We start from the raw sequence: 55756 nt of genomic DNA, 5'->3' as shown, positions 1-55756 counted from the left end.
ATTGACGCCGATTAGGAGGAGCGGATCCATCTCATCCACCTACGCGGCCAAGCGGCCTCGGCGCGCGGCTTTACGCGCGGTTAGTAGAAATCGCCGTAGCCGCTACGCGCGCGGCGCATCGCGTAGGCGATCCACAGCAGGATGAGCAGCTGGAGCGGCAGGCGTGCATAAAGCAGCCAGGGGGCGAAATCGCTGAACTGTTCCGGGTTCTGGGCCATGTAGACATTGGCCGGGAACACGGCCAGCGTGAGCAGCAGCAGGCCAAAACCGGCCAGCCGGCGCGTACGCCGCATGAGAATGCCGATCGCGCCCAGTAGTTCGCCCAGGCCGCTGATGGCCACCATGACTGCCGGCATGGGGATATAGTCCGGCACGATGGCGAGAAAGAAATCGGGAAAGAGGAAATGCCCGATCCCGCTAGCGAGAAAGAACGCGGCGATCCCCAGCAGCGCGAGCAGGTGGGTTCTGGAATGCGTCGACAGGGCGTGACTCATGAAGGCTCTCGTGGGATCGCGAAAAACTCGGTTTGCTGACTGCATAGCCTACGCGCTGTGGGGCGCTTTGCCATGCCGATATGTACGGTGACGGCCTCGCGCCGGGGCTAGCGCAGGGTGGTGTTGGTCACGCTGCCCGGCCGATAGCGCGATACGTCGTCGGGCGCGCCGGGTTCGTCGATGACCTTGCGATGTTTCCAGCTGCCACGCGCAAACCAGATCACCACGATCACGGCGGTAAGCACATTCTGAATGGGGTAGGCAATCCAGATGCCGGTCGCGCCCAGCCCGCTGCGCTCGGCCAGTAGCCAGGCCAGCGGGAACTGCAGCATCCATTGCGATACCAGCGCGATCGCCATGGCGATGAGGGTATTGCCCGAGCCGCGAAACGCACCGGTCAGCACGATCTGCGCGCCCACCACGCCATAGGCCAGCGCCGTGATCCGGACGAACAGGCTGCCGGTTTCGATCACCGCGGGCGATTCGGGCACGAACAACGTGACGATCGAACGCGCGAAAACGAAAACCACCACGCCCACCAGCGACAGCAGCACAAAGCCGATGCCCGCACTCAGCCACGCCGTGTGCTCGGCCCGGTCGATACGTCGGGCACCGATATTCTGGCCAATCAACGCCGAGCTGGCCTGCGACAGGCCCAGCGCGGGAATGATCACGAAACTGAGCATGCGCGTGCCAATGCCGTAGGCCGCCAATGTAACCGTGCCAAAACCGGCCACCAGCACGGTCATGAGCATCAGCCCGAGCGCGCGCGTGGATTGCTCCACGGCCGCGGGCAGTCCGAGCTTGAGCAAACGCCAGATCAGGGCAAAATCGGGCACCAGATGCGTGCGCACCAGGCGAATGCCGTACAGCCCGGAAAACAGCATGGCCAGGCCCACGACCGCGGCCAATCCCTGGGTGATGACGGTGGCCAGCGCCGCGCCGCTGACGCCCATGGCCGGCACCGGCCCCCAGCCCAGAATAAACAAGGGGTCGAGCACGAAGTTCAGCGCCACCGTGCCAGTCACGATGGCCAGCGGCGTGCGCGCATCGCCCACTCCGCGCATGAGCGATTGGAAGATGACATAGGCAAACAGAAACGGCAGGCCCACGAACGACACCCGCAGATAGCGGGTCGCCATGGGCAGCACATCGTCGGTGGCGCCGAGAAACGCCACCACCGCATGCGCGCCGAGCACACCGAGCACGGCTAACACCAGCGAGATGGCCCCGACGCCGATCAGCGCCTGCGCCGAGACGCGGTTGACCATCGCGGTATCGCCACGCCCTTGGTACTGGGCCACCAGAATGGTGCCGGCGACGGCCAGGCCCAGGCCGAGCGAGAGCAGAAAGAAAATTACCGGAAAACTCAGCGATACCGCGGCTACCGCACTCGCGCCGAGCCGGCCGACCCAGAAGGTATCGATAAGCTGATAGGCGGTCTGCAACAGGTTGGCGAACACGATCGGCACCGCCAGCGAAAACAGCGCACGGACGATCGAGCCCTCGGTGAGCGCCGGTGCTACGCGGGGCATGACAGCGGAACCGGTACCGGTTGGCGGGCCGGGCGGTTGCGAAACAACGCGCGCACTAGCTGCGAGTGGTCAGCGTCAGGCGTTCGTAGTCCTTGACCACGCGCTCGCCCGCGATCACGCGCCCGTGCATGACGGCATGCACACCGGGAGCGAGCAGCCGTGCCGCCATCAAGGCCTGGGCAACATTCTGGGCACCGTCGCTGTCGGCCACACGGTAGGGCCGCATGGCGCCGGTCAGCACCACCGGTAACGTAGGCGTTGCGAGTGCGGCGTGCAGGGCCGCGGCCGTTTCCGCGAGTGTGTCCGTGCCGTGGGTGATGACCAGCGCATCGGCCGTGCCGCGTTCGCTGATCGCCGTCACCGCCGCAACGATCGCCTCGCGGTCGGCATCGGTCATGTCCAGCGAATCCTTGGCCATCAGGCGTTCGACCACCACCGAGACATCCGGCATGTCCAGGCGTTCGAGCAGGCTTTCGATGACCGGCTGATCGAGCGACAGCTGCCCGGAGCGCGCATCGTAGGTTTTTTCAATGGTGCCGCCGGTTGCCAGCAAAACCACATTGAATGGCGAGCGGTCGGTTGATGACGTTGGGTTCATTCGGATGTGCTCGTTGGGCGACGGCTCAGATCGTAACGCCGATCTTGCCGAAATGCTGGCCGCTTTCCTGATAACGGAAGGCATCCGCGAGTTCGTCCAGTGCAAAGCAGCGGTCGATAACCGGCTCGATACCGCTTGCCTCGATCGCCCGCACCATATCCTGTTGCTGGGCACGGCTGCCGACCGTGATGCCGGTCATGTTGAGGTTGGAATAGAAAAACGCGGCCGTGGGCACTTCGCCGGCCAGCCCGGTGAGCACACCGATGAGGCTGATATGCCCGCCCATGCGACAGGCGGCGATCGACTGCGCGAGCGTGCCGGGGCCGCCGATTTCCACCACGGCATCGACGCCGCGGCCGTCGGTGAGACGTTTGACCGTCTTGCCCCAGTCCGCATCCTCGGTGTAGTTGATGGTGGCATCGGCGCCCAGCGCGCGCAGGCGCTCGAGCTTGGCATCAGCGCTGGACGTGGCAATCACGCGGGCACCGGCCGCGCGCGCGAATTGCAGCGCAAAGATCGACACCCCGCCCGTGCCGAGCGTGAGTACGGTATCGCCGGGCTTGATACGCGCTTCGACCATCAACGCACGCCAGGCGGTCAGCGCCGCACAGGGCAAGGTCGCCGCCTGCTGGGCGCTGTAGCCGGCCGGGGCACGGGTAAACGCGCTCGCCGGCGCGGTGACATATTCCGCAGCCACGCCTTCGCCGCGATCGCCCGGCGTGCCATCGCGTTTGGCCGGGGTGATCGGCCCATCTTCCCAGTTGGGGAAGAAAGTCGATACCACGTGATCGCCTGTAGCGAATTCATTCACACCGGCGCCGGTTTCGACCACCTCGCCCGCGCCGTCGGACATCAACACGCGCCCGTCGGGCACGGAAATACTGCCGTTGGCCACGGCATAGTCGTGAAAATTCAGCGAACTGGCCGTGATACGTACACATACTTCGCCCGTTTCGGGCGCGCGCGGCGCGCGCTCGGCGATTTCGATACGATCCAAGCCGCCGGGCGCACGTAATACGGCTGCTTTCATGCCGGGCCTCCTTGTTTGATCAGCGGGCGGCGACACACGAACGGCGCCGTATCGCCGCGCGTTGCGACCATAGCAGTTCACCGGCGTTGCCGGGGCAAACTCACGGTGTGGCCCGAGATGTCGGGTTGAGGCCTGGACATTACGTATATCTCGCAATAACGCACGACAGCGCCTATATTGGTGCAGCGATTCGATACGAGGGGCGGATCGACTGCCATGTTTTCGCGCACTGCGAAAGTCACGATTTCAGCGTATTGCTCGTTTCGAGGTTCGGAATGTCGCCGCCCATCCTGTCTGCGCCCAATGCCTATCACGCCACGCCGCTCGAACGCTGTGCGTGGTGGCTGGCCAGCCTGTTTCTCGCCCTGTTTCTAAGCTGTCTGCGCCTGACCACCACGCGCCCGTTCGAACTCGCGACCTTCGAAAAGCTGGTCCATTTCCAGGCGGTGGAACCGTTTCAGCACCGCCTCCTGCTCCCCGCGATCGCTGCAGGCATTCAGCAGATCGCACCGGTGGGCGAAACACTGCTGTTCGCACTCATGGAGGTCGCCGGCTGGATGCTGCTCATCGCCCTGGCCTATCGCGCGCTGGTGGTGTTCGAGGTAGGACGCAGCGAACCGGTACGCCGCCTGCTCGCCTTTACCGTGCTGGTGCCCATGCTGCTGCATCTGATCGCGCCCGATCTGCAGATGGCTGCAGCCCTGTCGCTCGATCGACCGCTGCTGGATATCGGCGGCTGGACACCACGCGCAATCTTTTACTACGTCTACGATCTGCCAGCGGCCATGTTCACACTGGCACTGGTGTTGCTGATGGTGCGCCTGACCCGGGAGCCCAGCATGCGCGGCTTTGCCTGGTATCTGCTCGTCTTCGCATTAGCGACGCTCAATCGCGAAACCACGGTCTTTCTGGTGCCCGCGTTCGCGCTCGTACTCTGGCCGGTCGCGGGCCTCAAGCGAACCGCATTGATGGTGGCCGCGCAAACGCTCGTCTTTGTGGCCATTCAGATACCGCTGTCTGCGCTATTTGCCGGCAATACCAATCCGAACGCGCACCTGGGTAATACCGCCTACGAGTTTCATCTGTTCTACAACCTTGAGGCGTTGTCGAACCCGCTCTATCTGGTCACCTATCTGGCCCGCTTCACCGCCGCGCTGTATCTGCCGGTGTTGTTATGGCATCGCTATCTCGACCGCCGGCTAGCCGTGCTGCTGATCTTTTTCGCCGTGCCACTGGCGCTGGTGGCCATCGTGGTCGGGCGCATGGTCGAACAACGCATCTTCATCGAGATCGTGCCGCTGGTGTGGCTCGCGGCATTGCAGGTGATCGCCCGGCGCAGCGCCGCGCTGGACGGTCCGCAGGGCAACGCCTTTGCAGCCCATACCAAGCCAGGCTAGCCGCCGGGCGCTTGCACTGCGTTGTGGCTGGCGCACAATACGCCAATGAGCATCGTTGCCGATCGTCCCCAGGGCTGTACCAATTTCAAGCTGCACCAGCTCGGGCGTGTCGTGGCCCGGCATTACGACGATTATCTCGGCGAGGCCGGTCTCAAGGGCACCCAGTATTCTCTGCTCTCCCATATCATCGCCTTCGGCCCGCTGCGGGCCGGTGAACTGGCTCGGCGCATGCGTCTGGACAATTCAACGCTGACACGCACGCTGGCCACGCTGGAACGCCAGGGCTGGATTCGTCGTCGTGCGGGTGAGGATGCCCGCAGCCGACTGATCGAGGCCACGCCGGCCGGGCGCGCGCGCCGCGAACAGGCAAAGCAGCATTGGAAACACGCTCAGCAGGCGCTCAACGAACGCCTCGGCACCGCCGAAATCAACCAACTGCACGCGCTGCTCGATACGCTGACCGCAGCTCTGGAAGACTCGAGCGACACCGAATCGGGCCGTACCGAGCCGACCGGTTAAGTACGCGCCGGCGTTCGACGCCGGCTCAGCCACAGCGCGGCGACGATCACCAGCGCGCCGATAATCAAACGCAGCACATCGGCGTCGTGATTCCAGAAGATCAGATTCACCGCCAGCCCGGCCGGGATCAACGCGTTGTTCATGACCGCCAGGGTGCCGGCATCGACCTGGGTCGCGCCCTGATTCCAGGCATAGAAACCCAGCCCCGAGGCCATCAGACCGAGCCACAGCAACACGCCCCATTGCACCGGCGTCGACGCCAGGCGATCGGTGTCGCCCAGGGCGAGAAACAGCAGGAAGGCCAACGGCCAGGCCCCGGCAAAAAACCAGCCAAACAACGCACGTCGTGGCATGTCCGTCGGCAGTACGCGCGCCAGACGGCGGTAGGCAACCTGGCCGGCCGCGAAACACAGGTTCGCCCCCTGCACGATGAGAAAGCCGCGCCAGTAATCGGCACTGATCGGCTGGTAGCGAATCACTGCAGCACCCGCGACCGCGCCGAGCGCTGCGAGCAGGCAGCGGGCATCGAAGCGCCGCTTGAGGGCGTCGTCGAGCAGCGTGACGTAGATCGGCGTGAGGATCGTGAACAGCAAGACCTCGGGCACCGACAGCCACAGAAACGACTGATAGAAAAACACATACATCAGCCCGAGCTCGACCGCGCCCACCGCCATCAAGGCCAGGGCCAGTCGCCAGCCCAGCCCGCGAAGGCGCATCATGGGCGCAAACACCAGCAGCGCCAGCGTAATGCGCGTGAGTACCGCAAAGGTGGCATCCACCTGGCCGGACAGATAGACGCCGATCAAGCTGAAAGAAAACGCCCATAGCAGCGTCACGCCTACCAGTATCGCCATGTCCCGACTCGCCTCATCCCGTACCAATCAGCCCGCGATTATAGAGCTGCGCGAATGCCTGGCCGCCATTCGCCGGTTGCGATTTACGGCGCGGCCCGGGCCACATTCACGCACCGGTTGGGCTGGCCAGGGCGAGGCCGAGGTCCGCATCGGCGACGACGAAGACGGCCTGCGCTTTCACGAAAGCGGCACGTTCACGCCCGAAGCGAGCGGCGCGCCGGTGGCGTTTCGCAATGTCTATCGATGGCAGTGCCATGACGACCGCATCGCCCTCTGGCACGAGCGCTTCGGCCGTGAGGCGGCCGTCTGGCTGTTCGATCTCGTTGCCATACGCGCCGATGTGTTTGTCGCGGCCGACAGCCATCTGTGCGGCGCCGACCGCTATGACGCGCGGCTAACGCTCGTGGATGCCGGTTCCGATCTGTGCTGGACGATCGCCGGGCCGCACAAGGACGAAACGCTGACTTACCGCTACCGCCGTCGACTCGATCGAAGCCGTTCGTCGCAGCCGCAGCGATGCAAGATTGACCGCACCGTTATCGCCTGATACTTGTATATACAAATATCAACTGGACGCATCATGCAAACCGACCGAATCGATGACTGGCTGGCTACGGAATCCCGTCTGGACCAGGCCGCACCCACCCAGGTCGCGCCGACCGACCCCACACGCTGCAGCGGCCTGGCGCTGTTGTCATCGGCACTCGAAGGCAGCGGCCTGAATGCGCCGATTGGCCATACGCTGGATTTCCGACTGGTCGAGGTGAGCTATGGCCGCGCGGTATTCCAGGGCAAGCCGTCGCGTGCCCACTACAACCCGCTGGGCACGGTGCACGGCGGCTGGTTCGCCGCTGTGCTCGACTCTGCCGTGGGCTGTGCGGTGCACAGCACGCTGGACGCCGGGCGCGCCTATACGACCCTCGAACTGAAAGTGAACTACGTACGCGCGCTCACCGACCAGGTTACGCGGGTACGGGCGATCGGCGAGATTGTCCATGTCGGGCGTCGTGTCGCCACCGCCGAGGCCCGGCTGGTCGGGCCCGACGACACCCTCTACGCCCACGCCACGACAACCTGTCTGGTATTCGATACACAGGCCGCAGCATGAGCACGCCTCGGCGAGCGATGCTGGTGGTGGGCGCGGGCGATGCGACCGGCGGCGCCATTGCTCGACGTTTCGCGGCCGAAGGCTATGTGGCCTGCGTGGCCCGGCGCAGCGCGGCCCGTCTCGAACCGCTGGTGGCCCAGATCGAGGCCGACGGCGGCCGGGCTCGTGCCTTCGGCTGCGACGCGCGCGAAGAAGACCAGGTCGTGGCGATGGTCGACACCATCGAAAACGAGGTCGGCCCGCTCGAAGTCGCAGTCTTCAATATCGGCGGCAACGTACATTTCGGCATTACCGAAACCACCGCACGGGTCTATCACAAGGTGTGGCTGATGTCGGCCTTTGCCGGATTTCTCACCGGCCGCGAGGCCGCACGCATGATGCGCGAGCGCGAACGCGGCACCATCATCTTCACCGGTGCCACCGCCTCGATTCGCGGCGGCGCGGGCTTTTCGGCGTTTTCGGGCGCGAAGTTCGCCCTGCGCTCGCTGGCCCAGAGCATGGCGCGTGAACTCGGCCCCCAGGGCATTCACGTGGCGCATACGATCATTGACGGCGCAATCGATACGGATTTCATTCGCGAGAATTTCCCGCAACGCTATGCGCTCAAGAACAAAGCCGGCATTCTGGATCCGCGTCACATCGCCGACGCCTACTGGCAGCTGCACTGCCAACCGCGCGATGCCTGGACCCACGAACTCGATTTGAGGCCGTGGATGGAAACCTTCTAGAGAGAGAGACCGACCATGGCCGATATCCGCAGTGACAAGACCCTCGAATTCTTTTTCGACTTCGGCAGCCCGAATGCCTACCTGGCCTACGCCCAGCTGCCCGGCCTGCTCAAACGCACCGGCGCGCGCCTGGTCTGGCGCCCGATCCTGCTGGGCGCGGTGTTCAAGGCGACCAACAATCAGTCGCCCGCGATGATCGACTGCGCCTCCAAACGCGACTATCTATGGCGCGACATGCACCGCGTCGCGGAACGCCACAACATCGATTTTCACGTAAACGACGCCTTCCCGCTCAACACGATCACGCTCATGCGCGGAGCCATCGCCTATCTGGGCACGCCCCACTTCGAGCCCTACGTGCGCGCCATCTTCCGGGCAATGTGGGTGGATAACCGCGACCTCGGCGATAGCCACCAACTCAAGGCCACACTCACCGAAGCAGGCCTGGATATCGCCAACTTCGAAACCCAGGTCGAGGCCGAGGCGACTAAGCAGGCGCTGCGCGATGCCACCGACGCCGCAGTCGGTATGGGGATCTTCGGTGCACCGAGCTTCCTCGTCGACGGCGAACTGTTCTTCGGCCAGGACCGGCTGGATTTTGTGGAACAGGCACTTACCGACGCTTGAGCCACAGCCACGTGCCGGTTGCAGCCAACGCGCGTACCGGCAATAGTGGCGTGATGGATCATAAGCCGGCCGTCGGGATGCCGAAATGACACAGCCGCACAGTGAAACCGTCCGCCGGGTCATCGACTCCGGCCAGGTCGCCGCCCGCGAAAACAGCGAGCGGCTCATCCGTGAATCGTGGCTGCGCTGTGCACGCGAGTACGGCCTTCAGCCCGAGCACAACCCCGGCATTCGGAACGTAAGCGCCGCCGATCTGCGCGAGCGCCGCCAGCGAGTCGGCGAATACCTCGATATCGCCCGTACCGGCATGGACCAGCTCTATGGCCATATCGCAGGCCAGGGTTATATCACCATGCTCGCGGATAGCGACGGCATTGCCCTGGAATGCCGTGGCGGCGAGCGCGCCGACCCGGCCCTGCAGGCAGCCGGTCTGCGTGCCGGCACAATCTGGGGTGAAGCCGTGGTCGGCACCAATGGCATCGGCACCTGTATTGCCGAACGAAGAACACTGACCTGCCATCGGGCCGATCATTTCTATGCAGGCAATCTCGATCTGAGCTGTACTGCCGCACCGCTACACGACCCCTACGGTCGCGTGGCCGCGGTGCTCGATATCTCGGCGTTATCGGTCCCGGGCGCGCGTGAGGGCCAGCAACTGGCCTGGCATCTGACATCGCTATATGCGCGTCTCATCGAGGACAGTTATTTCAGCCATCATTTTCGCGATCACTGGCTGTTGCGCCTGGGCCGGAGTGCCGCATTCGTCGACAACCATGCCGACCTGATCCTGGCCCTCGATGATGACGGCATGATCGTGGGCGCGAATACCGGCGCGCGCCAGACGCTCCAGCCACCCAACGGCCAAAGCCCGCTAGGGCACGGCATCGGCGCTTTCTTTCGCGACGGCAACGCGCGCGTTCATGCACTCAAACAGGATCACGACGGCGTACGCCTGCGCAGCTGGTCCGACGACACATTCCATGCGGCGATGTCCCAACCGCGCCGCTCAAGCAAAAGCATCACACGCCCACTGCCCGCGCCCGCGCCCGCGCCCGCGCGCAGGGGCAGGCTGCAGGCCATGGCGGGTGACGACGCCCCCATGCAGCGCCTGATTGCCCAGGCAGCACGCCTGGCCGACAAGCCGATCGATCTGCTCATTCAGGGCGAAACCGGCAGCGGCAAGGAAGTGCTCGCACGCGCATTACACGACGCCAGCAGCCGCTCGAGCGCGGCCTTCGTGGCGATCAACTGCGCTGCCCTGCCCGAGTCGCTGATCGAAAGCGAGCTGTTCGGCTATGCACCCGGCACATTTACCGGCGCACGCCAACACGGCATGAAGGGCCTGCTGCAACAGGCACATGGCGGCACCCTGTTCCTGGACGAGATAGGCGACATGCCGGTGGCGCTACAGACACGCCTGCTCCGCGTGCTGGCCGAACGCGAGGTATTGCCGCTGGGCAGCGATACGCCCGTCGCGCTGGACGTGCGCGTGATCACCGCGACGCATCGTGATCTCACCACGCTGGTCGCGGCAGGGACCTTTCGCGAGGATCTCTACTACCGCCTGGCCGGCGGCACCTTATCGCTGCCTGCGCTGCGCCAACGCAGCGATCTCGACTGGCTTATCGACCGCCTGCTTGAACACGAAGCCGAGGCGCTGGGTTGCCGCGCCCGCCTAAAGCCGGGCGTACGCGAGCGGCTGCTTGCCCATGACTGGCCAGGCAACATACGCGAGCTGCGTAATGTATTGCGCTTCGCGCTTGCGCTGGCCGACGACGACGGCATCGATATGGCAGATCTACCGGCCGCGCTATCGACGGCCGATACGACCGTTGTGCCCGACGAACGAGCCACGCTGCCCGCCGACGAACAGCCCGGCACACCGCGTGAACATCTACTCGCCCATCTGCGCGAGCACAACTGGAATATCGCCCGGGTGGCGCGTGATCTGTCCGTCGCCCGTTCGACCATCTATCGGCGCATGGCCCGCCTGCAAATCGTCGATCCCAAATACCGGCACTAGAAGCAGCGGTTCCAGCCATGCTGTACGCATGAAAAAGGCCGCGTCGGATGACGCGGCCTGTGTTGCTACGACAGCAACGCGCCTTTACTGGTCGTCGCCGTATTCCTCGTCGAGCAGATCATTGGCCCGCTTGATGAGATAGGCATGGATCTTGTCGATCTCGGCCGGCTCGAGCACCTCGGCATAGGACGGCATGCCCTTGCTCAAACGCGCACCCATCACGATCGCCTTGAAATGATCGTGGGTATCGGCCGACAGACGCCGTAGATCGGGCGTTACGCCACCGCTGGCGGCGTTCATGCCGTGACACTGGCTGCAGTGGCCATTCATCAGGTCCTTGCCTTCGGCAATGTCTGCCGCGCTTGCCGTCTGCTTCGGCGGCTCAGGCTTGGCCAGCGGCGGGAAGTTCGGCTCCGCCAGTTTTTCGTCGCCACCGATCTTGAACGTCAGCACCTCGGCATAAGGACGCACGCCCGCATTCTTGGATTGACCGCCCGCGAAGGTGGAGAACGCACCGCCCCAGCCGACCATGAAGGTGACGTACTGTTCGCCGCCGGCCTTGTAGGTGACCGGCGCAGCCATCACGCCGCTGTTCGCCGGCGATTCCCACAGCTTCTTGCCGTCGGTGGCGCGATAGGCAACCACACGCCCGTCGGCCGTGCCCTCGAACACGAGGTTGCCCGCCGTCGAGAGCGTGCCGCCGTTGAAAATGGTCTTGTGCGGTACCTCCCAGACCTTTTCCTGCTTGACCGGGTCCCAGGCCAGCAGGCCGCCGGTCCAGCGATCGGCCCAGGACTGCATTTCCTCGGCGTCGTCGGACATGGCCGCGGCCTTGGTGCCGAGCTGGTAGAACCCCTTCTGCGGCGTCCATTCCGGATCACGCACGTCTTCGTAGGTCACCTCGAAGTAGTGCTTGGGAATATAGACCAGACCCGTGTTCGGGTTGTAGGACATCGGCTGCCAGTCGTGACCACCCCAGAAGCCGGGCTGTACGACGACCGGACCGTCCTGTTCCCAGTACTTGGCATGGTCGGTAAACACCGGACGACCGGTTTCCAGGTCCACTTTTTCGGCCCAGTTGACCGGCGCATATTTCTCGGCCGAAATCACCTTGCCGGTCTTGCGGTCGAGCACGTAGAAGAAGCCGTTCTTGGCGCCTGCATGATCACTTCACGCTGCTCGCCGTCGATTTCGAGATCGGCCAGGATCATGTGCTGGGTCGCGGTGTAGTCCCAGGCATCGCCGGGCGTGGTCTGGTAATGCCAGACATACTCGCCGTTGTCCGGGTTGATGGCCAGAATCGACGACAGGAACAGGTTGTCGCCCTTGGCATCGGAGCGTGCCTTGTAGTTCCACATCGAGCCGTTGCCTACACCGACATAGAGCAGGTTCAGGTCGGGGTCGTAGGCCATGGAATCCCAGGCCGTGCCGCCGCCGCCCTGCTCGATCCAGGCATCGCCGTGCCAGGTCTTGGCCGCCATTTCGAGGGCTTCGTTTTCCTGCGGTTCGGCCGGGTCGCCGGGCACCGTGAAAAAGCGCCAGGCCTTGTCGCCCGTTTCCGTATCGTAGGCGGTGATATAGCCGCGTACGCCAAATTCGGCGCCGCTGTTGCCGATGATGACCTTGTCCTTGACGATACGCGGCGCGCCGGTAATGCCGTAGCTGCGATCGTGGTCGATGATGGTATCCACCGACCAGACTTCCTTGCCGCTGGCAGCGTCGATGGCCACCATGCGCCCGTCCAGCGTGCCCAGAAAGACCTTGCCTTTCCATACCGCCACGCCGCGGTTGACCACACCACAGCAAAAGCTTGCCGCCTTGGTGCGATCGACCTTCGGGTCGTGTTTCCACAGGAGCTCGCCCGAAGCGGCATCGAAGGCGTACACGATGCTGTAGGCACCGGTGGTATACATCACGCCGTCGACCACGATCGGCGTCGCTTCGACGCCGCGATCGACGTCCAGCTTGTACTGCCAGGCCAGGCCGAGCTCGTCGACGTTGTCGTCGTTGATTTCGTCAAGCGGGCTGTAGCGCTGCTCGTCGTAGGTCCGGCCCGTGCTCATCCAGTTGCCGGGTTCCTTGTCGGCCTTGATGATGCGCTCGCCGTCGACATCGGCCGGCCCGCGTGTACCGCTGCCGGTTTCGGCGAAAGCCATGGGCTGGCAGAACGCGAACAGCGCCAATGCCAGGCCGGCACGCCGGTGCCAGGCGAGCGTGGAATTGAATCGTGTCGTTTTCATTGTGTTTGTTCTCCTCGGTGCGGTTAGCCGTGCTGCATGTAGACGATGTGCGTCTCCATGAACTCGTAGAGGCCGTGCTTGCCGTCGGCACCGCCGATGCCGGACTTGCGACGGCCGGCATGAAAGCCCTGCATGGCCTCGAAATTCTCGCGGTTGATATAGGTTTCGCCGTACTGCAACCCGCGTACTGCCTGCATCGCGGCGTTGATGTTGGTGGTGTAGATGGACGAGGTCAGGCCGTAGTCGGAATCGTTGGCGAGCGCGATGGCTTCATCCAGTGAATCGACGGTCTGCATGGGCAGCACCGGGCCGAAGATTTCGTCGCGCATGATCGCCATGTCAGCCCGGCAATCGGTCAGCAGCGTGGGCAGATAGTGATAACCCTGGCCCAGGTCGGCCGTGCTGCCGCCGGTCACCACCGTGGCGCCGTCGGCCTTGGCCTGCTCGACCATGGCAGCGACCTTGTCCAGCCCGGCTCGGTTGATGAGCGGGCCCATGTCCAGCTCGTTTTCGACCGACGGATCGCCGTAGCGCGTTGCCTTGAGATGAGCCGCGATCTTTTCTGCCAGCTGCTCGGCCACGCGCTTCTCGACATAGACGCGCTCGGCGCAGTTGCAGACCTGGCCGGTGTTGATGGTGCGCGAATCACAGATCGCCTTCGCTGCCAGGTCGAGATCGGCATCGGCGAGCACGATCGCGGGCGCCTTGCCGCCGAGTTCGAGGTTCACCCGGGTGAGGTTTTTCGCCGCCGTGGCCATGATGCGCGAACCGGTGGCCACGCTGCCGGTAAAGGTGATAAGGCGCACATCAGGGTGGGCACACAGCGCATCGCCGGTGCTCGCACCGCGGCCGCCCACCAGATTGAAGACGCCGGCGGGCAGATCGGTTTCGGCAACCAGCTTCGCGAACGCATAGGCATTGAGCGGCGTTTCCTCGCTGGGCTTGATGACCACGGTGTTGCCGGTCACCAATGCCGGCGCCATCTTGCGGGCGATCAGAAAGAACGGGAAATTCCAGGGCAGGATGCCGGCCACCACGCCCACGGGCTTGCGCAGCAAAAAGATGCTTTCGCCCGCCCGGTCACTTTCGATGACCTCGCCCTCGATACGACGGGCCCACTCGGCCATGTAGTCGATATAGTCGGCGGTGAAATTGACTTCCACCTCGGCGAGCGCCCGTACCTTGCCTTGCTCGCGCACGATGATGTCGGCGAACTCGGCGACCCGTTCGCGCAGCCTGGCGCTGATCTGGCGCAGGTAACCGGCGCGCTCGATCGCCGGGCGCTTTTCCCAGGCCGGCTGGGCGCGACGCGCGGCAGCCACGGCCGTATTCACGACGTCCGCGTCGCTGTCCGGAATATGACCGATGGTGGCCTGGGTGGCCGGATTCTCGACCGCGATCGACTCGCCGCGGGCAGCGACGAAACGGCCGTCGATAAAGTTCTGCTCGGATTCTGCCGGCTTGCTCATGAATAGCGCTCCTTGTCGTAAGAAGACGCTCGAGGCCGGTCGTCGACGCCACGCCGATACACGATGCGCCGACTGCTATCGCAGCCGAACCGACATCGCGTGGGCACGCCGTTTTGGGTATCTCCTCGAACGCCATTTTTATGCGGCTGTCATGCAGGCCGCGTTTTATTGACGAGGGCAGGAGCAAGGCGCGTGCCAGCGTATTCGCGCACGAATGGCGCGCCCGGCAGCCGCGACGAAAATCGCCTTAGCTTTCTGTTTTAATAAGAGTTTTACAGGAAACGTGTATCAGCAGGCGAGCTCCACCGCAGGCATATCAGCACGCGACAACTGTTGCATCGCGACAACCGGCACGCTTCATCTGTTGCGCCTCATGCAACAGATGAAGCACCGGCCGAGCTAGCCTTCGGCCAGTCGCTCCCAGACGCGGGCGATCGCCTCCGCGCCGGGGTCGGTGAGATCGCGCAGGGCGTTTTCGGGCACATAGGCCGAGCGCCCCGCGCCGGCGTGGGTCATGGCGCGGGTGGCATCGGCGCCGTCGCGGGCGGCCTGGGCGGCTGCCGTCAGATCGTGACCTTCGGCCAGCGCCTCGACGGCGGGAATCAGCGCATCGAGCAAGGTGCGATCGCCCTGGGTGGCGCCGCCATAATGCTGCATGCGCTCGATACCGCGCGCGAGGGCGGCGGGCCAGTCGCTGCCCTCGGCCAGCGCCGCGCCCGTGGCGGTACACAGAATCGACAGCAGCACGCCACTGGAGCCGCCCATATCGCGGGCGAGTATTTCGCCGAGTTCGTAGGCCAGACGGGCCTCGTCGCCACTGGAAAGCGCCCCTGCGCTCAGGGCCTCGCCGATCGCCCGGGCACCGGCGGCAAACGTCGTGCCGGTATCGCCGTCGCCGGCCTTGGCATCGAGTGCGTCGAGTTCGTCCCGGGATTCGATCAGCCGTTGTACGACGTGTTCGATACGCTGTTCGCGTGCCGAATCGCGTTCGCCCACGGGTTCGTCCGAGCGCACGCTCAATTCGACGTCGAAGGTTTCGATGTCGCGCGGTTGATACAGGCCCGGCCAGGCGGTGGCCGACACCGGCGATTGCAGCGCTTCGACGAAGTCGTCTTCGGCGGCCAGCAGCGTGACCGAAAAACCGTGCATGTCCATCGAGGTCATCAACGGCGCGGGGGCGACGACCTGGGCAACGCGCTCGGCGGGCAGACGAGCGAGCAATTCGTTGAGCAATACGCCCATTTCCTGGGTCGCGCAGCTGCCGAGATTGTTGAGCATGACGATCAGCGGCGAGGTATCGTCGCTGCGTTCGGCAAGCGCGGCCAGCAACGGGTCGAGTACGAGCTGCATGGCGTCGCCGGCATCGTCGGGGTCGACTTCACGTACGCCGGGCTCGTTGTGGATGCCCAGCCCCAACTCGGCGGCGCGCCGATCGATGGCATGGCCGGGCAGCGTGCAGCTGGATAACGACAGCCCGATCGAGCACAGCCCGTCGCATACGCGCTGGGCGATCTCGGCAACCGTATCCAGATCGGCACCCGTGGCCGCGTAGTGGCCGGCGATCTTGTGCACGAGCACGGTACCGGCCAGACCGCGTTTCTGCTGAGCCTCAGGCAGCGCGATATCGTCGGCCACGATCACGCTGCGTACGCGATAGCCTTCGCGCGCGGCGCGTTCCGCGGCCAGCCCGAAATTGAGCCGATCGCCGGTGTAGTTCTTGATGACCAGCAGACAGCCGGCCTCGCCACAGGTGGCACGAATGGCGGCCAGTACGGCTTCGACACTGGGCGAGGTGAACACATCACCCGCGATCGCGCCGGCGAGCATGCCGGCGCCGACAAAGCCCGCATGCGCGGGTTCGTGCCCGGCCCCGCCGCCCGACAGGACCGCGACCCGCGACTTGTCCCAGTCGCGATCGACCACGACACGGACCCCGTGGGCCGGCGCGCTGCGTTTGATCGGCGCGATACGCGCCAGGCCGTCGATCACTTCGTCGACTACGCGTTCGGGGGCGTTATAAAAGAAATCCATTGCTCATTCCTTGCCAGATTCAAAGACCATCGGCGCACCGACACAGCACGCGCCGCGGTCGCCGCCAGGCCGGCTATCGGGCCGCACCACGCGGTTGTATTGTGCCCATCTTTGCCTCGTCATCGAAATTTCATCTGTCTTGCTTGATTTGTGCTGCCAAGGCACCAGATCATGCGCTCCCGACAGGGTGCGCCTTTACGCCAGATCAACCACCTGCGCCAGGCAATGGGAGCCCTCATGGCCGCCTATTTCGACGACCGCATCGAACTGCATCCATACGAACAGCCACTGTGCGTTCGTGTGGGTACACGCGTGATCGGCCGTACCAATATGGCCCTGCGGCTGAGCGAGCGCGGCTATGCCGATCGCTTCTATCTGCCGTGGCAGGCGATCGAGGCCGGGGTTTTGCAGCGTTCGCACAAACAGACCCATTGCCCGTACAAGGGCGATACCTGCTACTACCATGTCGTGGTCGATGGCGCGTGCTACACGGATGCCGGCTGGGTCTATCCGCAGCCGCGCCCGGAAATGGCGGCCATCGCCGGGCGTATCGCCTTCGATCATCCGCAGCTGGTGATCGAACCCGCCTGACGGGCCAGCGTGCTCGCCGGTGGCGCTCCACAGTCCTCGGCGCTTGCCCGAGGCGTTGAACCTTAAATCTTTTTTGTTCGTTGTTTCGGTGTTTCGATGACGCGTTTGGCCACTTCTCTGATCGCTCTGATCGCCAGCATCGCGCTGCTGGTCAGCGGTAACGCATTCCTGATGACGCTGCTGGGCCTGCGCCTGAGCATGGAGAACTTTTCCACCAGCCTGATCGGCTGGATTCTGGTGTGTTATTCGGTGGGCTTCACGCTGGGCACCGTGTTCGCCGAACGGGTGGTCGAACGGGTCGGCCATATCCGCGCCTTTGCAGTGTTCGCGGCTGCGCTGGCGGTGACCATCCAGATCTATCCGTTGGCTGTGAACGCACCACTCTGGGCGGCGCTGCGTGCCTTTGCCGGCTTCGCCATGGCCGGGCTGATGATCGTGATGGAAAGCTGGTTTTCGAGCCGGGCGACCAACGACAACCGGGCGCGACTGTTCGCGATTTACCAGATCGTGTTCTTCCTCTCGACCGCCTCGGGCCAGCTGCTGATCAATGTCAGTTCGCCGGAAAACGTGTTTCCGTTCACGCTCGCGGCCATGCTGGTAACCGTGGCGGTGATCCCGTTGTCGCTTACCCGCATGCATGCGCCGGCGGTCGAAGATGCCGAACGCCTGTCGCTGATCTCGCTCTATCGCATTTCGCCGGTGGGGGTGAGCGGCGCGCTGGTGGCCGGGCTGCTGGTGAACGCCTTCTATGCCATGGCACCGGTCTATGCCGACCGTATCGGCCTGGATACCGACCGGCTGTCGTTGTTCATGGCCAGCGCAATCGTGGGCGCGATGCTGCTGGCGTGGCCGATCGGGCGGCTGTGTGATCGCTTCAACCGGCGGCGTGTACTCATGGCGGTGCTCGCGGTCGCCGCGCTCACGAGTGCCGTGATTCCGTTTCTCGGCGATACCCATGCCGTGGTGCTGATCGCGGTGGTCGGGCTGTATATGGGCCTGTCGGCAGCGCTGTATCCGGTATCGGTGGCAATCACCAACGACCAGATGCCCAGTCACCGTATTACCGCGGCCAGTACCACGCTGCTGTTGGCCTATGGCATCGGCAGCTGTATCGGCCCGGTCGTGGCCGCGACGGCCATGGACGAATTCGGCCCGAACGGGCTGTTTTACAGCAATACCGGCTTTCTGATCGTGCTCGGCGTTTATCTGCTCTATCGGTTGCAGCACCGTGCCGATGTGCCTGCCGAGGAGCGCGTGGATTACTACACCACCTCCCCCCAGGGCGGGCATCATCTGTATGCCCTGGACCCGCGCAATACCGATTTCAAACCCCGGGGCAAAAGCGCACGCGCGGCCGGTATGCGTATCGGGCGTACCGTGTTCGGTGCCGCCGGGCGTGCCCATGCCGCTACACGGGGGCGGTGAGTGCGGCCTCGGCCGGAGCCGGCAGACCAATGGGCTTCGCCTTCATTGGCGAAATGCGTTTGAAAAACGATGCGGCGGCGATTGGCATACGCTGCATCGATGCGATCGATGCGTTAGCGTATTGATAATAATAAATGTGTTCTGGCGCTCAACCATCGGCGTGGGTTGCCGATAAGGCGCATACGGCGCAACGTATCGACCCACCTCAATCAGGCCCCGCATGGAAGTGACGGACGCTCCCCGCATTGAAATCAACGATGGCGACCGTGTTGCCAACGCCTTCGAAACCCTGCAGCAGCGTCACTACAGTGACCTGCGCCTGGAATGCGTGGCCACCGGCGAGCGTTTCGATATCGACGACTTCCGTGTCGAAGCCGGCTGCGAACGTATTCGGCTGACGATCGATGTGCTCGGCCTGGCCCGGGATCGGTTCGCGGCCGGCGTACGCCTGCACGCCAGTCTGGGCGTGGAAGCGCTGCTGTTTACGGGCATCGAGGTCCAGCAATTCAGTATCGAGGCCGATCCGCCGGAACTGATCATTGCCAAACCCGAACGGGTGTATGTCTCGAACAAGCGCGAATCCACCCGCATTCGCCTGGTTCGCGGCATGCGCGCACTGGTGCAGCTGCAGGTGTATGAAGACCGCAACCCGATCGATGCGCGGCTGATGGATCTATCGCTGGGCGGCTGCGGTATCGAGATCGCACTGCGCACGGGCATGCTGCTCGAATGCGGCCAGCAGGTCGCGGCGTTGTTCATCGAATTCCCCAACGGCACGCGCTCGTCGCTGGCGGCCGTGGTGCGCCACGTGCAGATGGCCGAGCGCAATGCGCATGCCTATGTCGGTTTTTCCTTCGTTCAGCGCGACGGCAATCGCTTGAGCGAGGTGCCGGTCTGGCTGCGCGAAATGGAACGCGAGATCGCGTTTCGGGCCGGCCAGGGTCGCAACCACATGATCCAGCCATCGCGGCTGTTCATTGGCGGCACCGAGTCGCCCGTGGCCATCCGTCTGGATCAACAGGAAAAAACGCCCTACGCCCGTACCACCGCGATGGTCGGTCCGCTACGCGATATCGCCCACAAGCTGGGCGTCACGGCAATCGCATTGCGCCACGGCCGGGCGTTGCCGATCGACGCACTCTATGAGTGTGCCGATACGCTCTGCCAACTGCTCGAACAGGATCGCCCGACCTTTCTCTATGCGCTGTGCTGTCTGAGCGAACAACCGGCATTGTTGCACCACTGTATCGTCGTGGCGGGCCGGCTGGCGGATCTCGTCCAGGGCGAGGAAACGCTGGCCCGCAACCTGCGCGATATCGTGGTGGCCGCGCTCGTACACGATCTGGGCAATATCCGTCAGGCCGGGCCACAGACCGCATCGGCCGATACGTTGATCACCGATCCGAGCGCCCCCACCAACAGCCATCACGAACTCATCGAAGCACTCGGCTCGGCTGGCTCCTGGGCCGCCAGCGGCGCCCGGCGCGCGATCATCGAATGTCTGAATTCGACCGATGTCGATATCAGCGGGCTGCCGGTTGCGCTGGCGTCGCTGGCCCGGGCCGCGCGTATTGTCGATCTCATCGAGGTCAAGAGCCGGGGCGGTATCGGCAACCATGAAGCCGCCGCGCCGCTGCAGGTCTTTCGCTCGCTCTATCACAGCTGCAACGACGACGAACGCGAGTGGCTGAAACGCTATATGAAGCGTCAGGGCATCTATCCGATCGGCAGCCTGGTGCATTGTTCGAGCGGTTTTCTGGCCTGGGTGCTGCAGTTGGGCGAAGACGGCCAGCCCTCGCGCATACGCGTGGTACGCAGCCTGCAAAACCCGCGCCGGCTCAACCAGATTCTCGGGCGCGCGGATTTTTCGCAGATCGGCAAGATCGACGAACCGGCGCTACCCCAGCGCTTCGGGCTGTCGCCCTTCTAGAGAATCTCTGCACAACCTGTCGTGATCGCGCCGGCGTGCTTAGCGCGTGGCTTGCAAACACCGGTTGGCATAGCGTGCTGGTTGCACAGTGAGCTAAGCCGTCACGCCAACCAGGCGCGCGCAAAGCCGGCGGCCCGTCCATGGTTCGGCCTCGACCGCGAGCCGCGAGCGGTCATACGGACATTCCCTAAGCAACCTGGACGGCGCGGTCACGCGCCTGAATGAAAGCACGGGCTATCATGTCGGGCTCGGCTTGACCTGGTTCGTCAAAGGATTTCGATGATCGTTACTATTTTGCTGATCGCGGTGACCTGTGCGGTTTCTTTCACCGCCTTCCAGAATCGCGACATGATGGAGCGGCTGATCTTCTGGCCGCCGGCGGTCAATCGCGGCGAATACCAGCGCCTGCTCACCCACGGCTTCATCCATGCCGACGGTCAGCATCTGCTGTTCAACATGATCACGCTGTTCTTTTTCGGACGCGCGATCGAAGGCTTTTTCGAACGCTATATCGGTAGCGTCGGCTTCGCGCTGTTCTATCTGGTCGGTGTGGTAGTCGCCATCATTCCCAGCTACCTGCAGCATCGCAACGACAGCCGCTACCGCAGCCTGGGCGCCTCCGGGGCAGTTTCGGCGGTGTTGTTCGCCTTTATCCTGATCGACCCCTGGTCGACGATCTGGGTGTTGTTCTTTCCCATGCCGGCGATCGTCTATGCCGTGCTGTTCACCGCCTACGGCCTGTATGCCGGACGGCTCGGCCACGATCACATCAACCACAGCGCGCATCTGTGGGGCGCGGGCTACGGGCTGCTGTTCTCGCTGTGCATGGAGCCGCGGCTGGCCGGCGTGTTCATGCAGAACATCATGCAACCGTTTTCATGAAACTGCTGCTCGGGCTGCTGTTGTGTGCGTTTCTGGGTTGGGTCGTCGTCAGCCTGCTGATCGCGCGGCTGCGGCGTATGCGCGGCGATCCGGTACCCGAACCCCGCGGCCCGCGTACGATCACCATCGTGTGTATCGCGCTGGTCGCAATCTATGCGCTGCTTGTGCTCTGGCGTGTCTATAACGACGGATTCTCGGCCTTCAGCTGAAGGCAATCACTTGAGAAATCTCTGCACAACCTGTCGGGGTTATGCAGAAATCCCGCAAAAATCGCTTGAGCCATGCGCGGTTGTGGCTATACTGTGCGCCGCGATCGCAGCTCCCTTCGTCTAGCGGTCTAGGACGTCGCCCTCTCACGGCGAAAACACGAGTTCGAGTCTCGTAGGGAGCGCCATCTTCGATCGCCCCCCGGCCGTGCTGCGACGACCATTGCCCAGCGTCGCCATCCCAATACGCCAACGTCGCGTTGCCCAGGCCTATCAACCCAGACCGCTATACCCGGCACGTAATGTCGCTGGCGGGCGTTGTCTGCGTATCTGTCGCCCGATCGGGTTTGACACTGGCGCTTTGCATCCCCAGTTCGTGTATATCGCACGAACACCAAGGCAACGTCATGACCGCAACCTACGACGCTATTTTTCGCGAACAGGCCTATGTGGGCGGACGCTGGATCGATGCCGCCGAGCAGGCCACCCGCGCTGTCGACGACCCGGCCACGGGCGAGATCATCGGCCATATTCCGGATCTGGAAAGCGCGCGCCTGCAGGGCGCGATCGATGCCGCCCATGCCGCCTTCGGGCGCTGGCGCGACACCGCAGTGAGCACCCGGGCCGACCGGCTTCTGGCCTGGTACGAAGGTATGCAGGACAACCGCGAAGCGCTGGCCCGGCTGATGACACGCGAACAGGGCAAACCGTTGGAAGAAGCGCGCGGCGAAGTCGATTACGCGGCCAGTTTCATTCGCTGGTTTGCCGAGGAGGGCCGGCGTAGTGACGGCCAGAACATCCCGGCCGAAGACCCGCAGATGGCGCTGGGCACGGTCGAAGAACCGGTCGGCGTCGTGGGCGTGATCACGCCCTGGAACTTTCCGCTGGCGATGATCACCCGCAAGGCCGCGGCCGCGCTGGCCGCCGGCTGCACGGTGGTGGTCAAGCCGGCCAGCGAAACGCCGTTTTCGGCACTTGCGCTTGCCGCGCTGGCTGAGCAGGCCGGACTCGACGACGGCGAATTCAACGTCGTTACCGGCGATGCCAAGCGCGTATCCAAGGTTCTGTGCGACGACACCCGGGTGCGGGCCCTGTCGTTCACCGGCTCGACCCCGATCGGTCGCCAGCTACTGCGCGACGGCGCCGACACGGTCAAGCGCATGTCGATGGAACTGGGCGGCAATGCGCCGTTCATTGTCTGCGACGACGCCGATCTGGATACGGCCGTGGATTCGGCCATCGCCGCCAGGTTTCAGACCAGTGGCCAGGATTGCGTAGCGGCCAACCGCATATTCGTGCACCGCGATCTCTACGAGGCCTTCGTCGAGCGCTTTGGCGAGCGCATGAACGCGCTGGTCGTGGGCAACGGCTTCGAAGACGATACCGATATCGGCCCGCTCATCCACGAGCGCGCGGTGGAAAAAGCCCAGGCCCTGGCCGACGACGCCGAACAGCGTGGCGCCCGTGTCATCGGACGCGCCCAGTCCGAAGCGCCCGGTGCACGTTTTTTCATGCCCACGTTGCTGGCCGACATCACCGCCGACATGCGCATCTTTTCCGAAGAGGCCTTCGCCCCACTGGCTGCGGTCTGCGCCTTCGATGACGACGACGAAGTGATCGCACGCGCCAACGATACCGAGTACGGCCTGGCGGCCTATGTGCATACCCATCAGGATGCGCGTATCCGCAAGTTCATGCGCGGGCTCGACTACGGCATGGTCGGCGTGAACACCATGGATATTACCGGCGCACACGTGCCCTTCGGCGGCATGAAGCAATCCGGGCTGGGCCGCGAAGGCGCGCATGCCGGCATGCAGGAATATCTGGAGACCAAGTACTACTGCCTGGGCGGCGTGCCGGCCTGACACGCCGTCGTTGCGCGCGCCGGCCGCGCTTTTGCGCCGCGTGGCTATTCCTGCCCGGGCGCAAGCGCGCCCGGCGAGCCCCGTTCTATCAAGACGTTACCGACGAACGGCTCGCACGGGGCCGGGCCCTGGCCATTTCGCGACGCCGGCAATTCGCTATGTTGTGTCGCCCGCTTCGCCGTTACAGGACATATTCATGGCTGCCATGTTCGAACCCAAGCACGCCACCGACCACCATCAGCGCAAGGTCTACGGGCGCTACGAAAAGCTCTATACGCTCAACGATTTTTTCGCGGCCCTGTATTTTCTGGTCGGCTCGGTGATGTTCTTCTATGAAAGCCTGATGATCCCGGCGACCTGGTGTTTCACTCTCGGCTCGGTGCATTTTCTGCTGCGCCCGACGATCAAGGTCGTGCGTGAATTCCATATCGCCCAGCTGCCCTTGCCGGGCGACGACGACTAGGGCCTGTTGCCACGGGCCAGGCTATCGCCCTGCCCGTGCCGTCAGGCCAGGCCCGTAACGCCCTACCTGATGATGTACACAGTTCAGCAGGCGGCATGAATATCAGACCGGCCGGCCTTCAGGCGCGCTGCCGTTCGTCGTATTCGCCTGTCTTCGCGTTCATTTGCGGACACCACGCCTGCCTGGCGAAAAGGTCCGCAGATCACACAGACCCAGGACAGGAAATCGCGCTCGTTCGCTGTCGTCAGCCGCATGGGCGGCGCGCTTATTCATCTGCGTAATCTGCGCAATCTGCGGTTCCTCTTCAGGAACGAAGCCATCACATCGCTAGGCCTGGAATACCCGCCTTGAGCCGAACGATATCGTAGCGATCACGCGCTAACGCACCAGCGCCTGCCCGATGCGTCGCAGCCGCGGCAGTTCGTCCAGCAACTGGGCGAGCTGGCTCGCAATCAGCCGCTGGGGCTCCATATCTCCCCACGGGGCCGCAGTCAGGGCATCGCGCAGGCTGTGTTCGTATTCGCTGTCGACCGGCATCGGCTCGCCACGCACGAGCGCATGGCTGGCCTCTTCGAGCGTATCCGCGATATAGGCGCCGACCTGCTCGAGCAAGGTATTGCCGGCATGCGCGGCCAGTACCTGGCGGTGGGCGCCCAGCGTGGACAGATGCGCGATCAACGTCTGCGCGCTGGCCAGTACGGCCAGCGCCTGGCGGCTGTCCGCGCGTGCACCGTGCGGGTCTTTGAGCGCCGAGGAGACATGCGTACTCACCGCGGCATCGGCGTTATGGGCATCGCGGCGGGCGATCCGGTAGGCCAGATCGTCGCGTTTGCCACTGCGATACTGGGCCAGGATCGCACGCAGATACCGGCCGTTGGCCGCCAGCGCATCGGCCAGGCGCTGATGCAGTTCGCGCGAACGCCAATCCGGCAATACCAACCGCATGGCAGCAAACGCGAGTACCGCCCCGATGACCGTATCCAGCAGCCGCGGCACGATCAGATCGAAACCGTTGCCGACCTGGTTGAAGGCCAGCAGTACGAGCACGCTGATCGCCGCGGCGGCCACCACATAGCGGCGAAAACGCGCCGCAAAGAACGTCACTCCGGCCGCGATCGTGAGCAGCAGCTGGATTTCGGTCGCGGGAAAGAGCTTGAGTAAGGCCCAACCCAGAACCAGGCCAAGCACGGTGCCGCCGATACGCTGCACCACCCGCTGACGGGTCGCGCCGTAGTCGGGCTGGCAGACCAGCATCACGGTCAGCAGGATCCAGTAGCCCTGTTCCGGATGCACGAGCTTGAGCACGATATACCCGGCCAGCATCGCCAGGCCCAGCCGCAGACCATGGCGAAAACGCGCCGAGGCCGGCGTGAGCTCGACCACGATACGACGCCATCCTTCGCCGAAGGAGGCCGGCGCCGGGTCCTGCAGGCGCTGCTCGCCACTCTGTTCGGCGGGCGCTTCGGCGCTGGCGACCCGGTCGGTGAGCGTATCGAGATTGTCGGCCAGTTCTTCGACCGCGGCGAGCAGACCACGCTCCGGTGCCGGGTTGCCTTCGCGCTGATAAGTCAGCGCGGCATCGAACTCCGAACGCGCGGTCTGCAGATAGGCAAACCGCGTCGGTGCCTCGTAGCGCAGGGCCGCGCCGCGTTCACGACAGGCGCGGCCCACGGCCGCGATCAGACGCTGCGCGCGAAACATCAAATCGCTATGGAAAAACGCCTGAACCAGACGCGAGTACGGATAATGCGACGACGCCGCGCGTTCGTGAATATCCTGGGCGGCCAAATACAGGCGCAGGTTCTCTTCCATCGCCGAGCGCGAACGCCGCCCGTCCAGGCGGTCGATCAATGCCAGTCGCGTATCGTTGAGTGCGGCAACGACCCGCGCATTGGCGTGCGCGAGCGCATTGCGACAGGCGGCGATATCCAGGCCGCGACTGGGTTCGAACAGGCGGGCCTTGCAGTCGAGATAATCGCCCAGCGCATCGTAGAGCCGTGCGAGCGCCTGGCGCACGGGCCGGTGCACGAACAGCGCATTCCACAGCAACGACAACAACCCGTACCAGCCGGCCCCGGCCACCAGGAGTGCCGGCTGGTGCCAGAAGGCATCGGTCAGACTGTGCTGATCGCGCCCGATCATGCCGTAGACCGCCAGCAACAGCGTGGCATTACTGATGGTTGCATAGCGCGCGCTCACCGCGCCCATCATCACCAGCAAAAACGAGCCCAGTGTCAGCGCCAGCCCGAATAGCCACGTGCGCTCGAACAGCCATTGCACGATCAATGCGGCCAGGCCGAAACACAGCAGTGTTACCGCCAGCGCACTGGCGCGTCGGCGCCAGCTGTCGTCGGTTTCGGCGATCGCCGCGGCGATCACGCCCAGCATGAGCGGAATCAGCTCGTGGGCGTTGTTGCCCAGCCCGGCATAGAGCATGACGCCGGTGAGCGCGACGAATACACGCAACGCATCGGCGAAGCGCTCGAAAGCGAGCAGATACTGCAGACGATGCCAGCGCAATGACCCAACCCGAATCGCAAACCCAGGCGCATATTCTAGGGCCTGTCGTCGCGGGATATGCCATCGCATTGCCCGTGCCGGACGTGTCAGCCAAGGCGCGGGCCGCCGAGCGTGGCAAGCCCACGCTCAACGAACTTAACGACGCATGGCGTGTTGCGGCACGAGCAACCCCAACCCATAACGATCGGTCGGCGGCCAAGCCACGCCACCGCACGGCAATCCGGCGTGATGGTTCATTGTCTGGCTCGCTGACAGGAATAACCACGCGGCACGCACGATGCCTTGTCTTGCCGCGGCCTGGTCGCCGATGCGACGGCTTATATCGCGACGAACGGCCCTGGACAGTTCGCCCGTATTGCCTGCAGACACGGCCCGACGTGGGAGATCACGCCGCAAGACACGACGCGGCCACGGCAAACGTTTACCCTTGCGCGTCGCGCCGAGCGCATCACTCGTTACCGCCGGCCCGCGCCGGTGTCATCTCAAATCGGGACGACCGTGCAGATTCTGTTGTTCAATCTCGCCGCATTCGCCGGGGCCTGTGCACAGGGCATGACCGGCTTTGGCTCGGGCACGCTGACCCTGTCATTGCTGGTGATGCTGTTTCCGTTTCGCGATGTGGTCGCGACCGTGGCGATGGTCGTGCTCGTGCCCAATCTGATGCTCAGTTGGCTGACCCGCCATGAAATGGACTGGCGGCGCGGGCCGGTCGCCGCACTCGGGCTGTCGCTGGGCATCGTCGTGGGCGGCCAGCTGCTGGCGATCCTGCCGGCAGAGATACTGCGCCGCGGGCTGGGCATGGCAATACTGGTGTATGTCGCGCTCATGCTCTGGCGCACGCCCACCCCGGATCAGCCGCCGCCACGCACACGCCGGGAAAGCGCCTGTCTGTTCGGCTGCGGCGGCGCGGCCGGGATCATCGTGGGCGCAGTGGGCGTATCGCCGATTCCGCTGCTGATCTATGTGAGCCTGCGCTACCCGAAACAGACGGCGCGCTCGGTGCTCACACTGGCGTTTCTCTGCGGTACGATCACCCAGAACATCGTCTATTTTCAGCTCGGCCTGCTCACCGGCGAACTGGCCCTGATGGCGCTGTTGACCGTACCCGGTATCGCCCTCGGCCTGCTGGTCGGCAACCGACTGCACTACCGAATCAATCAAAAGACATTCTCGCGCGCCCTGGCGCTGATTCTGCTGCTACCGGCGCTGCGCCTGGTGTTCGGCTGAACCGCCTCCGTGTCTGCCCGCATTGCACGTAAGCGCCCGGCCCGGGCATGATTTCAGACGTGGAATATCGGCTATTCGTACGCGCTTGCGTCGACAACCGCGCATTCACTGCGGTTATTGGCAGCCGATAGACCCAATAAGGCTTGCGATCATCGACACAGCGCGCGGCCTACACCGATAGACACGATGTGACCGTGCATCGTCCGCGTGCTGCCGGAGATCGCAAATAATTCGTGTATCGTGAAAGCGATACGCCATAATGGCAACAATGGCAATAACCGTATAAGCCCGCGGCGGCCTCGGGCCCCGCGCCGCTGTCGCCGTACAGCCGATTCCGGCCAATCAACGAGTTTCTTCATGCGCAAGCTTGCCCTGCTGTTTCTGATTGTCCTGTTCGCCTTCGCGCAGACCGGCTGCGCGGCGGACGCGCCGGCCGACCCGGAACCGGTACCGGATGCCGGTGCCGGCACCGCCGAGGGCTATACACCGCTGGTACCCGATGCCAACCAGGGCGAGATCGACCGCGAAGTCGTCAAGCAGCTACAAAAGAACCACTACAACAAGGTCGATCTCAACGACGCGTTTTCGGAGAAATTCTTCAACGCCTATCTCGACGAGCTCGACGGCACCCGCGGTGTATTTCTGCAATCGGATATCGAACGCCTGCGCGACAAGTACGAGCACTCGCTCGACGACGAACTCAAGCAGGGCCAGACACGGGCGGCCTTCGATATCTACAACACCTATCAAAAGCGTCGTATCCAGATCGACCAGTGGGCGCTCAACCGCGTCGAACAGGGCATCGACAGCCTGGATATCGACGACGACGAAAGCTTCGACGTGGATCGCGAAAACGCGCCCTGGCCGGCCGATGCCAGCGAGCGCGAGGCCCTGTGGACCAAGCAGCTGGAAAACCAGCTGATCAATCTCAAGCTCAACGATCTCGATGACGACGAGATCGAAAAGCGCCTCACCCAGCGCTATTCCAACGAGCTCAAGCAACTGCGTCAGGCCGAGCCGATGGACGCGTTCTCGGCCTATATGGATGCCTACACCCACAGCTACGACCCGCACACCGATTATTTCTCGCCGCGGCGTTCGGAAGATTTCAATATCGACATGAACCTGCAGCTGCAGGGCATCGGCGCCGAGCTGCGCTCGAAGAACGGCTATGCGGAACTGGTGCGCCTGATTCCGGGCGGCCCGGCTGCCAAGTCGGGCAAGCTCAAGCCCACCGATCGCATTATTGCCGTGGGCCAGGGCGAAGACGGCGAATTCACCGATGTGGTGGGCATGCGTCTGGATGAAACCGTGCAGCTCATCCGCGGCGAGAAAGGCTCGACCGTGCGCCTGCAGATCTCGCCGGCCGACAACAGCCAGACCAAGACCATCACCCTCGTACGCGACAAGATCGAACTCAAGGATCAGGCCGCGCGCAAGCAGATCATCAAACTCGAACGCGACGGCCAGACCGTCGACGTGGGCCTGATCAGTCTGCCGTCGTTCTATAACGGCACCGCGAAGGACGTCGAAAAGCTGCTGGTCGAACTCAAGAAGAACAAGGACCTGGCCGGTATCGTGCTCGATCTGCGCAACAATGGCGGCGGCGCGCTCGGCGAGGCCATGAAGCTCACCGGCCTGTTCATGAATTCGGTGCCCGTGGTGCAGATTCGCGATGCCGACGGCAATGTCCAGGTTCTGGGCGATCGCAACGACGGCCCGGTCTACGACGGCCCGCTGGCGGTCATGGTCAATCGGCTGTCGGCCTCGGCCTCGGAAATCGTGGCCGGCGCCCTCCAGGATTATGGGCGTGCCATCGTGTTGGGCGGCCAGACCTTCGGCAAGGGCACGGTTCAGACGCTGATGCCGCTCTCCGAAGGCCAGATCAAGCTGACCCAGGCCAAGTTCTATCGCGTCACCGGCGATTCCACCCAGGATCGCGGCGTGAGCCCGGATATCACCTTCCCGGCGGCGATCGACCCCAGCAAGATCGGTGAAAGCGCGCTGCCCAATGCCCTGCCCTGGGACCGGATCAAGCCCACGACCTTCCCCTACTCGGACGAAATCGATCAGCTGCTGGATACGCTCAAACGCGGCCATGACATGCGTATCGAAAACGACCCGGACTATCGCTACCGCGTCGAGCGGATTCGCCTGGCCCGCCAGCAGAGTGAAAAGACACGGGTATCGCTCAATCTCGACGAGCGCCGCGCCGAGCAGAAAGCACTCAAGCAGCAGAGCCTGAAACTCGCCAACACCCATCGCAAGGCCACCGGCGAGCCGCCGTTCGAAGACTACGAAGCCTTCGAAAAGAGCGAGGAAGACGAAGACCCGCAGGAAGAGGAACTCAGCACCCACGCGCTGGATGACGACGAAATCGACGCCTACCAGACCGAAAGCGCGCGTATCCTGCTCGACCTGGTCGAAGCCTTCATTCGCGAAAAACAGGCCGCATAGACGGGCCAGGCTCGCCTATGCGGTCGCGCTTGTCGGCCGCTCCAGTGGGCAGGGCGTAGGTTGGATTAGCGAAGCGTAATCCAACAAGGAACACACTCTGGCGAGCCAAACGACCACGCCCTTCCGACCGCCCGCGAGGCCAGCCCGTGTTGGCTTACCGCCTAGCGGCCGAAGCCAACCTACGCGGCGTCTTTTCGCCTTATTCGGGTGTATTCGCGTTCATTTGCGGACAATACGCCTGCGCGAACGTAGCGGCTGAGATCCGGCCAACGTGGTCGAATCGGGCACAGGATGGTTGCCGGGTTACGCGACCTTGGACGCTGGTACGGCCGGCCGGCGCGGGCCGGCCGTACACGCGGGCTGGGCTAATCCTGCTGAGAGGGCCGGCCCACGTTGCCTTCGGCCCAGGCACCGGCGACGTCGGCGTTGCCGAAGGCCTGACGGATCAAATCCGCCTTCTGGCGTTCGATCGGGTGCGGGTCCACCGCCGAAATCGGCGCATGTTCGCCGCCCACGCCGGTGAGCACCGATACCTGCGAGGCCGGGAACAGATTGAGCGTCTGTGCGAACGGCCGGATGAAGGCATCGAAGTTGTCGATCAGATAGGCCTCCAGCGCCGAGGCGCCGCCGCGATTGAGAATCTCGATGGTCTTGGCCAGCTGTTCGATTTCGGCATCGGCTACGCCGCGGATTTCAAAGGCCTCCTGTTCGGCTTCCAGGCGTCGGCGATCGCTCTTGCCGTGGGCCGGGGTGACGATTTCGGCCTCGTACTGGGCAGTCAGGTACGCGATCCGCTGTTTCTCGGCCGCGATCTGGGCCCGCACGCCGGCTTCGTTGGCGCTGCCGTCGCGCTTGGCGCGTTCGATCCCGACCGCGCCACGCTGGCGTTCGTCGGCGACCTTGGCGCTGGTGCTGGTTTCCAGCGATTCGCGTTCGTTATCGCGTTTGCGGCATTCGACCTCGCCGCGCCGGGCCTCAGCCTGTTCACGCGAGGTGGCGTGGGCCTCGGCCTGCGAGCAACGTGCCTGCGACTTGGCACTGGCGGACTGGGTGCGGTTGAGCAGGCCGATATAGAGTTCGCCGTCGCCCATGCCGGACAAACGATGATCCTCGACATCGGCGATGTTCATGGTGGTGATCTCGAGCCCGATCGCCTCCAGATCTTCCTTGCAGACACGGATCATGTTGCGCACCAGCTGATCCTTGTCGCGCATGACCTGTTCCGGCGTCATCGTGGCGATGGAGTCGCGCAGATGGCCCTCGACGATCGAGCTGGTCACCTGGATCAGTTCGGCCCGGTCCTGGGCGATGGACAGAATCCGGCGAATGGCGTTCTGGAGCACCTTGCCCGACGAGGACACGGCAAACGATACCGTGGCCGTTACGTCCAGCGGCACCATGCCCTTGGCGATCGCCGACTGGACTTCCACGGAGGTGGTACTCGGGCGCAGGTCGAGATCATAGCGCTTGTTGATCAGCGGCCACACGACCACCCGGCCGCCGTGATAGGTGCGATAGCCGTGCGGGCCCTTGCCCGCGACGATGGCCACCTGGTTGGCGCCGACGACCTTGAAGTTGCGAACGAACTGGAATGCCAGCGTGAGCACGATCAGTGCCACCAGCAACAAAAACGACATAACGAGCGTGGATGCCATGGCTTAGCCCTCCTCGGCCGGACGCGTGCGCGCCGCGTCGCTGGCGCTCATGAATTGCTTGATACTGATGCCGAAGGCCCGCTCGAACTGTTCGAGGAAATTCACCAGACCCGCCGGACCGCGGTTGACCGCCGCATTCACGCCGTCGTCGTCGCCATCGCCCATGAAGGTGAGGTTGTCCAGGCGCAGATTCTTGGCGCCATCGGCATAGGCATCGAACAGCGAACCCAGCTGCTGTTGCACGAACAGCGGCACGCGGGCGTTGGCGCCGGCACTGGCCAGCAGCGTGGCCTTGCGTTCGAGCAGTTCGTTACGCACGCCGCGCAGGATATTCACGGCGTCGTTGTCGCCGCGCGACAGAATCTCGGCGGCGAGTTTTTCCTTCTCGGCCCGCAGGGTCACATCGGAGGTGTTTTTGTACTCCTGCAGTTCGCTGCGTGCGGTTTCGACCCGCGACTGGGCCGTGCTGGTGGCCTCGTCAATGCCGGCGTCGGCTTCCTGGCGGGCCTGTTCGATACGCGCGTTGCATTCCTGTTCGACCAGCCCGAGACGTTGCTGGGCCTCGACGATCGCCTCGTCCGCCTGGGCCTTGGCGATCGCCTGACGACGCTCGCTATCGGACTCGGCGGACTCGGCCACGGCCGCCAGACGCGCTTCCTGAACCTCGACTTCCTGGCGTTTATGCGCGACCGACTTGGTAGCCAGATTGGAAATGTAATCGGAGCTGTCCCAGATACGCTGAAAAGCCACCGACACCACCTTCATGCCGAAGCTGGAGAGGTCCTCGTTGGCATCCTCGAGCATTTCCTGGCGAAAGTGGGCGCGCTCGCCCTCGCCTACGCGGGTGGTGTCGTCCGCCTGGGGCAACTCGCCGGCGTTGACCTTTTCCACGCTCTCGACCATGCCCATGGCTTCCAGCGGCGTGGTGCGGTTCATTGCGCCGCGGAAGTTGCCGATCATGGTCTGCTGGATCTGATCCTGAATCTCCTCGCGGCTCTTGCCGAGCATGCGCTCGACCGCGGTGAACAACAGCCCCTGATCCTCGACATCCACACACACGCAGGCGGTGGCATCGGCGCCCACGGTAATGCCGTTGGCCGAGTTCACACCTTCCACGCGTACGTTGATGGGCAACACGCTCAGATCGAGCAGTTCGGCGCGATGCAGAAACGGAATCACGATCGCACGACCGCCCAGAATCACGCGAAACCCGTAGGTCTTTTCGTTGACCTGAGTCTTGGCGCCCTGGATGACCATGACGTGGTTCGGCGGGCACACGCGTACCAGCACGCGCAGAAAGCCCACCAGTATGAGAAATATGAGAACCGCGATACCGCCGGCCATGGCAAAGCCGAACAATGTCGAGGTTTGTCCCGGATCAACACCCATTGACGCCTCCTGTTATCGAATCGTGTGTATTGCGACGCGCGCGTCGTTTCAGTTATCCGGCATGGTCACGACCAGACCCTTGTCGCTGACCGCGATCACGTCCACATACGCACCCTTGGGAATGAAATCGTCGGCATCGCTGATCGCATAGCGATCGCGCACCATCTGGTCGAGCTGGATGCGTACGCGCCCGATCTCGTGCGGGTAAATCGCGATCAGAACTTGGGCGCGTTCGCCGATGAGATCGCGATCGTGCACGGTGGAATCCAGATCCTTTTGCTGGAACCGGATGACCCGGCGATAGAGCACCGCGGCCACCACGCCGGCGGCCACCGCACACAACAGGCTCACCAGCGCATTGGCGCCCAGCAGCATGGCCACCAGCCCCATCGGCCCGAAGCCCAGGCCGAAATAAACGGTCAGGCGCAACAACCCGAGAATGGTGAACAGGGTCTGGCCGGAACGGCGGCTGTGCTGCCAGGCGTTGCCGCGTACGGCCACCCCGGATTCGCCGCTGGTGTCGTCGCCGCCTGCATCGTGGCCGCCATCGCCTGCATCGCCCTCGCCGCTATGGCCACCGTCGGAACCGCCGTCGCCACTCCCACCATCGCCGTCGCCGAGTAGGCCCAGGCTTTCGATCGCGGTCACGCCGAGCGCGAACACCGTGGTGAAGACATAGATGCCTGCCAGCAGCACCGAAAAGGCCATGATTTCTCCAAAGCGCCGGCAGGTCCGCGACCGGCAAGGCCAAAGCGTACGCGAATCGCCAGCGGCCACAACAACCGGTCGCGCGTGGTCTTTTGATTGTTCAGCAAAATCGCCACGAATTGCGCCGCTGCAACACCCGCCCTAAGCTGCGCGTTGGGCATTCCGCCGGCAAGCGAAGACGATGACCACGGTAATGAACTTCCTCGAATCGGCCGCGACCAAGCTGGGCGCGATCGGCATTCAACCCCCGGCCGCGCAATCCGCGCCGGTCCTGGGGCTGCTCGAACGGCTGGAGCCGATCGATCCCGAGCGGGTGCTCGTTATCGCGCGCACGCTCCAGCAGGCCGGCTATTTCAACGAGGTGGTACGTACGCATATTCGTGGCCAGGAACTGGCCGATCGCTACAACCGTATCGCCGAAGGTTTCACCAGCATTCGCGAGGATGTGCGCACGCTCATCGACCAGCGCCAGGATGGCCGGCTGAGCTTTAAGCAGCGACTGCAACAACGCTGGATGAAGCTGCGCCGGGGTTCCATCGAGGAGCGCTTTCAGGATATCGCGCGCACCTATCGCGACGTGGTCAGCGACTCGCGGGCCGCCCTCGATCGCGAAAAAGCCATCCTGGCGGCCTATATGGATTTTCGCGGCGCGCTCAAGCAATCCGAAATCGAAGCGCATACGCTGCACGAGCAGACCGCGGCCCGGCTGGAACAGGCACGCGCGGAACTGGACACGCAGGAACAGGCGCTGGCCGCGGCCGAGGGCGAACGCGCCCGGGCCGAGGCCGAACTGGCACGCGATCAGGCCATGGCTGCCTTCGAACAGGCCCGCAAGGACGAACAGATCGCCAAGGATCTGGCCGAAAATCTCAAGATTTCCTATGCCACCGGCGAAACGGTCATGGGCCGGCTATCGCAGAGCAGCGACGTCAAGGAACGCGTCTATCAACAGTCGGTCGCGTTTTTCAGCACCAACGAAAGCGTGTTCACTGCGCTGGCCGCGACCTTCGTATCGCTGGGCGGGCTGCACGAATCCACGCAGACGCTCGAGCGCATGAAACAGGGCATGAACGAATCCATCGAAACCCTGGCCGATGTCGGCGACGACGTACTCATGGAAGGCACGCGCGCCGGCTACGGACCATCGCTGCGCGCCGAAAGTGTAGAAAAACTCGTCGACGCCATTGCCGACTACCAGCAGCGCACCTACGAAACCACCCGCGAAATGCGCCAGCTGGCCAGCGAGAACGCCGACGAAATCGCGCGTCTGGTCGAAGCCGGCAAGGCCCGCTACAGCCGGTTGCTGCACGAACAGCCGCACGCGGGCTGATCGATCATGCGCACGCGTGATCCAGCCGGCCTGGAAGACAGCCTGGTGGTCATGGATATTGCCGATCGCATGCGCCGGCGCGCGGATACGCTCGACCAGGCCAGCGATTACGCTGCCCGCCGCCAGGCCCTGCACCAGCGTTTGTCCCGGCTCTACGCGGCCCAGGGTATCGAGATCGATAGCGAAACTCTCGATCGCGCGATCGAGCAGCATCTGTCGCGCCGGCTCACCCATCGCCCGGCACGCGGACCGGCTGCGGCACTGGCACGTGCCTATGTACGCCTGATCGGCTCGGCCGGGGATGCCGCCGAAAGCGAGCGCTGACGCCGTGGCCGAATCCAGCGCCCATGAGGCACGCATTGCCGACCTGCGTACCCGCCTGGCCGCCAACGAGGCCCGCCAGGACGAACTCTGGCAGCACTTCGCCGAACTGCGCGCGCGTAGTCTCGCCGCCGGCGAAATCCGTGGCGATCTCACCCGTAGCGACCGCCGCATGCAGGAACTCGCCGAACAGCGGCGCGTCTTCGGCGAGGATATCGAACGCGCCGTACAGGAATTCGACAGCCGACAGGCGACGCGCGCGCAACGCCTGGCCACGGCGCGTACCCAGGCGGCCGAGGCCGAAGCGGCCTATGCAGATCTGCGCGCCCAACTCGAGGACGAACTCCAGGCCAACCCCGATTACCGTGATGCAGCGGCCCGCTACGAGTATACCCGCCAGACGCTGGAAGCGCTCACCACCCGTCTGACCGATGCCCGCGCCGAGTGCGAGGCGAAACGTCCCGCCTACGAAAACGATATTCTGTTCATGCACCTGCTCAAACGCGGCTATGCCCGCCACGACTATGCCCACCGGGGCTGGGCGCGGCGCATCGACGACTGGATTGCCGAACTCGTCGATTTCGATACTGCCTATGCCGATTACAGCCTGCTCGTCGACATGCCGGCCTGGCTGACGGAAAACATCGAACGGCTCGAAACACGCCTGCAGGATCATGAACGCGCCCTCGCCCATTACTGGCAACAGCTCGCGCGGGCGGGCGAACTCAAGCAACGCCGCGACACGGCCCGCCAGGCCCATGAGCAAGCCGAGCGCCTGGCCGAAAGCATCGCCCGCGAGGCGGCCCAGGACCAGGCACTGATCGCGGCCCGCCCGGCATTCGACGCACACGACGACCAATACGCCCGCGACATGCGCCAGCTCTACCGGCGCAGCTTCGCGAATCAGCCGCTGGCCGCGCTACGCACGCTCGCCGCCCAGACCGCCACCGAGCTCGATGCCCGCGCGATCGACGATCTCGCCCGCCTGCAAGCCGAGCACGAAGATCTCAGCCAGCGCCTGGCATCGCTCGTGCCCGACGAGGCCGACAACGAAGCCGGCGACGATTGACGCGGTGTTCAGGCCGGCTCGGGCACAATGGCGGCCCGGCCCGCACATTTTGGACACGACAGCTTCATGAGCATTCTGCAAATGCCCCACGGCGAACCCTGCGTGATACTCATCGACTGGCACGCCACGCTTGTCGATACCCACGACGCCATGTATCACGCCGTCGACGATGTGCTACCGCATCTGGAGGACCTGGGCCTGCTCGAACATCTGCTGGCGCCCGATCAGTCCAAGACGATCGAGGACGCCAAACTGGTGAAATACGTACGTGACAACCGCGCGCTGCATCCGCGCATCGTCGCCGAGCGCAAGATCTCGCGTACCGATATCTTCGAAGTGCTGTTCGGCGACAATCCCGATGCCAAGCAGCGTGCCCATGCCGCCTTCGATACTTCCTATCGCAAGTATGTGGGCGAGGTCACGCCGCTGGAGCCCGATACCCGCGCCAATCTGCAGGCGCTGCGCGATCTGGATATCACCCTGGGGCTGATCTCCAACCGCAACCGCGAATTCATGAACCACGAACTGGCCATCGTGGATAACACCGGCTGGCAGGATCTGTTCGATGCCATGACCTGTGGCAACGACGTGCCCCACCGTAAACCACACCCCGATCTGTTGCTCACGGCACTCGATCAACTCGGGCGCACTGCCAGCGAACATGTCTGGTATGTCGGCGACTCGACGACCGACGTGATCGCCGCCAAGCGCGCCGGGGTGGCGGCCGTGTTCTACAACGGAGCGGGCTGGGATGCCGCCTGGATCGACAAGATCTTTCCGGGCACGGTACGGCATCCGCACCGGCCCGATGCTGTCGTCGACAACCTCGGCGAACTGGTCGATCTGGCCCGCCATATGCGGGCCCAGCATCTGCGGGTGGAACGTGCGCGCGAATAATGCGCGCTCGCTGTGCCCCGTTTTGGTGCAAACGCCGCGACCAACCGGTTCGAACCAGCGCGGGCTTGCAGGAAGGTAATCCAAGCCACTGATTGTGCAAGCCTGGCAAGGTTCCTGCATTGAACCCGGCAACGAGTTAATCGGGTATCGGCAGCTTCGTCTGCCCCACAATCAGTTTCCAATGGATGGCTAGGGTTCCGGCCGACGCGACACACAAGCGGCGGTGACTGGTCCGAGAGCCATCGACCTGAAAACGATCGCCAGATCGTGGCCAGGTTACACGGCGGGATAAAAGCCCGGGAGGTCACCATGCAGCGCAGCTGCGCCGGTACCCCCTGTGTCATTCGCCGAAGTTGGAGACCGCCATGCCCCGCACTTCCCGCCTATTCGCACTTCTTGCCGTGCTCGCCGTATCGCTGGTGCCGTTGGGCGCGGCACAGGCGAAGGATAATTTCCGTGTCTGCTGGTCGATCTACGCCGGCTGGATGCCCTGGAGCTATGCCGAAAGCGCCGGGATCATGAAAAAATGGGCCGATAAATACGATATCTCGGTCGATCTGGTCCAGATCAACGATTACATCGAGTCGGTCAACCAGTACACCTCCGGCAATATGGATGGCTGCGCGATCACCAATATGGATACGCTCACCATTCCGGCGGCCTCCGGTGTGGACTCCACCGCGTTGATCGTCAACGACTATTCCGACGGCAACGACGGCATCATCCTGAAAAACGCCGATTCGCTGGCCGATATCAAGGGCCGCCAGGTGAATCTGGTGCAGTTCAGCGTGTCGCACTACTTCCTGGCCCGCGCACTCGAATCGGTCGGCCTGTCCGAACGCGACATCAAGACGGTCAACACCTCCGATGCCGACATGGTGGGCATCTATGCCAACGACGATGTCGACGCGGTGGTGACCTGGAACCCGCAGTTGCAGGCCATCGATGCCATGCCCAACAGCAATCTGGTCTATACCTCGCACGAGATTCCGCGCGAAATCCTCGACATGCTGGTGGTGAACACCCAGACGCTCAAGGACAACCCGGACTTCGGCAAGGCCATGGTCGGCGCCTGGTATGAAGTCATGCAGCATATCGCCGAGGGCGACGAAGACGCGCTCGCGGCAATGGCCGAGGCCGCCGGCACCGATGTCGCCGGCTACAAGCAACAGCTCGAAGCCACCCATCTGTATACCGACCCAGCCGAAGCCGCCAAGCTGATGAATAGCCAGGAATTGCTGGACACGATGCAGCGCATCGCCGAATTCAGCTTCAAGCACGGCCTGCTCGGCCCGGCCGCGCCGGGTCCGGATTTCGTCGGCATCGAATCGCCGGCGGGCGTCTATGGCAACGCGTCGAACGTGATGATGCGTTTCGATCCGAGCTTCACCGAAGACTACGCCGAGTCGCAGTAACGACATCGCCCGGACCGCGCCCGTGACCACGGGCGCGGCCGATCGGCCCGTACCGCAAGGACCGTATTCATGAAGCGCTTGATCAATCTCAAGCCGGCCCGGCCTGCGCGCGTCGCACTGGCGCTGCTGCCGTTTTTGCTGATCGCCTTCGTCTATCTGAGCGCATCCAGCGCCCGGCTGGCCGAAAACCCCAACGACCGCCTGCTGCCGTCGCCGACCAAGATGGCCGATACCATGCACGGGCTGGCCACCGAGGCGAACGTGCGTACCGGCAGCATTCCGCTGTGGGCGGATACCGCCGCGAGTCTCAAACGGCTGGGTATCGGCGTGGGTATCAGCGCATTCGCGGCGCTGGTATTCGGCCTGTTCAGTGGCGGGCTGCCGTTGTTTCGGGCGCCCTTCTCGCCGTTGATTACGGTGGTGTCGCTAATCCCGCCGCTGGCCGTACTGCCGATTCTGTTCATCGTCTTCGGCACCGGTGAACTGGCCAAGATCGTGCTGATCATCGTCGGCATTACCCCGTTTCTGATTCGAGATCTCACCGGCGAGGCGCTACGCCTGCCCGAAGAGCAACGCATCAAGGCCCAGACGCTGGGCGCCAATTCCTGGCAGGTGATGCTGCGCGTGCTGCTGCCCCAGCTCACGCCCCGGCTGATCTCGGCCACGCGGCTGGCGCTGGGCAGCGCCTGGCTGTTTCTGATCGCGGCCGAAGCCATCGCGGCCCAGGACGGGCTGGGCTATCGCATCTTTCTGGTGCGGCGTTATCTGTCGATGGACGTGATCCTGCCCTATGTGGCCTGGATCACACTGCTGGCATTCGTCATCGACCAGGCGCTGCTGTGGATCTCGCGTCTGTCGTTTCCCTGGTACCACGTCGACGAGGGTAAATCCTGATGAGTCTCGTAGAAGCCAAAGGGCTGGAAAAACACTACGGCGACGATGTGGTGCTCGAACGGCTCAACTTCGCCGTGGAGCCGGGCGAGTTCGTGACCATTGTCGGCGCTTCCGGCTGCGGCAAGACCACCTTCCTGAAGATGATGCTCGGTACCGAGTCGATCACCAAGGGGCAGCTGCTGGTCGACGACAAGCCGATCCCCGGCGAGCCGGGCCCCGACCGTGGCGTGGTATTCCAGCGTTACTCGGTGTTTCCGCATCTGACCGTGCTCGGCAACACCATCATCGCCGAAGAACTCTCGCGCTCGCGGGTGTTCGGCAAGCTGTTCGGCCCCGGCCGGCGCAAGGCCCGCGAGGCCGCACTCGAACGCCTGACACAGGTGGGCCTGCAGCACGCGCTGGACAAGTATCCGCACGAACTTTCCGGCGGCATGCAGCAACGCCTGGCAATCGCCCAAGCCTTGATGATGCGCCCGCGCATTCTCTTGCTCGACGAGCCGTTCGGCGCGCTCGACCCGGGTATCCGTCAGGACATGCACGAGCTGGTCGGCAAGCTCTGGCGCGAACAGCAGCTCACCATCTTCATGATCACCCACGACATCGAAGAAGCCTTCGCGCTGGGTACGCGCGTGTGGGTTTTCGACAAGTGGCGTGACGACCCGCAGGCGCCCCAGGCCTATGGCGCCACCATCACCTACGACCTGGACGTGGAACGCAACCGCGAGGACGCGCCTTCCCAGGCAAAGCAAATCGAGGAGGACATGCACGCATGAGCGACTACGCCTATACCACCCATCTACCCGGCGGCCAACACTGGTCGCTACGACTGCGTCGTGGCACCACCATGACGCTCACCGCGAGCGAGCCCGATACCAATGTCGGCATGCTCATGTACAACCCGGAAAATCTGCTCGAACGACTGAACCTGCCCGACACGCTCAAGTGTCAGCACAGCTTCAAGCTTGCCCGCGGCAATTGCCTGTATTCGGACATGGGCCGCATCTTCGCTTCGATTATCGAAGACGATCTGGGCTGGCACGACGCCGTGGGCGGCAACCTGCACGAACGCCACCTCATCGAAAAGGGCTGGCAGCCGGTGAGCTTTCAGGCCGCGCTCAACGACCGTACCCAGACCGGCCACGACAGTTTCCTGATCGAGCTGGCCAAATACGGCCTGGGCAAGCGCGATCTGGCCGCCAATCTGAATCTTTTTTCGAAGGTCGCCGCCGACGACGAAGGCAACCTGTCGTTCGTCTCCGGCCACTGCAAGGCCGGCGACTCGGTCACGCTGCGTTTCGAAATGGACACGCTGGTCGCCCTGCATACCTGCCCACACCCGCTCGACCCGGCCGCCGAATACCCCAAACGCGGCGTCGATATCGCGCTGGCCGAAGCCGCGCCCGTGGCTAACGACGACGTTTGCCTGAACCACTGCGCCGAAAACGCACGCGGGTTCCAAAACAACCGTTTGTATTACTTAGGCGCTGCCTGAAGCAAAGGCTTTGATCCGCAGATTGCGCAGATTCAAGGCAGGAAATATCCGTGTATGACGCTCTGTCGATTACGAAGAAGAATATTTGTCCGCAAATAAACGCGAATACACGCGAATGTAAAACCACAGGTTGATCTCGCCCTGTTTTTTTAACTCTGCGTAATCACCGAAATCTGTGGATACGTCTTAAAGAACAAAGACGAAAAGTTTCAAAGGAGCACTCATGACCATCGCAAGCCAGCAACGTGAAGAAAACGCGTGCTTCCGGCATTTCATTGATGCCGGCGACCATTACATCGGGACGGTCAAGGCCGGCCAGACGATTCGTATCGTCGACGTCGAAGGCAACGAAGCTGCCGATACGCTGTTCTTCAACGCCAACGACCCATCCGAGCGCTATAGCGCTGTGGATACCGTACGCGAACAGGGCAAGGTCTATCTGAGCACGGGCAGCGAGCTCAGATCGAATCTGAACAACGTCATGCTCACCATTACCGCGGACACCTGCGGCCGCCACGACACCCTCGGCGGCGCCTGTGCCAGCGAATCCAACACCGTGCGCTACGACCTGGAAAAGCGGCATATGCATTCCTGCCGCGACAACTGGATGCTGGCGATCGCCAATCATCCCGAATACGGCATCACCAAGCGCGACATCGCCCACAACATCAACTTTTTCATGAACGTACCGGTCACCGCCAACGGCGAGCTGTACTTCGACGACGGCATCTCCGGGCCGGGCAAGTACGTGGAAATGGTCGCGGAAATGGACGTGGTCGTCCTCATCTCCAACTGCCCCCAGCTCAACAACCCCTGCAGCGGCTTCAACCCCACGCCGTTGGAAGTGCTGATCTGGGATTGATGCCTGGTTCCAAGATTTTCGTCCGCGAATGAACGCGAATTAAACGCAAATGCAAGAGTTTGAAGGATGAACTAGCGAGTTATACGCACTTAGAGACTTCGTTCTTTGCGAACCATCCACAGATTACGCAGATTACGCAGATTACGCAGATTTCTAATAAGAATATTTTCTTTCTGTTCTTCAATCTGTGCCATCTGTGAAATCTGTGAATAAATGTCTTCTCTTGTTCGCTCATTCGCGTTCATTTGCGGATAACCGTCTTCGGCCACGGGACGACTCGTGCGCCTTGAGAAACATGCGGGACGACCCGCGCCTGAGCGAAATCGAGCCATGTTCAAGAAAGTTCTGATCGCCAACCGGGGCGCCATCGCCCGTCGTATTCAGCGTAGCCTCAAGGCGCTGGGCGTGGCATCCGTCGCGGTCTATGCCGAGGCCGACCGCGATGCGCTGTTCGTACAGGAAGCCGACGAAGCCTATTCGCTGGGCAGCGGCGGCGCGAGCGACACCTATCTCGACCGCGACCGTCTGCTGGCGATCGCGGCCGAAACCGGCGCCGAGGCGATCCATCCCGGCTATGGCTTTCTTTCGGAAAACGAAGACTTCATTGCGGCCTGCGAAAAGGCCGGGGTTGTCTTTCTCGGCCCCACCGCGCAGCAGGTGCATGCCTTTGGCCTGAAGCACGAGGCCCGCAAGCTCGCCGAAGACGCGAACGTACCGCTGGTGCCCGGCTCGGCGCTTCTCGACGACGTCGAAGAAGCCAAAGCTGAGGCCGACCGGATCGGCTATCCGGTGATGCTCAAGTCCACCGCGGGCGGTGGCGGCATCGGCATGCAGGTCTGCGAAACCGAGGCCGAACTCGCCCGTGCCTTCGATTCTGTGCGCGGACTGGGCGAGCGCAACTTCGGCGATGCCGGCGTGTTCGTGGAAGCCTATATCGCACGTGCCCGGCATCTGGAAGTTCAGATCTTCGGCGACGGCCAAGGCCGCGTGGCCGCCATTGGCGAGCGCGATTGTTCCACCCAGCGCCGCAACCAGAAAGTGCTGGAAGAATGCCCGGCGCCGGCGCTGCCCGAAGCCGTGCGCCAATCCCTGCTCGATACCGCCGTACGCCTGGGCGAAGCCGTGAACTACCGCAGTGCGGGCACGGTGGAATTCATCTACGACGCGAAGCGCGAGGATTTCTTCTTCCTGGAAATGAACACGCGCCTGCAAGTCGAGCACGGCGTAACCGAAGAAGTCTACGGCGTGGATATCGTCGACTGGATGGTGCGTCTGGGCGCGGGCGAGCTGGGCGATTTCGACGCCCTCACCGCCGATCTCAGCCCGCGCGGCCATGCCATCCAGGCACGCCTGTATGCCGAAGACCCCCACCAGGATTTTCGCCCCAGTGCCGGTCTGCTGACCCAGGTCGAATTCCCCAGTGGTGATGATCTGCGTATCGATCATTCCATCGAGGCCGGGCTCGAAATTTCGCCGTTGTTCGACCCGATGCTGGCCAAGGTGATCGTGCATGCGCCCGATCGCGATACGGCGCGCGCCCGCCTGGCCGAAACGCTGGAACAAAGCGCGGTCTACGGCATAGAAACCAACCGTACATGGCTGGCCCACGTACTGCGCGATGACCGCTTTGCCCAGGCCGATATCCATACCCGCTGGCTGGCCGATCTGGCCTGGGCACCGCCCACCATCGAGGTGCTCGATGCCGGCACCATGACCACCATTCAGGATGTGCCCGGGCGTCTCGGCCACTGGGACGTGGGCGTGCCGCCGTCCGGGCCCTTCGACGACTGGTCGTTCAAGCTCGGCAACCGGCTGCTGGACAACGCGCCCGACGCCGCAGGACTCGAGATCACGCTTACCGGTCCGCAGCTGCGTTTCAATCGCGCCACCCAGATCGTGCTCGCCGGCCCGCCGATCGACGCCGCCCTGGATGGCGAGCCGGTCGACAACTGGCAGGTGCTGGATGTCGCCGAAGGCGCCGAACTCAAACTCGGCAAGATCGAGGGCGGCGCGCGCTGCTATCTGCTCATTCGCGGCGGCATCGACTGCCCCGCCTATCTGGGCTCGCGTTCGACCTTCACGCTCGGCCAGTTCGGCGGCCATGCGGGGCGTGCCCTGCGCAGCGGCGACGTGCTGCCGCTGGCCGCGTTAGAGGCGATCGAACCCGCAGCGCTCGCAAAAGAACTACAGCCCGAATACGGCACGCCGAAAGAGACCGGCCGGCACTGGGAGATCGCCGTACTCTACGGCCCGCACGGCGCGCCGGACTTCTTCACCGAGGACGATATCGACACGATATTCGCCACCGATTGGGAAGTGCATTTCAATTCCAATCGCACCGGCGTACGCCTGAAAGGCCCACGGCCGGAATGGGCGCGCGAGGACGGCGGCGAGGCCGGTCTGCATCCGTCCAATATCCACGACAACGCCTATGCCTTCGGCACCATCGATTTCACCGGCGATATGCCGGTGATCCTCGGTCCCGACGGCCCGTCGCTGGGCGGTTTCGTCTGCCCGGCCACCACCGTACGCGCCGAACGCTGGAAGCTCGGCCAGCTCGCCGCCGGCGACAGCGTGCGCTTCGTGCCGGTCACGCTCGCCACTGCAAGGGCGATCGACGAGCGCCAGCAAACCCTGCTGGAAACGCTCGCCGAAACGCCCAAACCGGCCTTCGCCGAGGATCGAAACAGCCCGATTCTACGCGAACTGGATGCAGCAACGGCCGGCGAAAGATTGGTCTATCGCCGGGCTGGCGACGAATTCCTGCTGATCGAATTCGGCGAAATGCAGCTGGATATCGCCCTGCGTTTTCGTGCCCATGCCTGGATGCTCTGGCTGCGCGAGCACCCGCTCGACGGCATGGCCGAACTCACGCCGGGCATTCGCTCATTGCAGATCCACTACGACCCCAACGTGCTTGCCCTCGATACGCTGCTCGCGCATCTGGAAGGCGCCGAATGCGAACTGCGCGACGTGGAGGATCTCACCGTCAAATCGCGGGTCGTGCACCTGCCGCTGTCCTGGGACGACCCGGCCTGTCAGGAAGCCATCGACAAGTATCAGCGCAGCGTACGGCCGGATGCGCCCTGGTGCCCCAGCAACCTGGATTTCATCGAACGCATCAACGGGCTGCAAAGCCATCAGGCTATTCGCGACATCCTGTTCAACGCGCGCTATCTGGTCATGGGCCTGGGCGATGTCTATCTCGGTGCACCGGTGGCCACGCCGCTCGACCCGCGCCAGCGTCTGGTCACCACCAAGTACAACCCGGCGCGTACCTGGACGGCGGAAAACTCGGTCGGTATCGGCGGTGCCTATCTGTGCGTCTACGGCATGGAAGGCCCCGGCGGCTATCAGTTCGTCGGCCGTACGCTGCAGATGTGGAACCGCTACCGCGAAACCCGCCACTTCGAAAACCCGTGGCTGCTGCGCTTTTTCGACCAGCTGCGCTTCTACGAAGTCAGCCATGACGAACTCACCGAGATTCGGCGCGAGTTCATCCATGGGCGTTTCGACCTCAAGACCGAAACGGTTCAGTTTTCGTTGGCCGAGCACGAAGCCGCACTCGAACCCGTACGCGACGAAATCGACGCGTTTCGCCAGCAGCGCGAACAGGCGTTCCAGGAGGAAATGGCGCGCTGGCGGGCCAACGGCCAGTTCACCTTCGAGGATCACACCCCCGAGGTGAGCGAAACCGCACAGCTGGCCGCGAACGAGGCCGGCGTCGACAGCCCTGTCTCCGGCAGCCTCTGGAAGCTGCAGGTCGCCGAGGGCGATACGGTTGAGGACGGCCAGGTCGTAGCCCTGGTCGAATCCATGAAGATGGAGGTCGAGATCGTCGCCCGCCAGGCCGGGGTCGTGGCGCGTCTGCCGATTGCCGAAGGCGGGGCCGTGGCTGCGGGACAGCCGGTGGTGATTGTTGATATGGGCGATGCTTGATCGTTTAAGCCATGTGTCCGCAACTAAACGCCAACAGAACGGGCATAGATAGCGTCGCGGTTTTCATCCGGGAATCGCCGACTCTGATGCGCTGGGCCGTTGCGATTCACGAGTTTGTCGCCCCTTTGGTTTCGCACTGCTGTGCGAAACCCCAATCCGAAGCGTCCCCAAGAGTGGGCGCGACTCACATGCCGCCATACCCGTTTTGGGACGAACCGAAATAGCCAGCCGCTTACGCCTAAAAACGCAAACGTCTCAAGAGGTTTGATATGACCACCCGCCAACCCACCGCCTTCGAATCCGTCCCGGCCATCGATATCGCGCCGTTATTCGGCGACGACACAGCGGCACAGCAAGCCACGGCCGAAGAACTCGGCCGTGCGGCGCGCGATGTGGGCTTTTTCTATGTCGTGAACCACGGCATTTCCGAGGCCCGCCAACAGGCGCTGTTCGATCAGACCCGGCGTTTCTTCGAACTGCCCATCGAACACAAGATGCACTACTACATCGGCAAATCGCACAATCACCGCGGCTATGTCCCGGCCGGCGAGGAAGCGCCGGACCCAACCAAGGCCGATGCCAAGGAAGCCTTCGACCTGTCATTCGAATTGCCAGCCGATCATCCGGACGTACGCGCTGGCACGCCTATGCTGGGGGCCAACGTCTGGCCCGATCTGGCCGGCTTCGCCGACGATGTCTATGCCTATTATCAGGACGTGTTCAACGTCGGCCGGGCATTGATGGGCGGCTTCGAACAGGCGCTCGGACTCGAACAAAACACGCTGCTCGGCCAGGTCACCGAACCGCCGAGCCAGCTGCGTCTGATTCACTATCCCTATGACCCGAACGCCACCGACGCCCAGGGCATCGGCGCGCATACCGACTACGAGTGCTTCACCCTGCTGCGCCCGACCGCACCCGGCCTGGAGGTCATGAACGGTGCCGGTGAATGGATTGACGTGCCCTATCGCGCCGATGCGCTGGTGGTAAACATTGGCGACATGCTCGAAATCTGGACCAACGGTGCGTTTGTCGCCACCTCTCATCGGGTACGCAAGGTCGCCGAAGAACGCTACAGCTTTCCGCTGTTCTTCGCCGCCGACTACCACACCCGGGTCGCGCCGCTGCCGCAACTGCTCAAAGAAGGCGAAACGCCGAATTACGAACCGCTGGCCGCTGGGGATCATCTGTGGGCGCAGACGATCCAGACCTTCAACTATCTCAAGAAACGCCTCGCCGCCGGTGAAATCGAGCTGCCCGAAGGCGCGCGCGGCGCGGGCACGCTCGGCCAGCATGCCCGCCACAAGGAGGACACCGCCTCGTGAGCCTCGTACCGCCGATCTATCACGGCCTGTGGCAACGCACGCTCTATGCCGAACCCGCCCAGGGTGAACCCGAGCATATCGACGACGACACCCAGGTTTTCTGGCTCCAGGCCGGCGACTGGCATGCCGATCTGCGGGTGCCGGCAAACCGGCCCGACTTTGCCGGCATCGATTCGCTCGACGAATGCAGTCGCGATCAACTCCAGTGGCTCGCCGGGCAGACGGCGTTTGCCGGCATCACCCGCGTGCAGGGTCCATTCTGTACGTGGCACCGGCTGGTAGACCTGTCACCCGGTCTGGACAAGGACATTGGCGTGATGCGCTTCATCGACGAAGACACCCTGGAAGAATGCCACCCGAGCGGAATCTATCGTGAAGTGTGGCGACGTATCAGCGTTGGTGAGCGCCCGGAGCCGATCGTCGAACGCGATGCGTCCGGACTGCCCCGATGGCTGCAGTATGGCGATCATGCCATGGCAATCGACGCGGGCTCGACGGTTGAACACGAACCCGATCTGCTCGCTCATCCCTCCGAGCTGAGCACGGCCGCTCTCAAGGCGCGCGTGGCGGTCAATATCCGCTATGTACGGCGTCGCGGCGCGACCTGGCAGGTCCGTCTATCCACCCGGCCCTGGCAGGAAAAACGGCCGCTCGTGGCCTGAACGACCGGCCCGGCATGAAGCGGCTTTCATGGCGGGCCGATCAGCGCGACTTACTGCGTACTCGCCTGGCTTTCGTCTTGGCCCGTCCATTCGGCGATGACATCCGGGTGCTCGTCGATGAACGTCTGTGCGGCCTGTTCGTAGGACGTCTGCTCGGCATTCAACAGCATGGTGTCGATCTGCTCGAGGCTGTAGTGCATGCGTTTGAGCATGGCGTGCACTTCGGGTTCGCTTTCGGCCAGACCCTGACTTGCGATCGCATCGACATGCTCGCGCGCGCCCAGTTCGCCCTTCGGATCATCGAGATAACGCAGGTCGAAGCGTTTCCACATCCAGTGCGGGCTCCAGGCGGTGACCACGATCCATTCCTTGTTGTCGATCGCACGCTTGAGCGCAGCGGTCATGGCCGCGCTGCTGGCGGTGATCAGGCGATAGTCGTCGTCGAGATCGTAGGCGTCGATGGTTTCCTTGGAGACCTGCATCAGGCCTGCGCCCGCCGAAATGCCTTGAATGCGGCCGCCGAGCTTGTCTACGACCTCGGGCTTTTTCATATCATCAATACTGGCCAGCTGGTCCTTCGGCACATAGGCCGGCACGGCCCAGCCCAGGCGCGCGCCATCGAACAACTCGCCGAGGTTATCCACCTGGTCACCCACACGATCCATGTAATCGCCGTGGGTACGCGGCAGCCAGGCGACCAGGAACAGCGAACGTTCGTCGCTGGCCACGCCCAGAAAGGCGGGCCCGACAGCCACGGTCTTGAGCTCGACCGGTACATCGTATTCCGACTCGATCACCGTCTTGGCCACATGGCTCATCACCTGGCCTTCGGCATATTCGTCGACGTAGATACGGATTGGCTCGGGCTGGGCGGCCTGGGCCATACCGGCAGCACAAATGACGACCACGGCAAGGACTGCCGCAGCGAATTGAGACACAGTTTTCATGCGTAGCGCGGACTCGCGATTATCGTGAAGTGACCCCGAGTGTTCGGGATATGGCGACATAGCGCAACAATCGCCGGTAGGCGATGACCACCCACGCCGGCCCGCGGCCCCGACTGGGGCCCGACCTAGATCACGCGCGAAAACCGTGCCGGCGTATTGGCCTGTTTGAGATAGGCATCGAAGACCATCGCGATCGGGCGCAGCAACAGACGGCCCCGATCGAGAATATCGATACCGTCGCCATCGACCTGGATCAGCGCATCGTCGGCCAGCGCCCGTAGCGATTCGAGTTCGCGCGCGAAATAGTCGTTGAACACGATGCCGTGGCGTGCCTCGATCGGCGCGAATTCGAGCCGGTCGTGGCACATCAGGCCCTGAATGACATCACGGCGCAGGCGGTCGTCGTCGGTCAGAACCACGCCACGCTGAACCGGCAGCCGGCCCTCGGCGACCGCCTGCTGGTAATCCGGAATGCTTTTACCGTGCTGGCTGTAACTATCGGCCACGCTGGAGATCGCGCTCATGCCCATACCCACGAGATCACAGCCGCGGTGGGTCGAGTAGCCCTGAAAATTGCGATACAACCGGCCTTCGCGCTGGGCGACGGCGAGCTCGTCGTCGGGCAGCGCGAAATGATCCATGCCGATATACACATACCCGGCCGCGGTCAGGCGTTCGATGGCCAGCGCCATGAGCGCGAGCTTGGTTTCCGCACTCGGCATATCGGCGTCACTGATCTGGCGCTGGGCCGAGAACAGCTGCGGCATATGGGCATAGCTGTAGAGCGCGATACGCTCGGGGCGCCGCAGGATCACTTCGCTGAGCGTGGCGTTGAAGCCCATGACCGACTGGCGCGGCAAGCCGTAGATCAGATCGAAATTCACCGACTGAAAGCCCACCCGGCGCAGCTCGTCGAGCACGCGGGCGACCTGATCCTTGGACTGGATGCGGTTGACCGCCTGCTGCACGTTGATATCGAAATCCTGCACACCGAGGCTGGCCCGGTTGAACCCGAGCGCGGCCATGAGGCCGATGGAATCCGTATCCACCGTGCGCGGGTCGATCTCCATGGTGAATTCGCGCGTGGCTGCCGTGTCCAGATCGAAGTGCGTATTCAGATCGGTCATCAACGCCGTCATCTGGGCGGCGCTGAGATAGGTGGGCGTGCCGCCGCCCCAGGCCATCTGCGACACCGTACGCTGCGAGTCGTAGAGTTCACCCTGCAGAGCGATTTCGCGGCGCAATGCGCTCACGTAGGCTTCGATGACCTGCGGCTGGCGCGTGATCACCCGCGTACAGGCGCAATAGAAACAGGGGCTGGAACAAAACGGCAGGTGCAGGTACAGCGACAAGGGCCCGCCGGCAGCGTTGCTCGCGGCCACACGCTCGCGATAGGCCGCTTCGCCGAATTCCGGCGAGAAATGCGGTGCCGTGGGGTAGGACGTATAGCGCGGGCCGCTACCGCTATAGCGACGCACCAGATCCATATCGAAAGACAGCACTGAACTCATGACGCAGGTCCGCAGCAACTACGCGAGCCGCGCAGGTTAGCGCCGCTGGCGCCGGCATAATTTGATCTCGATCAATTCTGGTGATCGCCTATGCCGTATCCGGCCGGGTTTTATGCCACCTGTACCCGATCGCGGCCGGCGTCCTTGCCTTCGTAGAGCATGGCGTCGGCACGGCGCAGCACCGCGTCGAGATCCTCATCACCCGCTCGCAAGGTCGTCACGGCCAGCGTGGCCGTAATCGAAAAATGCTGGCCATCACTGATGAAATCGCGCTCCGCGATGCCCCGGCGCAGGGTCTGGGCGATTCGCTCGGCCTCGTCGATATCGGTATTGGGCAGAATGAACAGAAATTCCTCGCCGCCGAGGCGGCCGAAGACATCACCCTCGCGCAGCACCTGCCGACAGCGATCTGCGGTGATCACCAGCGCTGCATCGCCGGCCGCGTGGCCATACGTGTCGTTAACCTGCTTGAAGTGATCGAGATCGAGCATGACGAACGACAGCGCGTGGCCGGCCAGGCGCGCGGTCCGAATTTCGCGTTCGGCCGCCCCAGCATAGGCGCGACGATTACTGGCCCCGGTCAACGGATCGGTACGCGCCTGAACACGCAAGCGGCTTTCCAGTGCCTTGCGATACTCGATTTCCTTGCGCGCGTGCTCGAGCGCCACGAACTCGCGACGCCGCGTGGTTTCGAAACGCACCGCGGCCACCCAGCCCGTCGCCGCCGGCACCGTTAACAGTTCGGCCAGGATAACCAGACGCATGGGTGTGGTTTCGCTGATGTTGAGCGCCACGCAGACCATCGTGCCGAGCACGGTATAGCTCACCACGCCGATCGAACACACGACCCGGTTGGGTAAAAGCACGAACAACTCGACGATGACCACCATGCTGATCGCCGCCAGCCAGCGAATATGCTCGTCCGGACTGACGAAATACAGGCCGAAGTACGCGGTCATCGTCAGCAGTGTGACCGGCGTCATCACCACACCCGAGGTGGCCAGCGCCGGCCGGCGTGCTACCAGCGCTGCACAGCCCAGCAATATGAAAAACAGCAGCAGCCGAACCGCCCAGATGGCATAGAGCGTGGCCGACAAACCGAACTGATAATAATCGGTCAGCGCGAAAAGCAGCCACATGACCGCCCAGACCTTGAAAACACGGCCCGCATAGCGGGCGACAGAGCGCTCGACATGGCGTCGATAACGCTGTTCGATATCGCGATCGAGAAATTCGGCCCGCCAGCGCGAAATGCGATAGCGAAGGCGCGGATCGGCCGTGGCGTCGTGGCGGTCGGCGTCAGCCTGCGAACGCTTGCGGGCAGTCGGAGAGCGTGTCTTCTGCGGGCCCGGCGGGCTCGGGCGATTCATGGGGGCAAACACTCGGGGTAATACCCGTTTATCGGCACCACCGATGGGGCGCTTGAGCCACAGGCGAAGCACGCGCGCCCGCCCATCGAACACTACGCTGGCATCGACTGGGCGGGCATGGCATACAGATCACGATGGCTGATTTATCGATACCCCCGCGATACCGGCGTGCGATAGCGCCCGCTGTGCGCATGCCGCCAACGCGCCCACGATGAAACGTGCCCTGCTGATCGGCCTGACGCTGGTCATCCTGCTGGCCAGCGGCCCGGTCGCGATGCTGGGTAGCGATTCGGTGCGGTTGAGCCAGCGCTGGCACGATACCGACCGCAGCTCGGCCGGGCTGGCACCACGCCCGGCAGACGAGCCACGCGCGGTCGTCCAGATCTATGCCGCGCGTACATTCAGCTGGCGCGGACTGTTTGCCGTACATACCTGGGTCGCGACCAAACCCGCCAACGCCACGTACTACACCGTGCACCAGGTCGCCTTCTGGAATGAGCCGCCGCTGGCCTCGCGTACCGGCATTCCCGACCGGCGCTGGGCCGGCGCCACACCGCGGTTATTGCTCGATCTGCGCGGGCCGCCGGCGGCCCGTGCCATCGGTCAGATCGAAGCCGCCGTGGGCCACTATCCCTATCGCGCCTATCGCATCTGGCCCGGGCCCAACAGCAATACCTTTGTCGCCTGGCTGATTCGCAGCGTGCCGGCGTTGCAGGTGGAACTACCCGCCAACGCGATCGGCAAGGACTATCTGGGGCGCGCCCTGCTGGCGCGTGCGCCCAGCGATACCGGCTATCAGCTATCGCTGTTCGGCGTGCTCGGCGTGCTGATTGCCCGCGACGAAGGCATCGAGATCAATCTGTTCGGTCTGGTCTTCGGTATCGATGCGAACGATTGGGGCATCAAATGGCCCGGCGTCGGACGTATTTGCTGGCCACAGTCGCCGTCCGACAATCCCAATCAGTGATGTGCCCATCCGTCTAGAATCGCGCAGCCCCAGCGCCCTGCGTCGCTGCTATGCAGCCCATGCCCGGCTCATTGGCGGCTCCCGAAAGCCGTTTCCACATAGCCGGCCACCATGTCGCTCAGCGTGGCGATCAGCGTTTCACGGTCGAAGCCGGGGTCGTCCAGGCTTAGATAGCGCATGAGCGGAAACAGCGTGGCGTTAACGATCACGAACAGCACCGGCTGCAGGTCATCGATCTGCAAACGCTGGTGGTGGCGCAGCACATAGCGCCGACACACCTCCATCGTGTGGTCTTCCAGTGCTTCGATAACGGTCAGCACGCCTGTGGTCTGCCAGTGGCGCATGAGCGCCAGGTACAACGCGGGCCGGCGATCGACCACCGCCAGCGTGGCCTCCAGCAGCTGTTGAACGGCCGTACGGGTATCCGCAGCCAACACATCGGCGAGCGCCTCGTCGACAGCGTCGAGAATCTCGTTGCTCAAGCGTTCGATCAGCGCAATCACCAGATCGGACTTGTCTTCGAAATACTGGTAGAGCGAGCCGACGCTCACACCGGCCCGCGCGGCGATGTGGTTGGTGGTGGTCGCGTCCAGCCCGCGGGCCACGATTTCCAGCGCGCTCGCTTCGATCAGTTCGTCGACACGGCGCTGGGCGCGTGCCTGACGCGGTTTCTTGCGCATCACAAACACGAGTTGAATATGAGTAATTACTCACATTAGCGTCGATTCGTGATTTCGCCAATGCCGATCAACGCATGCCACACCGCCACGCACCGCCCACCGATATCCCGCGCCGTCACGGCATCGACCGCGAACGCAGCCGCGCCATCGCCGCGCCAATCAGACGCACCATCCAGGGCGATCCCGAACCCACGCCCGAATGCTGGCAGGCGATCGGGCACGCGCTCATGCAAGGCGACACGCGCATGGACGACGTCGTGGCCTGGCTCTATGACGACGCCACGGCACAAAACCGGCGACAAAAGCGCGCGCTGTTTCAGGCCGCGCTGGACAACGGGCTCGACACGCTCGAACAGCCGCCGCCGTGCCTGCGAACGCTGTTCGCCCACGTCGACCACCGCCCGGCCTGGGTCGACGACGCACTGCTCGAACGCGGGGCGCGCGTATCGCAGCGCAGCAGCATGACCGGGCTGCATATCCTGCGCGATGTGGCCCTCATGGGCGGCTATCAGGCATCGGCGATCAACAAAACGCTGGTCGCCACAGGCAGCCTCAAGCGCGGCGCCCAGCGCCGGCTCGCCGAAACCACGGCCTGGTGGCTGGACTGTACCGGCATCGGCGCGCTCGATCGCTTTGGCGTCGGCTTTCGCAATACGTTGCAGGTGCGTTTTATCCATGCGCTGATTCGCCGCAGCGTGCAGCAGAACCCGGCCTGGTCCAACCGCGACTGGGGCCTGCCCGTGAATCAGGCCGACATGGCCAGCACGCAGTTGGGCTTCAGCGTGATCTTTCTGCTCGGCACCCGGGTATTGGGCGTACCCATTTCCAGCGTCGATGGCCATGCGGTCATGCACCTGTGGCGATTCATCGGCTGGCTGATGGGCGTAGACGAGCGCTGGCTGGCAAAAAGCGAACAGGATGGCCGGCGCCTGCTCTATGCCCTGCTGCTCGCTCATGCGCCGCCGGATGAATCCAGCCGTCAGCTTGGTCGCGCGCTGATGAACGAACCGCTCGCCCGACCGTACCCGAACTTCGCGAGGCTACGCGCCCGCTATATCCAGGCCCGTGCAAACAGCCTCACACGCCTGTTCGTCGGCCGCCGCGGCATGCACGACCTCGGCCTGCCCGCGTGGATGCCGCCCTGGTATCCGGTGCTCGCCGCGCCCCGCAATTTCATGTGTCACACGGCAACACGTCTGCTACCCGGCGGGCTGCGCCGAGCGGAACGCGCCGGCCGTCAGGCCCAGCTCGACCAGCTACAGGCGCTGTTTCCAGATCGCACACCGGGGATTCACCGGCCGGTGCTCAGTTAGCGCTTACCGGCGGCTCGAGCCGCCCGACTGAACGCCAGGCCCCCAAGCGCTAGTCAGCACGGCGCGGGCTGGCCAACGCCTGCGCCCCGTGAATCGAAAAACACGCCAACGCCGGCCTGCGCGTCGCTACCGGCGTTTAGCGTCGAAGCCCGGTAGGGGCAGCCCAGTACAACACATGTAGCGCGATTTCACGTTAAGCCCTTGCTCCACCGCTTTTTAGGACCGCGCAAAGAGTTACATGTACTGTCACAAGATCCCACACCTGGACCGGTTATGCCCCGAATGTACTTTTAACAACATCGTTCGCCTTGTCAAAAATTTTTTCTGCGACACCCGGAATTAGCTTTTTAACTCGTTCCCAGCGAGTTTCAGACATAGCAACAGGCGTCGCTCCCCGAATTCTATCGGAAGCCAAATCCATAAACTGAGCATAAGACACAGACTGCTCGGCCAGATCGGTAAGCTCATCTATAAATGCCAATATCTCAATCTCTGATCGATAGAATTCTAGAAATAATCTTTTCCCGCTTTCGCTACGGGTAAGAAACTCATTTTGATTTACGTAATACTGGAATTTTTTTTCTGAGTCAGAAAACTCCCACTCGAATCGCGGGTAATTCACTACTCTAATCTTCGCACCTGAGCTCTCTATTGCCGCTGAAATTTTGAGGCCGACAAATAAAATGATGAACCCCAGGACCAATATTGCTATTAATATCAAAGTATTAGTACTAGTCATATCCACCACCCCTAATCTGGTTGGTACTTTGGCATAAAGCGAATTCGACGAC

General features: G+C 63.4%; 47 protein-coding genes, 1 tRNA gene, 1 pseudogene and 1 riboswitch. Of the genes and pseudogenes, 31 read left to right on the top strand and 18 right to left on the bottom strand.

Annotation, left to right across the window (positions count from 1 at the left end):
- Positions 1-80: 80 nt before the first annotated feature.
- The 4 genes from T5B8_RS04530 to T5B8_RS04515 all read right to left on the bottom strand — a co-directional run bounded on the left by T5B8_RS04530 (position 81) and on the right by T5B8_RS04515 (position 3657).
- Positions 81-494 carry a DoxX family protein gene (locus tag T5B8_RS04530; protein ID WP_353176631.1) on the bottom strand — a complete coding sequence of 138 codons (414 nt, stop codon included), beginning with the start codon at positions 492-494 and terminating at the stop codon, positions 81-83.
- A gap of 107 nt (positions 495-601) precedes the next feature.
- Positions 602-2029, bottom strand: a complete 1428-nt coding sequence (locus T5B8_RS04525; protein ID WP_353176629.1) for an MATE family efflux transporter — start codon at positions 2027-2029, stop codon at positions 602-604.
- A gap of 55 nt (positions 2030-2084) precedes the next feature.
- Entirely contained in the window at positions 2085-2627 is a 543-nt protein-coding gene (locus T5B8_RS04520; RefSeq protein WP_353176627.1) for an asparaginase domain-containing protein, read from the bottom strand.
- A 25-nt stretch (positions 2628-2652) separates the two neighbouring features.
- Positions 2653-3657, bottom strand: a complete 1005-nt coding sequence (locus tag T5B8_RS04515) for a zinc-dependent alcohol dehydrogenase family protein (protein WP_353176626.1) — start codon at positions 3655-3657, stop codon at positions 2653-2655.
- Positions 3658-3932: 275 nt separating this feature from the next.
- Between T5B8_RS04515 and T5B8_RS04510 the strand changes: the two genes are divergently transcribed.
- Both T5B8_RS04510 and T5B8_RS04505 read left to right on the top strand, forming a co-directional pair.
- Positions 3933-5054, top strand: coding sequence for a hypothetical protein (locus T5B8_RS04510; protein ID WP_353176624.1), 1122 nt, complete (start codon positions 3933-3935; stop codon positions 5052-5054).
- A 45-nt stretch (positions 5055-5099) separates the two neighbouring features.
- Entirely contained in the window at positions 5100-5573 is a 474-nt protein-coding gene (locus T5B8_RS04505; RefSeq protein WP_353176622.1) for a MarR family winged helix-turn-helix transcriptional regulator, read from the top strand.
- On the opposite strand, the gene T5B8_RS04500 is transcribed toward T5B8_RS04505, so the two are convergent.
- Positions 5570-6427 (bottom strand): EamA family transporter, encoded by an 858-nt coding sequence (locus T5B8_RS04500; RefSeq protein ID WP_353176620.1) that lies wholly within the window; start codon positions 6425-6427, stop codon positions 5570-5572. The genes T5B8_RS04505 and T5B8_RS04500 overlap by 4 nt on opposite strands.
- Here T5B8_RS04500 and T5B8_RS04495 point away from each other — a divergent pair.
- The 5 genes from T5B8_RS04495 (at position 6426) to T5B8_RS04475 (ending at position 10913) form a co-directional block, all read left to right on the top strand.
- Positions 6426-6974 (top strand): DUF6314 family protein, encoded by a 549-nt coding sequence (locus tag T5B8_RS04495; protein ID WP_353176619.1) that lies wholly within the window; start codon positions 6426-6428, stop codon positions 6972-6974. The two genes, T5B8_RS04500 and T5B8_RS04495, sit on opposite strands and share 2 nt — an antisense overlap.
- Before the next feature lie 33 nt (positions 6975-7007).
- Complete coding sequence (locus T5B8_RS04490) at positions 7008-7535, top strand: PaaI family thioesterase (protein WP_353176617.1); 528 nt, start codon at positions 7008-7010, stop codon at positions 7533-7535.
- The gene (locus tag T5B8_RS04485) at positions 7532-8263 is read left to right on the top strand and encodes an SDR family oxidoreductase (protein ID WP_353176615.1); all 732 of its coding nucleotides are present in this window, start codon (positions 7532-7534) and stop codon (positions 8261-8263) included. Before T5B8_RS04490 ends, T5B8_RS04485 begins: the two co-directional genes overlap by 4 nt.
- A gap of 15 nt (positions 8264-8278) precedes the next feature.
- Complete coding sequence (locus T5B8_RS04480) at positions 8279-8890, top strand: 2-hydroxychromene-2-carboxylate isomerase (RefSeq protein WP_353176613.1); 612 nt, start codon at positions 8279-8281, stop codon at positions 8888-8890.
- Between the two features lie 85 nt (positions 8891-8975).
- Complete coding sequence (locus tag T5B8_RS04475) at positions 8976-10913, top strand: sigma-54-dependent Fis family transcriptional regulator (protein ID WP_353176612.1); 1938 nt, start codon at positions 8976-8978, stop codon at positions 10911-10913.
- 84 nt (positions 10914-10997) lie between these two features.
- Here the strand turns inward: T5B8_RS04475 and T5B8_RS04470 are convergent.
- The 3 genes and pseudogenes from T5B8_RS04470 to T5B8_RS04460 form a co-directional block, all read right to left on the bottom strand.
- Positions 10998-13069 (bottom strand): annotated as a pseudogene (locus tag T5B8_RS04470) (PQQ-dependent dehydrogenase, methanol/ethanol family).
- A gap of 107 nt (positions 13070-13176) precedes the next feature.
- Positions 13177-14622 carry an aldehyde dehydrogenase gene (gene aldA / locus T5B8_RS04465; RefSeq protein WP_353176610.1) on the bottom strand — a complete coding sequence of 482 codons (1446 nt, stop codon included), beginning with the start codon at positions 14620-14622 and terminating at the stop codon, positions 13177-13179.
- Positions 14623-15021: 399 nt separating this feature from the next.
- On the bottom strand, positions 15022-16653 hold the full coding sequence (locus T5B8_RS04460; protein WP_353176608.1) for a dihydroxyacetone kinase subunit DhaK: 1632 nt from the start codon (positions 16651-16653) through the stop codon (positions 15022-15024).
- Between the two features lie 171 nt (positions 16654-16824).
- On the opposite strand from T5B8_RS04460, the gene T5B8_RS04455 reads away from it, so the two are divergent.
- The 8 genes from T5B8_RS04455 (at position 16825) to T5B8_RS04420 (ending at position 24015) form a co-directional block, all read left to right on the top strand.
- Complete coding sequence (locus T5B8_RS04455) at positions 16825-17244, top strand: DUF427 domain-containing protein (RefSeq protein WP_353176607.1); 420 nt, start codon at positions 16825-16827, stop codon at positions 17242-17244.
- A gap of 96 nt (positions 17245-17340) precedes the next feature.
- Positions 17341-18669, top strand: a complete 1329-nt coding sequence (locus T5B8_RS04450) for an MFS transporter (protein ID WP_353176606.1) — start codon at positions 17341-17343, stop codon at positions 18667-18669.
- Positions 18670-18889: 220 nt separating this feature from the next.
- Positions 18890-20599, top strand: coding sequence for a PilZ domain-containing protein (locus T5B8_RS04445; protein WP_353176604.1), 1710 nt, complete (start codon positions 18890-18892; stop codon positions 20597-20599).
- A gap of 279 nt (positions 20600-20878) precedes the next feature.
- Entirely contained in the window at positions 20879-21481 is a 603-nt protein-coding gene (locus tag T5B8_RS04440; RefSeq protein ID WP_353176602.1) for a rhomboid family intramembrane serine protease, read from the top strand.
- On the top strand, positions 21478-21690 hold the full coding sequence (locus T5B8_RS04435; protein WP_353176600.1) for a hypothetical protein: 213 nt from the start codon (positions 21478-21480) through the stop codon (positions 21688-21690). The genes T5B8_RS04440 and T5B8_RS04435 overlap by 4 nt, the downstream gene beginning before the upstream one ends.
- A 109-nt stretch (positions 21691-21799) precedes the next feature.
- Positions 21800-21875, top strand: a tRNA-Glu gene (locus T5B8_RS04430).
- A gap of 219 nt (positions 21876-22094) precedes the next feature.
- A complete protein-coding gene (locus T5B8_RS04425; RefSeq protein WP_353176598.1) occupies positions 22095-23552 on the top strand; it encodes an NAD-dependent succinate-semialdehyde dehydrogenase in 1458 nt (485 codons plus the stop codon).
- A gap of 196 nt (positions 23553-23748) precedes the next feature.
- Positions 23749-24015: a YrhK family protein gene (locus tag T5B8_RS04420; RefSeq protein WP_353176596.1), complete on the top strand. Its 267-nt coding sequence runs from the start codon at positions 23749-23751 to the stop codon at positions 24013-24015.
- 378 nt (positions 24016-24393) lie between these two features.
- Here T5B8_RS04420 and yccS read toward each other — a convergent pair whose 3' ends face one another.
- Positions 24394-26535 (bottom strand): YccS family putative transporter, encoded by a 2142-nt coding sequence (gene yccS / locus T5B8_RS04415; protein ID WP_353176594.1) that lies wholly within the window; start codon positions 26533-26535, stop codon positions 24394-24396.
- A gap of 498 nt (positions 26536-27033) precedes the next feature.
- On the opposite strand from yccS, the gene T5B8_RS04410 reads away from it, so the two are divergent.
- On the top strand, positions 27034-27762 hold the full coding sequence (locus T5B8_RS04410) for a sulfite exporter TauE/SafE family protein (protein WP_353176592.1): 729 nt from the start codon (positions 27034-27036) through the stop codon (positions 27760-27762).
- Between the two features lie 357 nt (positions 27763-28119).
- A complete protein-coding gene (locus tag T5B8_RS04405; RefSeq protein WP_353176590.1) occupies positions 28120-30219 on the top strand; it encodes a carboxy terminal-processing peptidase in 2100 nt (699 codons plus the stop codon).
- Between the two features lie 365 nt (positions 30220-30584).
- On the opposite strand, the gene T5B8_RS04400 is transcribed toward T5B8_RS04405, so the two are convergent.
- Genes T5B8_RS04400 through T5B8_RS04390 form a run of 3 tightly spaced genes read right to left on the bottom strand, consistent with a single transcriptional unit; the run spans position 30585 to position 33971 of the window.
- Positions 30585-31874: an SPFH domain-containing protein gene (locus tag T5B8_RS04400; RefSeq protein ID WP_353176588.1), complete on the bottom strand. Its 1290-nt coding sequence runs from the start codon at positions 31872-31874 to the stop codon at positions 30585-30587.
- Positions 31875-31877: 3 nt separating this feature from the next.
- On the bottom strand, positions 31878-33263 hold the full coding sequence (locus tag T5B8_RS04395) for an SPFH domain-containing protein (protein ID WP_353176586.1): 1386 nt from the start codon (positions 33261-33263) through the stop codon (positions 31878-31880).
- A gap of 48 nt (positions 33264-33311) precedes the next feature.
- Complete coding sequence (locus T5B8_RS04390; RefSeq protein WP_353176584.1) at positions 33312-33971, bottom strand: NfeD family protein; 660 nt, start codon at positions 33969-33971, stop codon at positions 33312-33314.
- 181 nt (positions 33972-34152) lie between these two features.
- Between T5B8_RS04390 and T5B8_RS04385 the strand changes: the two genes are divergently transcribed.
- From T5B8_RS04385 to T5B8_RS04345, 9 genes are all read left to right on the top strand, one after another.
- The gene (locus T5B8_RS04385; protein ID WP_353176582.1) at positions 34153-35301 is read left to right on the top strand and encodes a cell surface protein; all 1149 of its coding nucleotides are present in this window, start codon (positions 34153-34155) and stop codon (positions 35299-35301) included.
- Between the two features lie 6 nt (positions 35302-35307).
- A complete protein-coding gene (locus T5B8_RS04380) occupies positions 35308-35625 on the top strand; it encodes a DUF6384 family protein (protein ID WP_353176580.1) in 318 nt (105 codons plus the stop codon).
- Positions 35626-35629: 4 nt separating this feature from the next.
- A complete protein-coding gene (locus T5B8_RS04375; protein WP_353176578.1) occupies positions 35630-36691 on the top strand; it encodes a coiled-coil domain-containing protein in 1062 nt (353 codons plus the stop codon).
- Positions 36692-36757: 66 nt separating this feature from the next.
- On the top strand, positions 36758-37588 hold the full coding sequence (locus T5B8_RS04370) for an HAD family hydrolase (RefSeq protein ID WP_353176576.1): 831 nt from the start codon (positions 36758-36760) through the stop codon (positions 37586-37588).
- 178 nt (positions 37589-37766) lie between these two features.
- Positions 37767-37893, top strand: a riboswitch (guanidine-I (ykkC/yxkD leader).
- Positions 37894-37953: 60 nt separating this feature from the next.
- Entirely contained in the window at positions 37954-39003 is a 1050-nt protein-coding gene (locus T5B8_RS04365; protein WP_353176574.1) for a putative urea ABC transporter substrate-binding protein, read from the top strand.
- A 69-nt stretch (positions 39004-39072) separates the two neighbouring features.
- A complete protein-coding gene (locus T5B8_RS04360; RefSeq protein ID WP_353176572.1) occupies positions 39073-39897 on the top strand; it encodes an ABC transporter permease in 825 nt (274 codons plus the stop codon).
- Entirely contained in the window at positions 39897-40670 is a 774-nt protein-coding gene (locus T5B8_RS04355; protein ID WP_353176570.1) for an ABC transporter ATP-binding protein, read from the top strand. The genes T5B8_RS04360 and T5B8_RS04355 overlap by 1 nt, the downstream gene beginning before the upstream one ends.
- A complete protein-coding gene (locus T5B8_RS04350; protein ID WP_353176568.1) occupies positions 40667-41389 on the top strand; it encodes an urea amidolyase associated protein UAAP1 in 723 nt (240 codons plus the stop codon). The genes T5B8_RS04355 and T5B8_RS04350 overlap by 4 nt, the downstream gene beginning before the upstream one ends.
- Positions 41390-41612: 223 nt before the next feature.
- Positions 41613-42251: an urea amidolyase associated protein UAAP2 gene (locus tag T5B8_RS04345; RefSeq protein ID WP_353176566.1), complete on the top strand. Its 639-nt coding sequence runs from the start codon at positions 41613-41615 to the stop codon at positions 42249-42251.
- A gap of 89 nt (positions 42252-42340) precedes the next feature.
- On the opposite strand, the gene T5B8_RS04340 is transcribed toward T5B8_RS04345, so the two are convergent.
- Positions 42341-42520: a hypothetical protein gene (locus tag T5B8_RS04340; RefSeq protein ID WP_353176564.1), complete on the bottom strand. Its 180-nt coding sequence runs from the start codon at positions 42518-42520 to the stop codon at positions 42341-42343.
- A gap of 61 nt (positions 42521-42581) precedes the next feature.
- On the opposite strand from T5B8_RS04340, the gene uca reads away from it, so the two are divergent.
- The 3 genes from uca to T5B8_RS04325 all read left to right on the top strand — a co-directional run bounded on the left by uca (position 42582) and on the right by T5B8_RS04325 (position 48177).
- A complete protein-coding gene (gene uca / locus T5B8_RS04335) occupies positions 42582-46190 on the top strand; it encodes an urea carboxylase (RefSeq protein ID WP_353176562.1) in 3609 nt (1202 codons plus the stop codon).
- Positions 46191-46459: 269 nt separating this feature from the next.
- Positions 46460-47515 carry an isopenicillin N synthase family dioxygenase gene (locus T5B8_RS04330; protein WP_353176560.1) on the top strand — a complete coding sequence of 352 codons (1056 nt, stop codon included), beginning with the start codon at positions 46460-46462 and terminating at the stop codon, positions 47513-47515.
- Entirely contained in the window at positions 47512-48177 is a 666-nt protein-coding gene (locus T5B8_RS04325; protein ID WP_353176558.1) for a hypothetical protein, read from the top strand. The genes T5B8_RS04330 and T5B8_RS04325 overlap by 4 nt, the downstream gene beginning before the upstream one ends.
- Positions 48178-48227: 50 nt before the next feature.
- Here the strand turns inward: T5B8_RS04325 and T5B8_RS04320 are convergent, their stop codons facing one another.
- The 3 genes from T5B8_RS04320 to T5B8_RS04310 form a co-directional block, all read right to left on the bottom strand.
- Positions 48228-49124 carry a glycine betaine ABC transporter substrate-binding protein gene (locus tag T5B8_RS04320; protein WP_353176556.1) on the bottom strand — a complete coding sequence of 299 codons (897 nt, stop codon included), beginning with the start codon at positions 49122-49124 and terminating at the stop codon, positions 48228-48230.
- 125 nt (positions 49125-49249) lie between these two features.
- On the bottom strand, positions 49250-50635 hold the full coding sequence (gene hemN, locus T5B8_RS04315) for an oxygen-independent coproporphyrinogen III oxidase (RefSeq protein ID WP_353176554.1): 1386 nt from the start codon (positions 50633-50635) through the stop codon (positions 49250-49252).
- A 110-nt stretch (positions 50636-50745) separates the two neighbouring features.
- Positions 50746-52005 carry a diguanylate cyclase gene (locus tag T5B8_RS04310; protein ID WP_353176552.1) on the bottom strand — a complete coding sequence of 420 codons (1260 nt, stop codon included), beginning with the start codon at positions 52003-52005 and terminating at the stop codon, positions 50746-50748.
- Positions 52006-52216: 211 nt separating this feature from the next.
- On the opposite strand from T5B8_RS04310, the gene T5B8_RS04305 reads away from it, so the two are divergent.
- Positions 52217-52972, top strand: coding sequence for a DUF3750 domain-containing protein (locus T5B8_RS04305; protein ID WP_353176551.1), 756 nt, complete (start codon positions 52217-52219; stop codon positions 52970-52972).
- A 68-nt stretch (positions 52973-53040) separates the two neighbouring features.
- Here the strand turns inward: T5B8_RS04305 and T5B8_RS04300 are convergent, their stop codons facing one another.
- A complete protein-coding gene (locus T5B8_RS04300) occupies positions 53041-53652 on the bottom strand; it encodes a TetR/AcrR family transcriptional regulator (RefSeq protein WP_353176549.1) in 612 nt (203 codons plus the stop codon).
- Between the two features lie 74 nt (positions 53653-53726).
- On the opposite strand from T5B8_RS04300, the gene T5B8_RS04295 reads away from it, so the two are divergent.
- Entirely contained in the window at positions 53727-54965 is a 1239-nt protein-coding gene (locus T5B8_RS04295; protein WP_353176547.1) for an oxygenase MpaB family protein, read from the top strand.
- Positions 54966-55236: 271 nt separating this feature from the next.
- On the opposite strand, the gene T5B8_RS04290 is transcribed toward T5B8_RS04295, so the two are convergent.
- The gene (locus T5B8_RS04290; RefSeq protein ID WP_353176545.1) at positions 55237-55704 is read right to left on the bottom strand and encodes a hypothetical protein; all 468 of its coding nucleotides are present in this window, start codon (positions 55702-55704) and stop codon (positions 55237-55239) included.
- Positions 55705-55756 lie beyond the last annotated feature (52 nt).

It is taken from the genome of Salinisphaera sp. T5B8, from assembly GCF_040361255.1.
Lineage (GTDB): Bacteria > Pseudomonadota > Gammaproteobacteria > Nevskiales > Salinisphaeraceae > Salinisphaera.
This window is presented reverse-complemented; position numbering and strand designations above follow the sequence as displayed.

Bases quoted from the DNA above. Each gene is read 5' to 3' on its own strand.
- T5B8_RS04530 (WP_353176631.1), bottom strand. From the start codon at position 494: ATGAGTCACGCCCTGTCGACGCATTCCAGAACCCACCTGCTCGCGCTG.
- T5B8_RS04525 (WP_353176629.1), bottom strand. From the start codon at position 2,029: ATGCCCCGCGTAGCACCGGCGCTCACCGAGGGCTCGATCGTCCGTGCG.
- T5B8_RS04520 (WP_353176627.1), bottom strand. From the start codon at position 2,627: ATGAACCCAACGTCATCAACCGACCGCTCGCCATTCAATGTGGTTTTG.
- T5B8_RS04515 (WP_353176626.1), bottom strand. From the start codon at position 3,657: ATGAAAGCAGCCGTATTACGTGCGCCCGGCGGCTTGGATCGTATCGAA.
- T5B8_RS04510 (WP_353176624.1), top strand. From the start codon at position 3,933: ATGTCGCCGCCCATCCTGTCTGCGCCCAATGCCTATCACGCCACGCCG.
- T5B8_RS04505 (WP_353176622.1), top strand. From the start codon at position 5,100: ATGAGCATCGTTGCCGATCGTCCCCAGGGCTGTACCAATTTCAAGCTG.
- T5B8_RS04495 (WP_353176619.1), top strand. From the start codon at position 6,426: ATGTCCCGACTCGCCTCATCCCGTACCAATCAGCCCGCGATTATAGAG.
- T5B8_RS04500 (WP_353176620.1), bottom strand. From the start codon at position 6,427: ATGGCGATACTGGTAGGCGTGACGCTGCTATGGGCGTTTTCTTTCAGC.
- T5B8_RS04490 (WP_353176617.1), top strand. From the start codon at position 7,008: ATGCAAACCGACCGAATCGATGACTGGCTGGCTACGGAATCCCGTCTG.
- T5B8_RS04485 (WP_353176615.1), top strand. From the start codon at position 7,532: ATGAGCACGCCTCGGCGAGCGATGCTGGTGGTGGGCGCGGGCGATGCG.
- T5B8_RS04480 (WP_353176613.1), top strand. From the start codon at position 8,279: ATGGCCGATATCCGCAGTGACAAGACCCTCGAATTCTTTTTCGACTTC.
- T5B8_RS04475 (WP_353176612.1), top strand. From the start codon at position 8,976: ATGACACAGCCGCACAGTGAAACCGTCCGCCGGGTCATCGACTCCGGC.
- aldA (WP_353176610.1), bottom strand. From the start codon at position 14,622: ATGAGCAAGCCGGCAGAATCCGAGCAGAACTTTATCGACGGCCGTTTC.
- T5B8_RS04460 (WP_353176608.1), bottom strand. From the start codon at position 16,653: ATGGATTTCTTTTATAACGCCCCCGAACGCGTAGTCGACGAAGTGATC.
- T5B8_RS04455 (WP_353176607.1), top strand. From the start codon at position 16,825: ATGCGCTCCCGACAGGGTGCGCCTTTACGCCAGATCAACCACCTGCGC.
- T5B8_RS04450 (WP_353176606.1), top strand. From the start codon at position 17,341: ATGACGCGTTTGGCCACTTCTCTGATCGCTCTGATCGCCAGCATCGCG.
- T5B8_RS04445 (WP_353176604.1), top strand. From the start codon at position 18,890: ATGGAAGTGACGGACGCTCCCCGCATTGAAATCAACGATGGCGACCGT.
- T5B8_RS04440 (WP_353176602.1), top strand. From the start codon at position 20,879: ATGATCGTTACTATTTTGCTGATCGCGGTGACCTGTGCGGTTTCTTTC.
- T5B8_RS04435 (WP_353176600.1), top strand. From the start codon at position 21,478: ATGAAACTGCTGCTCGGGCTGCTGTTGTGTGCGTTTCTGGGTTGGGTC.
- T5B8_RS04425 (WP_353176598.1), top strand. From the start codon at position 22,095: ATGACCGCAACCTACGACGCTATTTTTCGCGAACAGGCCTATGTGGGC.
- T5B8_RS04420 (WP_353176596.1), top strand. From the start codon at position 23,749: ATGGCTGCCATGTTCGAACCCAAGCACGCCACCGACCACCATCAGCGC.
- T5B8_RS04405 (WP_353176590.1), top strand. From the start codon at position 28,120: ATGCGCAAGCTTGCCCTGCTGTTTCTGATTGTCCTGTTCGCCTTCGCG.
- T5B8_RS04400 (WP_353176588.1), bottom strand. From the start codon at position 31,874: ATGGCATCCACGCTCGTTATGTCGTTTTTGTTGCTGGTGGCACTGATC.
- T5B8_RS04395 (WP_353176586.1), bottom strand. From the start codon at position 33,263: ATGGGTGTTGATCCGGGACAAACCTCGACATTGTTCGGCTTTGCCATG.
- T5B8_RS04390 (WP_353176584.1), bottom strand. From the start codon at position 33,971: ATGGCCTTTTCGGTGCTGCTGGCAGGCATCTATGTCTTCACCACGGTG.
- T5B8_RS04385 (WP_353176582.1), top strand. From the start codon at position 34,153: ATGACCACGGTAATGAACTTCCTCGAATCGGCCGCGACCAAGCTGGGC.
- T5B8_RS04380 (WP_353176580.1), top strand. From the start codon at position 35,308: ATGCGCACGCGTGATCCAGCCGGCCTGGAAGACAGCCTGGTGGTCATG.
- T5B8_RS04370 (WP_353176576.1), top strand. From the start codon at position 36,758: ATGAGCATTCTGCAAATGCCCCACGGCGAACCCTGCGTGATACTCATC.
- T5B8_RS04365 (WP_353176574.1), top strand. From the start codon at position 37,954: ATGCCCCGCACTTCCCGCCTATTCGCACTTCTTGCCGTGCTCGCCGTA.
- T5B8_RS04360 (WP_353176572.1), top strand. From the start codon at position 39,073: ATGAAGCGCTTGATCAATCTCAAGCCGGCCCGGCCTGCGCGCGTCGCA.
- T5B8_RS04355 (WP_353176570.1), top strand. From the start codon at position 39,897: ATGAGTCTCGTAGAAGCCAAAGGGCTGGAAAAACACTACGGCGACGAT.
- T5B8_RS04350 (WP_353176568.1), top strand. From the start codon at position 40,667: ATGAGCGACTACGCCTATACCACCCATCTACCCGGCGGCCAACACTGG.
- T5B8_RS04345 (WP_353176566.1), top strand. From the start codon at position 41,613: ATGACCATCGCAAGCCAGCAACGTGAAGAAAACGCGTGCTTCCGGCAT.
- uca (WP_353176562.1), top strand. From the start codon at position 42,582: ATGTTCAAGAAAGTTCTGATCGCCAACCGGGGCGCCATCGCCCGTCGT.
- T5B8_RS04330 (WP_353176560.1), top strand. From the start codon at position 46,460: ATGACCACCCGCCAACCCACCGCCTTCGAATCCGTCCCGGCCATCGAT.
- T5B8_RS04320 (WP_353176556.1), bottom strand. From the start codon at position 49,124: ATGAAAACTGTGTCTCAATTCGCTGCGGCAGTCCTTGCCGTGGTCGTC.
- hemN (WP_353176554.1), bottom strand. From the start codon at position 50,635: ATGAGTTCAGTGCTGTCTTTCGATATGGATCTGGTGCGTCGCTATAGC.
- T5B8_RS04310 (WP_353176552.1), bottom strand. From the start codon at position 52,005: ATGAATCGCCCGAGCCCGCCGGGCCCGCAGAAGACACGCTCTCCGACT.
- T5B8_RS04305 (WP_353176551.1), top strand. From the start codon at position 52,217: ATGAAACGTGCCCTGCTGATCGGCCTGACGCTGGTCATCCTGCTGGCC.
- T5B8_RS04300 (WP_353176549.1), bottom strand. From the start codon at position 53,652: ATGCGCAAGAAACCGCGTCAGGCACGCGCCCAGCGCCGTGTCGACGAA.
- T5B8_RS04295 (WP_353176547.1), top strand. From the start codon at position 53,727: ATGCCACACCGCCACGCACCGCCCACCGATATCCCGCGCCGTCACGGC.
- T5B8_RS04290 (WP_353176545.1), bottom strand. From the start codon at position 55,704: ATGACTAGTACTAATACTTTGATATTAATAGCAATATTGGTCCTGGGG.